A 53,416-nucleotide genomic window follows, 5' to 3' on the forward strand; every position below is an offset into this window, starting at 1 on the left:
CGTCGCCGAGGATCGCGGCGGCCAGGGCCGCGGCGAAGGCACGCGCCGGCCGCAGCCGGTCGTGGCTTCATCGCTGCGCATCATCGCCGCGCTGATCAACCCGGTGAACGGCGCAGGCGGCGTGGAGAACGAGACGGTGACGATCATCAACCGCTCCGACATATCGGCATCGCTCGACGGCTGGAAACTGGAGGACGACAACGGCCGCACCCAGCCCCTGTCGGGAACGCTTGCGGCAGGCGAACTCCGCACCATCGCGCTCGACGCCGCCGGCGGCGGCCCGCAGCTTGCCAACAAAGGCGGCGACATCATCCTGCGCAACGGCGACGGAGCGGTGGCCGACCGCGTCGGCTACGGCAAGAGCGAGACGGCGAACGAGGGCTGGACGACGATTTTTTGATTGGCGTTCCCTATCTTCCCTCACCTGTGCTCGTCACAGGAATCCAGTGCGCCCAAGTCCTTGGGCGCGAGAGACTCTTTGTAAAGGACGCGGTAGTCATTCACGGCGCGGACGCGCCGTGGCTGGATTCCTGTGAAGTGCACAGGAATGACGGATGAGAGGACGTGCCGTGTGGCCCCTCATCTGCCTGCCGGCATCTTCTCCCCGCTGGGGAGAAGGGGAATCGTGGCAACGTCTCACGTCCTAAAAACATTTGCGGTGAAAAGAGAAGCAAGCAGCTTGCTCCCCTCTTCTCCTCAGCGGGGGTCCGAAGGACGGGTCGAGACCCGCGGCTCGACCCCGGTCGGTGGCCCGAAGGGTCGGATGAGTGGGCCATACGGCACAACGGTTATCGTTGCACCCACTCCCAACACTCACCCAGCAATCTCATCCGAGATCAGCTTGCCCAGCCGGCCAATGCCGTCCTCGATCATCTGCTCATTCGCGCAGGAGAAGCTCACACGGAAGGTGTTGGCGCCGGAGCCGTCGGCGAAGAAGGCCTTGCCGGGGACGAAGGCGACCTTGGCGGTTTCGAGCGATTTTGCCAAAAGCTTGGCGCCGTCCATGCCTTCCGGCAGGCTGATCCAGATGAACATGCCGCCTTCCGGCTTCGTCCAGCTCGTGCCTTTCGGCATATATTTCTCGAGCGCCGCCAGCATGCAGTCGCGGCGATGGCTGTAGGCTGCCTTGATCTTGGCGACCTGCTTGTCGAAACCGCGCACGGCGACATCCGATATCGCTATCTGGTTGATCGTCGAGGAATGCAGGTCGGCCGCCTGCTTCATCAGCACCAGCTTGCGGATGACGGGCGCGTTGGCGACGATGAAGCCGACGCGAAGGCCGGGGGCCAGCGTCTTGGAAAAGCTGCCGCAATAGATCGTGCGCGTATTGTTGATATGGCCCTTCTCGGCGATTTCGAGCGCCAGGATCGGCGGGATGGGATCACCGTCGTAACGCAGCGACTGGTAGGCCGCATCCTCGATGACGGCGATGTCGAGCTCTTCGGCGAGTGCCAACACCTTTTTGCGGCCGGCTAGATCGACGGTTTCGCCGGTGGGATTGGAGAAGTCGGGGGAGAGATAGCCGAACTTCACTTTGCCGCCGGCAGCGGCCGCGGCAATGCGATAGGACTCCGGCGTCCGGTTGCCGCTCGGGGTCAACTGGTCGTAGGCCGGCTCATAGGCGTTGAAGGCCTGCAGCGCGCCGAGATAGGTCGGCCAGGTCACGAGCGCGGTATCATTGGGCGACAGGAAGAGCTTGCCGAGATAATCGAGCCCCTGCTGCGAGCCGGAGACGATGAAGACATTGTCGAGATCGCAGGGAATGCCGAGCGCACCCATCTGCCCGGCCAGCCATTCGCGCAACGGCTTGTAACCTTCGCTGAGCGAATATTGCAGCGCCGAATTGACCGCGGCGCCCGAGAAGATATCGGCATAGGCCTGCTGGAATTCTTCGGCCGGAAACAGCGCCGGATCAGGAATGCCGCCGGCAAAGGAAATAATGTCCGGCTGGTCGAGAAGCTTCAGGAGCTCTCGGATTTCGGATGCGCGCATGCGCGACGAGCGCGACGCAAACATGGTGTCCCAGTTCAGCATGGAGGTTTCCTCGTATTTTCTATACCGCCGACAAACCATGCGGTGGAAATTATGTCAATAATACTGACCTATTTTCCTGTCACTGAGACAAAGTTTGAAGATCCGGCATTCGAGAGCCCGGTCCAATTGGCGCATGTTGGAGGCTTCACGCAGATGGCCTGCCCGCAGCGTGAAAATTTGCCGCTTCGAGCGACTATTCCTCTGATCAAAAGCCGAAACCGGCCGATTCAGACCTTTCCAAAACCGGCCCAAGGGCAGTAGTGTGCCGCCCATTATTCAATGGACTATCAAGGTGCCAGCATGACCGCGACGTCGACCTCTCCTGAAATCACAATCGAATTCCACAAGTCTCCCGTCCCCGACGCCGATCGCATCAAGGCACTGGAAACACCCGGCTTCGGCAAGATCTTCACCGATCATATGGTGCTGGCGCGCTGGACCGCCGACAAGGGCTGGCACGATGCGAAGGTGACGCCGCGCCGCGCCCTGGAACTCGATCCGGCAAGCGCCGTGCTGCACTACGCCCAGGAAATCTTCGAAGGCATGAAGGCCTACAAGGCCGACGACGGCCGCATCCTGCTCTTCCGGCCGGAAGAAAACGCCCGGCGCTTCGCTCAGTCGGCAGCTCGCATGGCAATGCCTGAGGTACCGGAAGAACTTTTCCTGAAGTCCGTCGAAGCGCTGGTCCGAGTCGATAAGAACTGGATACCCTCGGGCGACGCCAGCCTTTACCTCCGGCCCTTCATGTTCGCCAACGAGGCGTTTCTCGGCGTTCGTCCGGCGCAGGAATATATCTTCTGCATCATCGCCTCTCCGGTCGGCGCCTACTTCAAGGGCGGAGCGAAGGCCGTCTCCCTTTGGGTCGAGACCGAATATACCCGTGCGGCCAGCGGCGGCACCGGCGCTGCAAAATGCGGCGGAAACTACGCAGCCAGCCTCGTGGCGCAAGCCGAGGCCTCGAAGAAGGGTTGCGATCAGGTCGTCTTCCTGGATGCGGCGGAGCATCGCTGGGTCGAAGAACTCGGCGGCATGAACGTCTTCTTCGTGATGAACGATGGATCGATCGTGACCCCACCGCTTGGCGGCACGATCCTACCGGGCATCACCCGGGCCTCCGTCATCGTGCTCGCTGAGGAAAAGGGCTTGCGCGTGGAGCAGCGTCCCTACTCCTTCGCGGAATGGCAGGAGGATGCCGCCAGCGGCAGGCTCGTCGAAGCCTTCGCTTGCGGCACCGCCGCGGTGCTCGCAGGCATCGGCCTGGTTCGGCATGCCGGCGGCGAGTTTCTGGTCGGAGACGGGCAGACCGGCAAGCTGACCAGCGAATTGCGCCAGCAGCTCGTCGGTCTGCAGAAGGGCGTAACCAACGATGAGCACGGCTGGACGCGCCTCATCCCCGCCTGAACTCCAGATCTTCCACGCGGACGGCGGCGGCGGCACCGATAGGGTGGGCGCCGCTCTCGGCCTCGCCCAAAGCCATCGAGCTGGTGAATACCCTGACTTGCGACGCCCGTTTCAAGGATCTCGAGCGCGTCATCGACATCGATAAAAAGACCGGCCCTGATGTGACCCAGGTGCTCGACGGCGGCGCGCAACGCTTCTATCACAGTGTGGGGAATGGTAGTTCGGCCCTTGGGATGGCCGAATACCGGCACGTGCGGGCGGTATTAAATCAATGGCGAAAATGACGATCTCGCTTCCGGATAATCTGGCAGATTACGTCGCGCGCCGCGTCGCAAGCGGCAGATACAGCAGCGCCAGCACATATCTGACGGAACTCATCGTGAAGGACCAGGACCATCGCAAGCTGGATGACGACGAAATACGTGAGATTCTGAGGCTGGCTGAGGAGAGCGGCGTCAGTGACCGGCGCATTGCCGACATCCTGTTGGAAACGAAGGCGAAACTGCGTGACATCAACCTATAGGCTGACCCGAACCGCGGACGCCGTGCTGTCGGGCATCGACGAATATGCCAGCCTGCATTTCGGCGAGGCACAGGCGGATGCCTATCTTCTCGACTGGGACAGAATTTTCGTGCTGCTTTCACGCGTACCCTCCATGGGAGACAAGTGCGACGAGCTCGGCGCCGGGCTTCGCCGCCTCCTCCACATGCGTCATGTCGCCTTCTACCGCGAAATACCGGACGGCATCCTCGTGATCGACATCATCGGTGCCGACCGGCTTTCCGACAGACACCTTCAATCCAACCGACGCTCGGCCGGCCCGCATGCCCAGTGACGGTACCTCCGCCTTTTACAAGGAAAACGCCGAGATATACGCCAATCGTGCACGCAGCCTGCCGAAGCAGCAGCTCGATGCCTTCCTCGCCGCGATCGCCCCCGGGGGCGCAATCCTTGAACTCGGCTGCGGCGGCGGGCAGGATAGTGCCTATATGCTGACACAAGGTTTCGACGTGACGCCGACGGACGGCTCCGCCGAGCTTGCAAGACAGGCGGAAGCGCTGATCGGCAGGCCGGTCGGGGTCATGCTGTTCCAACAGCTCGACGCCGACAGCGCCTTCGACGGCGTCTGGGCGCATGCGAGCCTTCTCCATGTCCCGAGGCCTGAGCTGCCTGAGGTTTTCGTCCGCATCAGGCGCGCCCTGAAAATCGGCGGCATCGTCCATGCAAGTTTCAAGGCCGGAACTGCGGAAGGCTATGACGGCCTCGGGCGTTACTACAACTATCCCTCCGCACAATGGCTGTCGGAGCTTTTGACCAAAGTCGGCTGGTGCAGCATCGCCATCGCGGAACATGGCGGCAGCGGTTATGACGGCAAGCCGACCCGCTGGCTGACCGTGAGCGCAAAACGATAATGAATACCGGCGCACGGCAAAACGCGCCGGCCTTTGCTGTTATTCGTGCACTCCAGCGCGAGAAGGCAGACGTCGCAATTCCCTGATTTCATCGAGCAGCCGATCGACAATCCAATGCCGTTGTGGCGGTATCGCATCAATCAGTCCGATGAACGCATTTTCGATGACATCGCTTTTGAGCCATTCAAGGACGAACTGACGCTTCCCAGGCGCAACATCCTGCCAAAAGCCGCTGCCCCTGTAGAGACCTTTGATGTCGACGCCGGCAAGTTGAACCAAAGCAGCCGGCGTCGGCTGCTTCAACCACAGATCAAGGCATGCCTCGAACTGAAGATCGAGCCGCACCATCGCCATGATCCAACCCCAAGCCGACACATCGAAATCGGGATCCTGCAGCCTCTTATAGGCCCAGGCTGAATAGAAAAAATTTTGCAACCGCTGTCTGTTTGGCTACCGGCCATTGCCGCCAGTCGCACAATAAAAGCTTGGAAGCGATGATCGGAGGCTCGAAGCCGTACGCGGAAGCGTTGAGGACGGCACAGTGGAGGATGCGCGGCAGGAAGTGCCTGAAATCGTCAGTCGAACCGACTGTCGTTATCGCACTTGCCGCGTAGTTACCCAACTCTGCCGCATCTAACTCCCGTAGAGGTGCCGATTTGAGTGCGGTGAGAATTTTTTCCGCGTCGCGCAATGGCGAAGCGTCCAGCGAAGATGGGAAGGGATATTCCTGGAATGCGGGATAGAGGATTGCAAGGCTATCTGCCAGGTCCCGCTTTGCCAACCGCATGATTGCTTCAAACATGTCAAACCCAATAGGAGCGTCATTTCCAACGGGCTCGGCAGTAGCAAAAAAGGCCGGAGCTTTCACTCCGGCCTTCCGCTTTATTTTATCGGAACCGCTTAGTTCACGCTCTTGTCGACCAGCTTGTTCTTGCCGATCCAGGGCATCATGCCGCGGAGCTTCGCGCCGACTTCCTCGATCTGGTGGCTGTCGTTGTTGCGGCGGATGCCCTTGAAGCGGGCAGCGCCCGAGCGGTATTCCTGCATCCACTCGGAGGTGAACTTGCCGGTCTGGATGTCCTTGAGGACGCGCTTCATTTCGGCCTTGGTTTCTTCGGTGATGATGCGCGGACCCGTGACGTATTCGCCCCACTCGGCCGTGTTGGAGATCGAGTAGTTCATGTTGGCGATACCGCCTTCATAGATCAGGTCGACGATCAGCTTCACTTCGTGCAGGCACTCGAAATAGGCCATCTCAGGCGCGTAGCCGGCTTCGGTGAGCGTTTCGAAACCGGCGCGGATGAGCTCGACGAGACCGCCGCAGAGAACGACCTGTTCGCCGAAGAGGTCGGTTTCGCACTCTTCGCGGAAGTTGGTTTCGATGATGCCCGAACGGCCGCCGCCGACGCCGCAGGCGTAGGAGAGAGCGAGTTCAAGCGCATTGCCGGAAGCGTTCTGGTGAACGGCAACGAGGCAGGGAACGCCGCCGCCTTTCTGGTATTCGCCGCGAACCGTGTGGCCCGGGCCCTTCGGCGCGATCATGACGACGTCGACCGAAGCCTTCGGCTCGATCAGGCCGAAATGGACGTTGAGGCCGTGGGCGAAGGCGATCGCAGCGCCGTCGCGGATGTTCGGAGCGATGTCGGCCTTGTAGATATCGGCCTGCAGTTCGTCCGGGGTCGCCATCATCATCAGATCGGCCCAGCCGGCGGCTTCGGCAACCGTCATGACCTTGAAGCCGTCGGCTTCGGCCTTCTTGACTGTGGGCGAACCGGCCTTCAGCGCGATGACGAGGTTCTGGGCGCCGCTGTCCTTGAGGTTCAGCGCATGGGCACGGCCCTGCGAACCGTAGCCGATGACGGCGACCTTCTTGGCCTTGATGAGGTTGAGATCGGCATCACGATCGTAATAGACGCGCATTTGAAGTTCCTTCCCTTTGCTTGTCGTGTTGACTGTTATGAAAGCGGATCAGCCGAGAACCGGCATCTCCGCCAGAACCTTGTCCGTGCCGTAGAGCCGGAGGAAGGCGGTCACCGCCCTCTCCGCCTGGCGCGCGGTATCCTTGAGGCCGGGTTCGCCGAGCAGCATGCGCACATGCAGGTCGGAAACGACAAGGCCGTAAAGCGTATGATAGGCTTCGTCCGCATCCGAAAAGCGCAGCAGCCCTGCCCTCTTTCCGGCGTCGATCAGCGCCATGGCGCGCCGGTCGATCTGGCGACGGCCGCGTTCGAGCAAGAGCTTGCCGAGCTTCGAGCCGTCGCGGTTCGCCTCCGTCTTGTTGATTTGGCCGATCGCCAGCCGGTTCAGTGCCAGCGAGACGTCGCCGGCGAGCACTTCGAGAAGGTCGCGCGCGAAGATGACGACATGGTCGTGCAGGCTCGCCGCCGTCAACCGCTCGCCGTTGCGCTCGAAGGTGCGCACCTTGCTCGCCTGATAGGCGATCATCGCCGACAGCAACCCGTCGCGGTCGCCGAACCACTTATAGAGACTTTCCTTCGAGCAGTTGGCGGCGCGCGCCACCCCCGAGGTCGTCAGCGCCTTCTCGCCGCCGTCGACGAGCAACCGCAGCGCCTGCTCCAGAACGGCGTTCTGGCGCGGCGAGAATTCGCTCGGCTCTGCGGTATCGACGGACACGGTCATGGCTCCCAGATAAGTACCGTACGGTACGGTTCGTGAGGTTTATGCGATAAACCGGTCAGGCCGTCAAGAAGGCCGCGACAGATTTTTTATACGGGAAACCTCGGTGAGACACCAGAATTGGATAGGCGCGCTCCGGACGATTGCATAATGTCACGCCACGCCATTTGCCGGGAGCCTTTCATGTCGCGCCTGCCTGCCTTTCTCCTGCTCGGAGCAACGCTCCTCGTCGCCGCCGGCGCCTTCGCGCAGTCGGAAAACGACGTCTATAACAAGATCGAGGAGCTGCATGGCGATGCCGCGGGTTTCGACCGGCCCCTGCGTCAGCTCGTGCAGGCGATGCGCGCGGGCGATGCCGAGGCCATCGCAGGGCTCGCCGACTATCCGCTGACCGTCAAGGCCAATGGCGAGACTTATGATGTGGAGAATGCCGAAGATTTCGTCGACAATTTCGACGATCTGGTGACGCCGGAGACCCGCCGCGCCGTCGGGCGTCAGCAATATGGCGATCTCTTCGTCAACAGCGACGGCGTTATGCTCGCCGGCGGCGCCGTCTGGATGGGCGCGGTCTGCGAGGACGACGCCTGCGAGACAAGCCATTGGGCGATCACCGCGATCAACAATTGATATTTACTGCTGGGGGAAACCGATGAAAGACAAGATCGCCGTAGCGGTGATGACCGCAGCCCTTGCCGCCGCGGCGAATGCGCAGGCCGCCGAGACCCGCTGCGGCTGGATCGAGAACCCGACCCCCGCCAACTGGTGGCTGGAGGATGCGGAAAACACCTGGACGATCATGACCCAGGGCGAGGATGCCGACGCGGTGGACGGCATGGAGCTCATCCCCGACATCTCCGAGCACGATTACGTCAAAACCAACGGCAATTACGGCTATGCCTGCGCCTGCATGAGTGTGGAGACGGATGGGAAGGAGCGCATCACCAAAATTCTCTCCTTCCGCCAGCTTGCGCTCGCCAAATGCCGCAATGACAAGGCGCTGAAATTTCCCGGCTGACCAGCGGATAACCGAACCGGATGGCGGCCGCCATCATATGCCCGATTCACAGGCAATCCTCCATGAAGAGCCACAATCTATGACGCCGCAGCGCAAGCGGCGGGGGGCACCAGGGGCTCTGCCGGCGTCGCCTTGTCGATCGCATAGAGCTTCGCGAAACCGGCATCCTCGACCAGCCTCAAGCCGGCCGGCATGAAGGTGCCGACGGTGCGGTCGGAGAGATCGGCATTGGCGACAAGGATGAAATCGAAACGGTTGCGCCAGTCCGACAGATAGGGCGTGAAGCCCTTGTACTCCTGCATCATTGCCGGGCATGAAAGCACGCCGATTGACAGCAGATTGCCCTCGGGAACGGCGATTTCAGACCACGGTGACAGAACCGATAGCGGCTGCTTGCCTTTTGCGGTGAAGATCGTCGGCACGAAAGCATGCGCGAAGGGCACGGCAAGCGTCGGCAGGTGCCAGAAAGTTTCCTCCTTCATGAAAAAATACCGGCTGGAGTAGGCAAAGCTGATCGTCGTCTCGGCATCGTGCTCCAGAGGCAAAACGGCGGCACCGGCCGGCACCTTTTTCAGCACAGTCTCGACAGCAGCGACGTCCTTCTGTGCCAGCCACCAGTTCCAGCCGATCCAGCCGGTACGGCCGAAGACGGCGAGATTGATGACGAGCGCAAGCAACACCGCCTGCCGGCGCGTGAGATTGGCGAAGGGACACACCATCGCCATGGCGACGAGCGCCGTCATGATCGGAAAGCGCCAACTGATCCATCCGGTGCCGAGCATGTGGCGGGGCGAAACACAGGAGAGCAGCAGCAGGCCGCAGGCGGCGACGGCAAGCCCAGCATGAATGCGGATATCACCGGCGCGTGCGGCACGCGTGCAGATGAGGATCAATGGCAGAAACAGCACGACATCCACGAGCGGGATATAGGTCACGATGGCGGAGAGCAAATTCATGACGATCAGAACGATGCCGTCGTTCCAGGCAAGGGCAAGGCCGTCACCACCGCCGCCGGGCAAAGCTGGCGTCCGCAGATAAAGTACGGCCGGCGGCAGCGCGCAGGCGCCAAGCGCTAGCGCCAACCGGCGGGCAAGCCTGAGCAGACCCGCCCTTGATCGCACTATATCGAAGCGCCAGGAAAATTCGAGGCCGCAGACAATCGCCATATAGAAGCCGAGCGAGAAGATGTGCATCACCGTCAGCAGCAGCGCGGCGGCAAGACGCCAGGCAAAGAGCAGGGCGGGATTTCGGCCTTGCAGTCGGAGGTCGACGCAGGCGAAGGCGAGCGCCATGCCAAGGCCGATCTGGAAATTGATGAAGCCGCCGATCATGGTGGCGCACCAGCCAAGCGACAGTATGGCGGTCTGCCAGTGGTGCCGGCCGCCGAAAAGCGCGCGGTGCAAGCCGACCGCGCCGAGCGGCGGCAGCACGATCGCCAGGAAAAGCAACGTCCGCGCCAACCTGTCAGGGCCGACAAGCGGCCCTAACCAAGTGCCGAGAATGTCGATCCCGACATTGGTGAAGGTGCGGCTCCAGTCGATCGCATAGATTTGCGGAAACGGCTGCTCGCCGATCCCGCCCGAAAGGAGCCAGATCCGGGCGTAGTGATTGGCGTAATCGAGAACCGGCGGAAAGGGAAACAGCATGACCAAGGCCGCGGCAAGCCCGACGAAAGCGGCGATCGCAACGGTGGAATCCTGTCTGGCGATCGTTTCCTCGGACTCGGCTGCGACCGCAGCAGGCGTGACGATATGGTCCATTACCCGATCCGGCTGCTCTTTTGCGACCGCGGCTCACCGGATGCAAAGGCCGCATTCAGCGCAGTGCGCTTGTCGCTGGCGCTCATCTCCGGAAAAACTGTCGACAACTCGGCGTGTTCTCTGCCGCGCAGGAGCGTCTCGATCATGAACATCGGCCGTTTCTTGCTCTCTTGCACGAGACGACCAAGATACTCGCCGATGATGCCGATGCAGATCAGCTGGATGGCGCTGAAGGCGCTGACCGCGGCCATGATCGACGACCAGCCGGTGACCGTTTCGCCTTCCAGCCAGCGAACGAAGGTATAGACGAGCAACGCCACCGCGACACTGGCGCTGATCATGCCAAGCCATGTTGCCATACGCAGCGGCGTCGTCGAAAAACTGGTGATCGCATCGAGCGCAAAATTGATCATCTTGCGCAGCGGGTATTTCGTCGTGCCGGCAAAACGGGCGTCACGCTCGTAGGGGAGAGCCACCTGCCTGCCGCCGATCCAGCTGACCATGCCGCGGATAAAGCGATCGCGCTCCGGCATTGCCAGCAGGATATCGACGACGCGCCGGCGCATCAGCCGGAAATCACCAGTATCGCGAGGGATGGTCACGGAGGCGAGCTTTGACAGCGTGCGATAGAAAAGCGAAGCGGAGGCGAGCTTGAACCAGGTTTCGCCCTCGCGGCGCGTGCGTTGACCGTAAACGACGTCGGCACCACGCTCGAGGATCGGCATCATCATCAAAAGCAGCTCAGGCGGATCCTGAAGATCGGCGTCGATCAGGAGCACGCGCTCGCCCCGCGACACGGAAAGACCCGCCGTCGATGCCAGCTGGTGACCGTGATTGCGTAAGAGACGAACACCGAGCACCTGCGGCACATCCGCCGCCAGATCCGAAATGATCTCCCAGGTGCGGTCGGACGAGCCGTCGTCGACGAGAATGAGTTCGAAGGCGTCGCCGGCAACACTCTGCGCGGCAGCGGCGGCCCGCCGGCAAAATTCGCGCAGGCCTTCTTCCTCGTTGTGACAAGGCGCGACGATGGAAAGTAACGGTGCTTGCGTCATGCGGACGGCGGTGCCTGCTTGATGGATGGCGCCAGCCTAGCCGGGAAACGTCAAACATCCTTTAATGGCTGCCGTCCTCAGCGCTACTCCGCCGCGATGATCTCGCGCACGCTGTCGACATCGCGGGCCGGCGACGCGCCGTAGAGACGGCTATATTCGCGGCTGAATTGCGACGGGCTCTGATAACCGACGCGGTGGCCGGCCGTACCGGCATCGAGCCGCTCGACGAGCATCAGCCGGCGCGCCTCGTGCAGGCGAAGCTGCTTCTGATACTGGACCGGCGTCATCGCCGTCACCGACTTGAAATGGTGATGGAAGGACGACACGCTCATGTTGACGCGCTCGGCAAGGTCTTCGATACGCAGCGGCCGCGCGAAATTCTCCTTCAGCCAGGCGACCGCACGGGCGATCCTGTTGCTGTGGCTGTCTGCCGTGGCGATGTTGATCAGCCGGGCGCCGTGCGGTCCGGTCAGCACCCGGTAAAGGATTTCCTGCTCGATCAGCGGCGCCATGGCGGGAATATCGCCTGGACGATCGAGCAAACGCAGCAGGCGGACGGCGGCATCCATAAGCTCGGGCGGTGCGACATTCACCACCATCCCGCGCTGCCCGTCGGTATGAGCGGCGGGGCGCGGAACGTCGATGCGGCTGAGCAACTCCAAGAGCTTCTCGGAATCGATTGCCAGCCCGAGACAGAGATGCGGAACCTCCGGGCTCGCCTCCGTGACCCGCCAGGCGACCGGCAGGTCGAGCGAGGTAAGGAGATAATCGCCAGTGCCGTAGCTGATCTGCTCCGTGCCGAGCTGCAGGCTTTTGGCTCCCTGCAGCACGAAGGCGAAACAGGGCCGGTAGCTGCTGTGCAAGGGATCACTCGGCTTGGACCGGCGGCTGACATGAAGATTGCCGATGGCAGTCGAGAACTCACCGTCGGCGGGCGCAAAGCGCATCGCGATGTCGACGATTTCCTGATAGGGGCTGAAGGGCAAGGTCATGCGGCAACTCTTTCTGTCGATTGTCCGACGCCGTCGATACCGCTCCTATCTAGAGTGCCTTAGCCGTTTCGCAAACATATAGGCGCCTCACTTTTGCAGGATCGTGCAAAAAGCTGAGAGGATCGCTCTAACCCTCTCCCGCCGTTCCGGGCAATAGTCCGCCATCCCGCTCAACCCCACTCCCAAGAACGAAAAGGAAGGTTCCCATGCCTATTGCAAGAGGCTATGCCGCCACCGACGCTTCCAAGCCGCTGACCCCTTTCACCTTCGAACGCCGCGAACCCAACGACGACGACGTCGTCATCGCGGTTCAATATTGCGGTGTCTGCCATTCCGACATTCACCAGGCCCGCAACGAATGGGGGAATTCCATATTCCCGATGGTACCGGGCCACGAGGTTGCCGGCGTCGTTTCCGCCGTCGGCTCCAAGGTCACGCAATTTAAGGTCGGTGACCGCGTCGGCGTAGGTTGCTTCGTCGATTCCTGCGTCGGCTGCGCCGCGCGTGATCTGGATTACGAACACTACCTGCCGGGCCTCGTCCCGACCTATAACGGTTACGAAGCCGATGGCACGACCCCGACCTTCGGCGGTTACTCCGACTCGATCGTCGTCAAGGAAGGCTATGTGCTGCGCTTCCCCGACAATATCCCGCTCGATGCCGGCGCCCCTCTGCTTTGCGCCGGTATCACGCTTTACTCGCCGCTCGCGCATTGGAAAGCCGGTCCAGGCAAAAAGGTCGCGATCGTTGGCATGGGCGGTCTCGGCCATATGGGCGTGAAGATCGGTGCCGCCATGGGTGCCGACATCACCGTCCTCTCCCAATCGCTGTCGAAGAAGGAAGACGGCCTCAAGCTCGGCGCCAAGGACTATTATGCCACGAGCGACGCCGAGACCTTCACCAAGCTCGCCGGCAGCTTCGACCTCATCATCAACACGGTCGGCACGGCAATCGACTGGAACGCCTATCTCAACCTGTTGAAGTCCGACGGCACAATGGTTCTGGTCGGCGTTCCCGAGCATCCGGTACCGGTCCACGCCTTCTCGGTTATCGGCGGGCGCAAGAGCCTTGCGGGCTCGATGATCGGCTCGATCAAGGAAACCCAGGAAATGCTCGACTTCTGCGGCAAGCACAACATCGTCTCGGAAATCGAGAAGATCGATATCCAGAATATCAACGAAGCCTACGAGCGCGTCGTCAGGAGCGACGTCCGCTACCGCTTCGTCATCGATATTGCCTCACTGGCGGCTTGATGAATGAGAGGCGGCTCCCTCGGGGGCCGCCTTTTTTGATAACGGCATACTCCACCGGCCCTCATGCTGAGGTGCGATCCAAAGGATCGCCTCGAAGCATCATCCGCCAACGCCGCTTCTGCCGCCACTTCAGAGCGCCCGCCCCCTGCTTCGAGGCTCCGGCCTTCGGCCTGCGCACCTCAGCATGAGGCTCTCGTGGACTGCAGCCGCAACAGATATTCCACCGGGTTGAACGGATCAGGCCCCGAACGCGAACGCCGGCGCGGTGGCCCCGATATCGGGGCATAGTGATCGAAAGCCGTTTCCATCGTCCCTGCCCCGCTCGTCAGACCGGGCAATTGCTGCTGGACGCTTCGAACCATCTGAGACGCCAGAGTGCCTTCGAGCCGCGCCACACCATCGGCGATCACGGAATCCGTCGTCGCCGCAGCGGATTTCGCCAGCAGAGTCAGCACGCTGCTCAGGCTCTCGACAGGCGCTTCCAGGTGAAAGCGGTCGAAAGGCTCGCAGACGACCGTTTGCGCGGCCGAGAGCGCCGATGCCAGCACCCAGGGGGTCAGTTGCCGGAAATCGGCGGCGGTGCTGGCCGGTGAACTATGGCGCGCCGCCGTCATCGCCACATGGCAATCGATGACCTGCCAGCCGAAGACGCCCTGCTTCAGCGTTTCGAACACGGTTTCCTCGACCGCCCGGTAGAAGGCGACCGGCATCTGGCCGACATCCACTTCGAGCGCAAAGCTGTTGCCCGTCCCGGCAGGACGCGGTTCGACCCGCAGGCCGACGGTGGCGAGAAACGGATTGGGCTCCCTGAAGAGGATCTGCAGGCCGGTTCCGGTTGCCGCCGGCCTCTCGGCCAGGATGACCGTGCTTTCCTCGAAGCTCGCATCGAGGCCGAAATCCGTCAGCAGCGTCGCTTGGATCACCTCTTTCTGCACCTCGCCATAGAGCGAGACGAAGACCTCGTCGGTCTCTTCGTTGCGGTGCAGGTTGATCAGGGGATCCTGTTCGGCCATCTGGCTCAACGCTAGCCACAGCGCCGCCTTGTCCGAAGGCCGCCGCGCGAGGACGCGGGTTTCGAGCGTCGGCGGCGCGAAGTGAGCCCTTCCCGCCGCGCCCGGATCGCCGCCCACCGCATCGCCAATCCGGACGCCGGCAAGTCCGCTGACGCGCGCGATCTGCCCGGCGCCAAAGCTCTCGGCGGCATGACTGCGCCCGCTCCCGAAGAGCTGGATTGCGGTTACTCTTTCCGGGCCTTTCGGCAGATCGAGATATTGCCGCAGCCGCACCGTGCCGGATGTCAGATACAGATAACACAGCTTCTCGCCGCCCCAGCCGCGCTCGATCTTGAAGATCTTGCCGGCGACCGGTCCGTCCGGATCGGTGTGCCGCTCGGGCAAGATCGCCGCAATGGCCGAGGCGAGCGCAGGCACGCCGGCGCCGGTCATGGCCGCGCCGGCGAAGACGGGATGCACTAGGCCGCGCGCCGCCTGATCGGCCAGAGCGCGGCTGAGCCTTTCCCGCGTCAGGCGTTCCGGGGCGAGCACATAGTCGTCGAGCAGCGCCTCGTCGTTTTCCCCGAGCGCCTCGCAGAGCGCCGAAAAAAGCGGCTCGCTCCCTGAGTCCAGCGCCTCCACCCGGGCAAGCTTGCCGCCGGCATCGATGACCGAAGACATGGCGATCGGCCGGACGGCGAGCTGCGCGGCAAGCGCCTCCATCACCTCCCCATACCGCGCGCCGAGGCGATCGACCTTGTTGACGAAGAAGACGAAGGGAACGCCGAGCCGCCGTAGCGCCCGCACCAGCACGCGCGTCTGCGCCTGCACGCCTTCGACCGCCGAGACGACGACGACCGCCGCATCCAGCAATCCCAGCACCCGCTCGACCTCAGCGATGAAATCCGGGTGGCCGGGCGTGTCGATCAGATTGACGACCCTGTCGCCGATCGCAAACGACACGACCGCGGCCCTGATCGTGATGCCGCGTTGCCGCTCGAGGTCGAGATTGTCCGTCTGCGTATTGCCGGTATCGACGCTGCCGAGCTTGTCGATGACGCCGGCGTTAAAAAGCAGTCTTTCGGTAAGGCTAGTCTTGCCTGCATCCACATGAGCGAGGATGCCCAGATTCAAAGTTCGCATGAACCACCAACTTCTCAGAAATTCGGATGTGATTTTCGTGAGAAGTGAATCGGCGCATTGGAACCTCTATCCGTTGATGCGGCTGGATGCGGTATCCCGGGTGATGGGGAGACGCGGGCGGGATGCTAAGGGCGGGTGAGGAGATGTGTCAAGGTTGATGCTATCGCATTTACGGCGCGGGCGCGCATAGCTGGATTCTTCCGCCGTGGCGCCGTGTGGCGCCCCCCTCTGCCCTGCCGGGCATCTCCCCCACAGGTGGGGAGATTGGACGGGCGCGATGGTTTCCCCAACCAACTGCCGCGTCGTTATTTCGATACGGCAGAAAGGGACCGATGATCCAACACCTTGCCGATCTCTCCCCTTGTGGGGGAGATGCCCGGCAGGGCAGAGGGGGGTCACATGGCACCCACTCTCCCGCCACCCTCCAACGTGACCCAAAGAGAGCCTACCCCTCCTCCCGCATCGTCTCCCGCTGGGTGATCAGCCGCGCGCTGTGCTGGCCGCTCAAGTAGATCCACAGCCAGCTCCAGGCGACGGAGAAGCGCGAGCGGGTACCGATCAGGAAGTAGATATGGGCAATGCCCCAGATCCACCAGGCGATCCAGCCTTTCAGCTTGATCCGGCCGAAATCGATGATCGCCGCACTCTGGCCGATCGTCGCCAAGCTCCCCTGGTGCCGGTAGCGGAAGGGAGCCGGCGCCGGTTTTCCCGAGAGTCGCGCGCGGATGACCTTGGCAACGTAGCCGCCCTGCTGCTTGGCGGCGGGCGCGATGCCCGGCACCGGCTTGCCGTCCTCGCGCAGGACCGAGGCGGTATCGCCGATGACGAAAACATCAGGCAGATCAGGCGCTCTCAGATCCTTTTCGACGACGACGCGCCCTGCCCGGTCGGCCGGCACGCCGAGCCAGCGAGCTGCCGGCGAAGCTGTGACGCCGGCCGCCCAGACGATGGTGCGGCTCGGGATGAAGCTCTCGCCGATCCGCACGCCGTCGGCGCCGCACTCCGTTACCGGCTTGCCGAGAAGCACCTCGACGCCGAGCTTCTCCAGCGCCTTCTGCGCATAGGCCGAGAGCTCCTCGGCGAAGGTCGGCAGCACGCGCGGGCCGGCCTCGGCCAGCACGACGCGGGTCTTGCGTGTGTCGATGTTACGGAATTCCTTGGGCAGGGTGAAATGCGCGAGCTCGGCGATGATGCCGGCAAGCTCGACGCCGGTTGGCCCGGCGCCGACGATGGTGAAGGTGAGCAGCGCGTCGCGCACGGCGGGATCGCTCTCCAGCTCCGCCTTCTCGAAGGCGAGCAGTACGCGCCGGCGGATCGTCGTCGCGTCCTCCAGCGTCTTCAGGCCCGGCGCCACCGGCTCCCATTCGTCATGGCCGAAATAGGCATGCGTCGCCCCGGTCGCCAGCACCAGCGTGTCGTAACTGAGAGTCATGCCGCTGCGTAACGAAACCGTCTTCGCGCCACTGTCGACATCGGTGACTTCGCCGAGCAGCACCGTCACGTCGGGCCGATCGGCATAGAGGCGGCGGATTGGCCAGGCAATTTCCGAGGTGGAGAGAATGGTCGTCGCCACCTGATAGAGCAGCGGCTGGAAGAGATGATGGTTGCGCCGGTCGACGAGCGTGATCCTCGCCCCTGCGCCCTTCAACCCGTTGACGAGCTGAAGCCCGCCGAAACCGCCGCCGACAACGACGACATGATGATCGCTCATGACCTGCCTCTTCTGCGCCATTTTGCTGAGAGCCAATGTGGCCTTCGCCGCGAAGGTTGCAACCGCCGTTTTGGCATGTCTCCCCTGCGCCGATCGCAGCCGAAAAAGGCCGTCCAACGGCTTGCAAGACGTTGGACGGCCTTAGGACCAGTTCATAACGCAGATGCGTCAGCGCAAATCAATAGGGGCCAACGCACTGACGACGGGGCCCATGATAGGGCTGGAAGCTATTGTCGAACGCCCTGTACGAACGATAACGGGCATAGCACCAGCTCTCGTGGCTGCCGCCTCCTCCATAATAGGCGGACGACGCATACGCCCGATAGGGCCTCCCATAGTAGCCGCCGTAATAACCGTAAGGCCTGCGGTAGTAGCCGTAGGGCGAGCCATAATAGCCGTAAGGCGACCCGTAATACGAACCGTAATAGGGCTGCGCCAGTGCGCCACCGATGATGGTGCCGACGGCTAGACCGCCCAGGGCCCAGCCCCAGCCTGATCCATTGTGATGATGGCCGTAATACCCGCCTCCGTGATAACCGCCACCCCAATGACCGCCATGGCCACGCCATTGCACTTGCTCTATCTGCTGCTGTGCTTCGAACCTGGGTGGGTTGATAGCCGGAAACGCCTGAGCCGGCGTGACACCGGGGGCACCCATGATCAAGCCTAACGTGACGATTGCCAGCTTTCTCATGATTGTTCTCCTCTTCCTCCAAGAGGAGGAATATCCTCCCTTCCTCCTGAACCAAAGGTGAACATAATATATCGAAAAACGTTCCGTATCGAGACAAATTAATTGTTATCGATGGCGCTGAGGATTATAGGCTCCGGCATTCCGATCTTGCTTTTTCCAGGAGGCTGTAAACCTGTCGCGCATTGTCAATCCCCAGAAGCTGGGGTTCGTTGGCGAGACCGGGTGTCCAGCCGCTCATCCTTCTGTTGGATGGCACGCCGAACTTGATCGTGCCCCTGCCTCGGCTGCCTTCTTCAAGACTGATCGACGGTAGGAGTTCGAGCTGATTGGTGGACAAATGTCGAAAGAGCCCGCTTCTCCGAATGATCACCCGTCTGTCGGTCAACACATATTCCGTTCGAGCCCGCACCGCCGCATCGACGAAAAAGCGTCCTGCCGTTATGTAGAGGCCCATAAGCACGAATGGAATACCCCATAATTTTGTGAAAACGGGCGCTTCCGTGCTGATGGCAGTGATTTCCCAGAAGATCGCAAAGCCGCCCCAGAGAAGCGAAAACGGAACAAGGAGGAAATCCCGCGATATCAAAAGAAAACCTTGGGCAGGACGCCCTGACCAAAGAAGCTTTTCCCCTGGCAGAAAAAAGCTCCGAATATCGCTATCGCTCATACTACCACGCCCCTTCAAATGACTTTTACCGGGCATAACCCACGGGTATCGCCATTCCATGTTTCAACTCTTCCATCGAGATCGACGCCGAGACGTCGAAGAGCTCGAGTTTGCGCACGATCTGCTTGTAGATCACGTCGTAATGCTCGACGCGCGGCAGGACGATCTTCAGGATGTAATCGTGATTGCCGGTCAACCGGTGCGCCTCGACGATCTCGGGAATGTCGCTGATGATCCTGCGGAAGCTTTCCGTCCATTCGTCGGAGTGGTGCGCCGTCTTCACCAGTGCGAAGACCGTCGTCGGCACACCCATTTTCTCCCGATCGAGCACCACGATCCGCCGGGCGATATGGCCGCCTTCCTCCAGCCGCTGGATGCGCCGTGAGCAGGCCGACACCGAAAGCGCCACGCGCTCGGCAAGGTCGGTCACGGAGATGCCCGCATCCTTTTGCAGCATATCGAGAATGCGTCTGTCGCGATCATCCAGCATGTGTGAGAAATAAACCTTCCGCCCCAGTTTTGCGCAATTACTCCAAATCGCGCAAAATAATAGCACATATTGGACGCGCAGGACAAACAACGCAAACACCTCGCGCCGGCATTGCAGCATCATTCTCGAAACTCGAAGCATGGGAGCATGAAGAGATGGAAACGATCGGCCTGATCGGCGGCATGAGTTTCGAAAGTTCGGCGGTCTATTATCGCCTCGTCAACGAGATGGTGCGCGCCCGCAAGGGTGGCCTCGCCTCGGCCGAACTCATTCTGCATTCGGTCAATTTCGAGGAGATCGTCGCCCTTCAAAAGGCCGGCAACTGGGATGGCGCCGCCCGCCGCCTCGCCGATGTTGCCGAACGCCTTCAGGCTGCCGGCGCCGGCTGCGTCCTCATCTGCACCAACACCATGCACCTGATCGCCGATGAGGTCGCAGCCCGGATCTCAGTGCCGCTGATCCACATTATCGACGAGACGGCGAAATCGCTGCGTGCCACCGGCCGTAAGCGCCCGCTGCTGCTTGCCACCCGCTACACGATGGAGCACGGCTTCTACGCCGAGCGCATGAAGGGCCACGGCATCGACATCATGGTGCCCGACGCCGCCGACCGCACCACCGTGCACGACATCATCTTCAATGAACTCTGCGCCGGCAGGGTGCACGACAGCTCGCGCGAAAAGCTGATCGATATCATCGACCGCGCTGTCGACAACGGCGCCGACAGCATCATCCTCGGCTGCACCGAGATCTGCCTGATCCTCGACCCCGCCCGCCTGCCGCTGCCGGGCTTCGACACCACCGCGATCCATGCCCGGGCAGCGGTCGAATTCGCCCTTGGCGAGGAGGACGTGGAGGCAGAAGAGGCCGCTTGATGGCACCCACAATTTAGTTGACTAAGTCAACTAAATGCATGACAAATGTCTTCATGCGGAGATCTTTTGTCAGTTTGTTGGCACGTCGGCCACCCCTCCTTCCGTCATGCTCGGGCTCGTCCCGAGCATCTGCCTCCGTTCGATAGGGCAGCAGATCCTCGGCACAAGGCCGAGGATGACGGCGAGTGAGGAGCGAGCCGTGTCAGCAGTGGCGAGATCTCCATCTGGAGATCACCATGTCCGGTACCGCCCTCATCGAAACCGCCCGCGATTTCAACCGCTTCTATACGAATTTCCTCGGCCTCCTGAACAAGGCCTATCTCGACTCGCCCTATACGCTGACGGATGCCCGCATCCTCTTCGAGATCGGCTCGCACGAGGGCATCAGCGCCACCGCACTTGTCCGCGACCTGCATCTCGACGCCGCCTATCTCAGCCGCATCCTCAAGCGTTTCCGCGCTGAGGGGCTGATCGAAACCAGTCCCGATCCGGCCGATCTGCGCAGTCAAATCATCAAGATCACCGACCGGGGACACGAGGAATTCGAGGAACTCGGCCGGCGCGCCAATGCTCAGATCGCCGCCCGGTTCGACACGCTGGCGAGCGGCGAACCGGAGGCGGCGGTGCGTGCCATGGGCACGATCCGTGCCCTGCTCGACCCCACCACAAAACCGGCGCCTGCCATCATCCGCGCCCACCGCGCCGGCGATATCGGCTGGATCGTCCAGAGCCAGAGCCGCTTCTATACCGAAGAATATGGCTGGGATCTGCGCTTCGAGGCACTGGTCGCCGAGGTCGCCGGAAAATTCCTGGCCAACTTCGATCCGGCGCTCGAATATTGCTGGATCGCCGAACGCGGCGGTATCAATGTCGGCTCCGTCCTCGTCACAAATGGCGGCGACGGCGTCGCCAAGCTGCGGCTGCTTTATGTCGATAAATCAGCCCGCGGCCTCGGGCTCGGCAAGCTGCTGGTCGACGAATGCATCCGCTTTTGCAGGCAAAAGGACTACAGCGAGCTCCATCTCTGGACCAACGACATGCTGGAAACCGCCCGCGCCATCTACGTCAAAACAGGCTTTCGCCTTGTCTCCGAGGAGAGACATCGGATGTTCGGTCCGGAGGCCAACGGCCAAAACTGGGTTCTTGCCTTATGACCCCACCGCCGGCTTGCTGCGCCGCAAAATTTCACTTGATTTGGAAATGATCATTTCCTAATTAGGCAGGCATGACAGCAACGACCCTCGACCATCAAGACAAGTCCCGGGGCCGCGGTCGTCCGCGGGAGTTCGACGCGGAGGCCGCCCTCGACGCGGCCCTCCGCGTCTTTTCCGAGCGCGGCTACAACGCCGCCTCGATCAGCGAACTCACCGAGGCCATGGGGCTTGCATCAGGCAGCGTCTACAAGGCCTTCGGGGACAAGCGCGGTATCTTCCTGGCCGCCTTCGATCGCTACCGCGCCGTACGCCGCGGCCTGCTCGACGCGAAACTTGCCGGCGTCGAGACCGGCCGCGACAAGCTCCATGCGTTGATCACCTTCTTTGCCTCCTCCTCGCACGGGCAGATCGGCAGGCAGGGCTGCCTCGTCGTCGGCAGCGTCGGCGATCTCGCGCTCTTCGACGAAGAGGCGGCCGAGCGGGTCGCCACCGCCTTTGCGACCGACGAGACGCTTCTCGCCGACTTCATCCGCCTCGGCCAGTCCGACGGCTCGATTTCGGCGGATCTCGATGTCTCGGGAGTGGCACTGGCCCTGCTCTGCCTCACAAAGGGCATGCGCGTCATCGGCAAGACGGGACGCAGCGGTGAACAAATGGCGGCGGCGGCCGAAGCCGCGATGAAGCTGGTGACTTGATGTTCCCGCGGAAAATACCCGGCACTTCCCCCGGCGGAAAACGGGTAGCGGCAGGACGATTTGCCACTAAATTTTTCGATCATACCGGAGTTTCTGATGAGCGTTTCAGCCACCACACCGGATAAGGCCATTCCACGGGCGCTATCTCCCTGGCTCACCTTCCTTTTCGCCTCCGCCTGCGGGCTGGTGGCCGCCAATCTCTATTACGGCCAGCCGCTTGCCGGCCCGATCAGCGCCGAACTCGGCTTCACGCCGGCCGCCACCGGCCTGATCGTCACGCTGACGCAGATCGGCTACGGCCTCGGCCTGCTTCTGATCGTGCCGCTCGGCGACCTTACGGAGAACCGCCGCCTGGTGCTGCTGCTGATCGCCGTCTCTGCCGTTGCATTGATCGGCGCAGCATTCTCTTCCACACCCACGGCCTTCCTCGTCGCCTCGCTCTGCATCGGCCTGTCATCGGTCGCGGTTCAGGTTCTGGTTCCCTTTGCCGCAAGCATGGCGCCGGATGCAACGCGCGGCCAGGTCGTCGGCAATGTCATGAGCGGCCTGCTCTGCGGCATCATGCTGGCGCGGCCCTTCGCAAGCTTCGTCGCCGAGGCGTCCTCCTGGCACATGGTCTATTACGTCACCGCGGTGCTGATGCTCGTGCTTGCCATCATCCTGCGCGCCAACCTGCCCGTCCGGCGGCCGAAGACGAAACTGCGCTACGGCGAGCTGCTCGCCTCCATGGCCCATCTGGCGCTGACCTCGCGCGTGTTGCAGCGCCGTGCGCTTTATCAGGCCGGCATGTTCGGCGCCTTCAGCCTCTTCTGGACGACGACGCCGCTGCTGCTCGCAAGCCCGGCCTTCGACCTGACGCAGAACGGCATCGCCCTCTTTGCGCTCGCCGGTGCTGCCGGCGCCATCGCCTCACCGATCGCCGGCCGGCTTGCCGACCGCGGCATGACGAAGATCGCCTCGACCATCGCCATGCTGCTCGGCATGGCGTCCTTCCTGATCAGCCATTTCGCAAGCGACGGCTCGCTCACCGCCCTGATCCTGCTGACAGTGGCCGCGATCACGCTCGATTTCGGCGTCACGACCAATCTCGTCTGCGGCCAACGCGCCATTTATGGCTTGAACCCGGAACACCGCAGCCGGCTGAACGGTCTCTTCATGGCCACCTTCTTCGCCGGCGGTGCGCTCGGCTCGGCGCTCGGCGGCTGGGCCTATGCAACCGGCGGCTGGACGATGACGGCCTGGATCGGCTTCTGCTTCCCGGCGCTCGCCTTCCTGCTATTCCTGACGGAAAGCCGCGGTAAGCAGGAAAGCAAAATCTGAACTGATGTGTGAAACCTTGACAATGCCCGCTTATAAATGCGGACATTCGGGCAGCGGCTTCCACATCCACCGCTGCAGAATCCTCGGTTTTTATGGGGTATTTCCAGCATGGACATAGACAAAGACAAGATCGACGACGCTGTTCTGGCCTTGCTATGGCTGACGCTGCATGACGGGGACCGGGCCTGGAAAGGTTTCGACTGGGACACGATGGACCGTTTGTACAAGAAAGGTCTGATCGCAAATCCCGCCGGCAAGGCCAAATCGGTCGTTCTGAGCGACGAAGGCTTGCAGCGAGCGGAGGAATTGTTCCGAGCCCTGTTTACGCGAACGAAGGAATGATGGCTAAGCGTTGTCGGAATCGAAGCGCAAGCGGGCGGCGCGAACCGCTTCATGGTTCATCTCCGCCCAGTTCAGAAGCTGCGACAGCGGCTGATAGAGCGAACGGCCGAGATCGGTCATCGAATATTCGACGCTTGGCGGCTTGGTTGGGAAAACTTCGCGATTGACATAACCGTCCCTCTGCAGGTCGCGCAGCGTCTGGGTCAGCATGCGCTGCGAAATATCGGGCAGCATGCGCCTGAGTTCGCCGAAGCGGCGGGGCTCAGCCGCCAGCACTTCCAGCAGCAGCGTCGACCATTTGCCGCCGATATGCTGCATCATGTCCCTGACCGGGCAATTGGAAAAATCGAGACCGGCGAGATCGATCTCGCGCCGCATCCCCGGCATCCTGTTCTTGAGGCTGAGGACCTCGCCGCTCATCTGGTGGTTCCCTTTTGGTAACTTGCAGCCGAAAAACTGCCTCCTTTACACCGCGAAGTCAATTCCTATTCTAGTGTTAGTCTCTTTTTGAGACCACAATCAAACGCAGAAGGAAATGACGTATGAGCGAAACCATCCTGGTAACCGGCGCTGCCGGACAGCTCGGCCAGCGTGTCATCCATTACCTCATCGAAACCTATAAGGTCGCCCCGGGCAGTATCGTCGCGGCAACGCGCAGCCCCGAAAAGCTCGCCGAGCTTGCAAACAAGGGCGTCGTCACCCGCAAGGCCGATTTCGACGATGCGGCCGGCCTGGAGAAGGCTTTCGCCGGCGTCGACCGGCTGCTGATCATCAGCACCGACGCGCTTGATACCCCCGGCAAGCGCCTCACCCAGCACAAGGCGGCCGTCGCCGCTGCCGCCAAGGCCGGCGTCAAGCACATCGCCTATACCTCGATGCCGGCGCCGGATGATTCGCTTGTCATCTTCGCGCCGGATCATCTCGGCAGCGAAAACGCCATCAAGGCAAGCGGCGTCGCCTATACGATTTTCCGCAACGCCTGGTATCACGACAATTACCTGCACGGCATGCCGCACAATTTGCAGGGTGGCAAATGGTACAGCGCCACGGGTGATGGCAAGGTCTCGACCATCGCGCGTGACGACTGCGCCCTGGCGATCGCCGCAGCCCTTGCCTCCGGCGCTTCCGAGAGCGCCACCTACACGCTGACCGGCGCTTCGCTGCTAACCAACAGGCAGATCGCCGCCATCGTCTCCGAAGCTGCCGGCAAGCCGCTCGACGTGGTCGATGTCAGTGACGAACAGCTCGGCCAGGGCATCCGCGGCGCCGGCCTCCCCGGCTTCATCGCCGACATGCTGGTCTCCGCCGACGCCAACATCCGCGCCGGCAAATTCGCGATCGTGACCGAGGATTTCACCAATCTGACCGGCAAACAGCCGCAGCCGCTGAAGGATTTCTTCGTGGCGCACAAGGCTGCGTTGACAGCTTCAGGCAATGCCGGAGGCCATTGAGCTTTCCGCTCAGATTTCGGACGCTGAAAATCGCATCACGTGAGGTGAGTCATTCACGGCGCGGACGCGCTGTGGCCGGATTCCTGTGACGAGCACAGGAATCCAGCGCGCCCAAGTCCTTGGGCGCAAAAGACTTCTTCACCACTCATCAAGTTACGCATCGCAAACGTGATGAGGGTCTCAAAGGAACCAACCTTCCTCAAACTTTCTGCCCGCAAGCCCGGCAGAACCGGCGCACCGTCTCGGCCATGCCATATTCAAGCGCATCGGCAGTCAGCCCGTGGCCGATCGAGACTTCAGCAAGCGCTGGAATGCGCTTTACCAATGCCGGCAGGTTGGCAACGGTCAGATCATGCCCGGCATTCACGGCAAGGCCGATCGCCAAGGCCGCATCCGCCGTCTTCCCGAGTGCTTCGAGGATCGGGGCGGCCCGTTCCGGCGCGTCGTAGCAGCCGCCATAGGGGCCGGTGTAAAGCTCGATCCGGTCGGCGCCGACCGCCTTGGCGATCTCGACCGCTTCCACATCGCCGTCGCCATCGGCAAAGAGCGAGACCCGGCATCCCATCTTCTTCAGCCGCGCGACGACATCGGTGAGGAACGCCTGGTGCTTGCGGAAATCCCAGCCGTGATCGGAAGTCGCCTGAGAAGGGTCATCCGGCACCAGCGTCACCTGCTCGGGCGCTGCACCCGCGCAGAGATCGAGGAATTCCTCCGTAGGATACCCCTCGATGTTGAATTCGGCTTTCGGGAATTCGTCGTCGATCAGGTTGCGGATAACGGGCAGGTCGGAAAATCTGATATGCCGCTGGTCGGGGCGCGGATGCACAGTCAGGCCGCTGGCGCCTGCAGCAAGGGCGATGCGTCCGAGCGCTTCGACGCTCGGCCAGGGCAGGTCTCGCCGGTTGCGCAGCATGGCGATAGCATTGAGGTTTACGGAAAGCTTGGCGGGCATGGCTGGCATCCATCGGTCACGGAAATAACAGGCCTGCTTTTAAGCCAAGTGCCGTGCGATGGCCAACGAGATTCGCAGATGGATGCGATGCAGATCGCTGATGGGCGCACCCCGCGCGCACCGCAAATAGTAACTCCCATCGCCTTTGAAGACGACCGGCAGATACCGCAGCGCAGCAGATGTTTTGCTGCAGCACACCCGGCAACCGGCGTAACATATGCCGTCACGTTGCTATCCCATTTAAAAGAGATTATTTTTAGCACTTATAAAAAAGATCGTTCACGCATAACGTGGACATTGTATCGCGTAAACGTAGGCCGCGTACTGCTTCTTTCCCACGATAAGAATGCCCAGAGGAAAACCCCACTCGCCGCGCCCGGGAAGCAACTGGCAAACCGCATGAGGTGCAACACGATGCCCTAGGAGGGTTCATGCCAGACGGTTCCAAACGCCTGTTTGCTACCGCCGGTATTGCGTCGGAGGCCCGATCGAAATACCGGTTTCTGCCTTCGGCCGCGCTGCCGCCGGATCTGCCAGACGGTCCCGTGCCGATTGCCGATATGGCTAACGCATTCGGCGTTACGCACAGGACACTGCATTTTTACGAAGAAAAAGGGTTGATTTCGGCCAATCGGATCGGCCTGATGCGGGTCTACGGACAAGACGATGTGATGCGTATGGCGGTCATTACCGTCTGTCGCGAGACGGGCATGCCGATTGCCGTCATCCAGGAACTGATGGACGAGTTGCGCGGCGCCGATTCGCAGGAATCGGCCGAAGCGATGTTCCGCGAGGCCCTGCAGGCGCGCAAGCGCGAACTGACGGCCGAGATGTCGACGCTGCACCGCCAGCTCCAGCAGGTCGGCGATCTCCTCGATTTCGACGACGGCATCGAGACGCAGCCGCTCAACGACAATCAGGACAGTTCCAGCCTCACCCCGCGGGAACTTCGCTGTCTGGAACTGATGGCCGAAGGCTATTCCACCCAGCGCATCGCCCGGGCGCTCGATCTGAAGCATGACGAGACCAGAGATCTCGAAGCCGGAATTATCCTGAAATTCCGCGCCAACAACCGCTTCCAAGCGATCGCCAAGGCCGTTCTGCTCGGCATCGTGCAAGCCTGAAACACGAACCACGCCCCGACGGCCGCCACCGTCGCTTCCCCGCCAATCCGCTCAGCGAACGATCGTCAGCGTCTCCGCCGCGCGCGTGATCGCGGTATAAAGCCAGCGTTCCCGCGTATCGCGAAAGGCCCAGCTCTCGTCGAACAGCACGACGTCGTCCCACTGCGAACCCTGCGCCTTGTGAACGGTGAGCGCATAGCCGTAGTCGAATTCGTCGTAGCGTTTGCGGGTATTCCACGGGATCTCACCTTCGACATCCTCGAAGGCCTGCTTCAACAGCTTGATCTTCGCCGCCCCGCGATCCATGTCGTCGTCCTCGGGACGGACCAGCAGATTGATGCCGGGCTTCGTCGTTTCCTTGGACGAGGTCATCACCTGCCAGAGCGAGCCGTTAAGCAAGCCCTTGGCCGGATCGTTGCGGAGGCAGACGAGCTTGTCGCCGGTCTGCGGATAATCGGCATTGAACCCTTTCAACTCGCGCAGGCGCTGATTGTAGCGGCGCCGCGTCCGGTTGGTGCCGACGAGCACCTGGTCGGCTTTCATCACGAGGTCCTGCGTCACCTCGTTCTTCGAGATCACCTTGGCCGTGCCGTAATCGCCGTACATGATCTCATTGCCTTCGCGCACCTGCATGGCAAGCTTGATGATCGGATTGTCGCGCGCCTGGCGGTGGATATCGGTCAGCAGATAGTCCGGATCCTGGTTGGTGAAGTAGCCGCCGCCGCTGACCGGCGGCAGCTGGCCGGGATCGCCAAGCACCAGGATCGGCGTGCCGAAACTCATCAGGTCCTTGCCGAGCGCCTCGTCCACCATCGAGCATTCGTCGACGATGATCAGCGCGGCTTTGGCGACCGGGCTCTGCCGGTTGATCGCAAACATCGGCGCGATCGAGGTCTTGCCGGTTTCCTCGTCCTCCACCGCCTCCTCGCCGCGCGGGCGGTAGATCAGCGAATGGATGGTCTTGGCGTTGGAGGCGCCGCGTGAGCGCAGCACCTGCGCCGCCTTGCCGGTGAAGGCGGCAAACAGCACGTCGCCGTCGACATTCTCGGCGAAATGCCGAGCAAGCGTCGTCTTGCCGGTTCCGGCATAGCCGAACAAGCGAAAAAGCGGCGAGCGCCCTTCGTTCAGCCATTTCGAAACAGCCTTGAGGGCTTCGTCTTGTTGCGGCGCAAATTGCATGATTGCATGACTTGGCAGGATTCGCCTGATTTAGGCAAGGCGGAAACTGATGCGCCAGGGCCGTGGCGGCCGATCCCTGCTCTCATCCGCTCCAGCCCCGGTCCGCGCCGCTTGCGCACATGGACGGGTCCTGCGCAATCGCATCCATCAGAAAATCCAGAACTGTCTTGACGCGCAGCGGCATGTTGCGTCGCGAGGGATAAACGACGGTGATCGGCAGCCGGCTCGGCTGGAAATCCTTCATCACCGGGATCAGCCGGCCGGCCGCGATGTCGGGCATGGCGATGATGTGGGAGAGCACCGCGAGGCCCGCGCCGGCAAGGGCCGCCCTGTGAATGGCGACGGCGTTGCAGGCCGTCAGCCGCGGCGAGATCCGGACGGTCATGTCTTCCGAACCGTTCGAGAAGGACCATATATTGGCCTCGCCGGCCCTGCTGTAGCACAGGCATGCATGGTCCTTGATGTCTTTCGGGGCGCGCGGCGCCGCCCTGCCTGCGAGATAGCCCGGAGAGGCGACGAGGAAGGCCGTCGTCCAGCCGATCCGCCGGCAGACGAGGCTGCTGTCGGCGACCGGCCCAAGGCGCACTTCGAGATCGAGGCGCTCCTCGATCATATCCGAGCTCTGCTCCCTGAAAAGCAGCTCGACCGAGAGCTTCGGATGGGCGGCGAGAAGATCGCCCAGCCGCCCGCTGAGATAGAGGCCGAGTGGTGCCGGAACGCTGAGTCTGACCTTGCCCGAAGCGATCACTCCATCCGATCCGGCGGCATCGCCGAGTTCCTCCACCGCTTCGAGAATCCGCAGTGCCATCGGCAGCATCCGTTCCCCCTCCGCCGTCAGCGACAGGCCGCTCGTCGTGCGATGCAGGAGGCGGGTGTTGAAATGGCCTTCGAGGGCGGCAACCTGCCGCGAGACCGCTGGCTGAGTCACGTCGAGATCATGCGCGGCGGATGAAAACGAGCCCGTCTCCACGACGCGCTGGAAGGTTCGCAATGCCGAAACGATATCCATGACAGCCCCCTCATACTTTTGCGCATAGGCTTTATGCAGCCAGACTAGGCTGGAATGGCTTTACAGTCCAGCAATTAAGGATATCTTTTATCCATAAGGATACAGAATATCCTTAATTAAAGGAGAGACGACATGACCCAGCGATTGAACTACGCCCAGCAGTCCCCCGAGCTTTTCAAGAAGTTCATGGAATTCAGCATGGCATTGCGCAGCAGCGTGATAGACGAGAGGCTTCAGGCCCTGATCGAGATCCGCGCTTCGCAGATGAACGGATGCGGCTTTTGCCTCGACATGCATGTGAAGCAGGCAAAGATCCATGGCGAGACGGAACTGCGGCTCCATCACATCGCCATCTGGCGGGAATCGAACCTCTTCGTCCCCCGCGAGCGTGCAGCCCTTGCCTGGACCGAAGCGCTGACGAAACTTCCAGACGGCGGCATTCCCGACGAGATTTACGAACGGGTTCGCGGCCAGCTTTCCGAAAAGGAAATCTCCGACCTGACGTTCGTCGTCATGGCCATCAATGCCTGGAACCGCGTCAATGTCGGCTTCAAGACCATTCCCGGTTCCGCCGACAAGGCCTACGGCCTCGACAAGGCTGGCCTGAACTAACCCTCGCAATTCATTGAGAAGATTCAGCTTTGACGCTGCCGCACCCCGGCAGCGAAGGGAGATCCGTTATGAAAATCGTCGTTATCGGCGGAACCGGCCTCATCGGTTCGAAGACTGTCGAACGCCTGCGCAAACGCGGCCATGAAGTGATTGCCGCCTCGCCGAACTCCGGCGTCAACACGATCACCGGAGAAGGGCTGGCGGAGGCGCTTGCCGGCGCAGAGGTCGTGCTCGACCTTGCCAATTCGCCCTCCTTCGAGGACAAGGCCGTGCTCGAATTCTTCGAGACCTCGGGACGCAATCTTCTCGCCGCCGAGAAGGCCGCAGGCGTCAAGCACCATATCGCCCTTTCGGTCGTCGGCACCGAGCGCCTGCAGGAAAGCGGCTATTTCCGCGGCAAGCTTGCCCAGGAAAAGCTGATCGAAGCCTCAGGCATTCCCTATACCATCGTGCATTCGACGCAGTTCATGGAATTCCTGAACGGCATCGCCCAGTCCGGCACGGTCGGCCAGACGGTCCGCCTGTCACCAGCCTACGTGCAGCCGATCGCTTCCGACGACGTGGCCGACGCCATGGCCGATGTGGCGCTTTCCGCCCCCGCCAACACCACGGTCGAGATAGCGGGTCCGGAACGGGCTCCCCTCAGCGAACTCGTCGCCCGCTACCTGAAGGCGATGAAAGACCCGAGGACCGTCGAGGCCGATGCCGAGGCGCGATATTTCGGCGCAAGGCTGAACGATCAGTCGCTCGTCTCAGACGACAATCCGCGGCTCGGTACGATCACCTTCGAAGAGTGGTTCGCCAAATCAGCCCAGTCGAAGTGATTGGCTTGCTTCAGGACGCGGCCGCTCGGGCGCGTCGTCTCCACCCAGCAACAAAGGAGATTCCCATGATCAGGACATCAATCCTCGCCGCCGCCCTCGCCTTTCTCACAGCCACCGGTGCCGCCGCCCACGACAGCAGCAAATCCGCGAAGGTGACGCTCGTCTATGAGCACGAACTGCCGAACGCACCGGGCAAGAGCATCAAGGGCGTGCTGGTCGAATACGGCCCGGGCGGCTTCTCCGAAGGCCATACCCACCCGGACTCGGCCTTCATCTACGCCACCGTGCTCGAAGGATCGATCCGCAGCCAGGTCAATGACGGACCGGTCAAGATCTATCAGGCCGGAGAGAGTTTCTCGGAAATGCCGGGCGACCGCCACGGCGTCAGCGCCAACGGCAGCGAGACCAAGCCCGCCCGCCTGCTCGCCGTCTTCGTGGTCGACACCAACCAGAAAGAGCTGACCTTCCCACTGAAGAAGTGAAGGTTAGCCGACAGCCGCCCGCGCAAAACCCGCCGCTTGCGCGGGTGGCCGACATGCTGACATCATGGGCCACCCGCCCCTTCCGGAGACAAAGAGAGATGATCTACGACGCGCTCTTCGGTACGCCGCTGATTTCCCTCATCGTGGTCGGCTTTGCCGGCATCCTCGTCTGGTACTTCCTCTCCAGCCAGCGGCCGACGACGCGGCTGGTGGTGCAGATCCTCTTCTTTGCCATGATGACGCTGATCCTCGTCGGCAGCGGCATGGAACCCCACCGCTTCCAAGGCTATCAGTCCGAAGACCCGCAGGCCCTGCTCGTCGTTCTCGCCAAATCGCTCTGGTGGGTTCACCTGGCATGGGCCGTCATCGGTTTCATCAGGCTGTATCTGGTGCTGGAGGGCAGCCCCCGGGAGGCCCGCCTGCTCCAGGATCTCGTCATCGCCGTCGTCTATATCGGCATGGCGCTCTCGATCCTCGCCTTCGTTTTCGGCGTGCCGATCGGAACCCTCGTCGCGACATCGGGCGTGGTCGCGATCATTCTGGGTCTGGCGCTCCAGAACACGCTCGCCGACGTCTTTTCCGGTATCGCACTGACGCTCGGCCGGCCCTATGTCATCGGTGACTGGATCCTGTTGAGCGACGGGACGGAAGGGCGCGTCGTCGAAAGCAACTGGCGTGCGACGCACATCCTGACCAGCGCAAACAACGTCGTCGTACTGCCGAACAGTTTTCTGGCGAAACTCGGCCTGACCAATGTCAGCCGGCCGGACGAGACGCATCTGCTGGTCCTTACCATACGGATTGCCCCGACGCGGATGCCGGCATCGATCCGCCAGATCATGCTCTCTGCTCTCACGAGCTGCAATTCGATCGTGCACGAACCGCCACCGGTCGTGGCGCTGAAGGGGCTCGATGCCACCGCGCTCGAAGTCGAGCTGCAGTTCCGGGTGACGAGCCCCAGCCAGCGTGTGCCGGCGCGAAACGAGGTGCTCGATCTCGTCTATCGCCATTGCAAATCCGCCGGCCTGCTTCTGGCCGTTCCACCCGCAGCCAATGTCCTGACCACCGATCTGCCGACGGAAGAAAACGCCAAGCCGCCGAGCGTGACGCCGCTTGCGCTGATCGAAGCCATTCCGGTGTTTGCGACACTGAAGGCGGATGAGAAGCAGAAGCTCGCCGAGACCACCACGGTCCGGCAATTCCGCAAGGGCGATGTGATCGTGCGGGAGGGCGAGATGCTGCCCTCGCTGATGATGGTGCGCGCCGGTATCATCGTGGCACAGCGCGAAGGCGAAGAGCGCGGGCGGTTTGCGCCAGGCGATTTTTTCGGAGAGACCGGCCTGCTCGCCGGCATGCAGGAGCTCTGCGCCCTGGAGGCCCTGACCCCGGTGACGGTCTATGAAATCGACCAGGAGGCCTTCGCGCCGCTGCTCACCGAACGTCCCGCTTTGGCCGAAGAGATCGCCGGAGCCCTCGCCGGCCGCGCCGAACGCTTCCGCGACGGCGCAGCCCGCCCCCCGGAACAGGTCCACAACGCCCACGCCATCCTCAAGACCATCAGGACCATCTTCAGAGCGTAGAAATCCGCATCCCCCTCAGCCGGCGCGCTTCAGCACCCATTCGAAGGTGCTCTGCCAGAGGTCGGGCCGCACCTCCTCGGATAGAATGCCGACGAGATCGGAGAGCCGGACGCGCCTCAGCGTATCGCGCCAGGCCTCGTCGGCCTCCCACATGATGCGCGCGACGGCGCAAGGCTTGCTGTCGCAATAGCCGGCCGGCCGGCACGGATTGTTCTCCCGGATGTTCGTGCAGGTGAAGCTGCGCGCCTTTCCCTCGACCGCCTCGACAATGTCGAGGAAATTGATCTCGGAGGAGGATCTCGCAAGCCTGTAGCCGCCGCTAGGGCCGAGCGTGGTATCGACGAGGGAGGCTTGCGAGAGGCTTTGCAGCGCCTTGGAGAGATATTCCTTCGGCAGACCATGAAGCTCGGCGAGCGCCTTGGTGGAGAGATACCTGCCCTCGGGCAGGCCCGCGAGAATGGCGCAACAGTGGAGCGCCCACTCGACCTGGCTTTTCAGGATCATTCAGCAACTCGCATAATGACTGGATCTGGGAATTAAGGATATATTTTATCCGCAAAGCAGCATGATGTAAATGACCGGCGGCGACAGCGAAGGACGGGGCTGGCCACCGGCGCTGACCCCAGCAACATCTGTATCCGGCATGTACTCGAGCCAGCCACCCGCCCTCGTGGTTCGAGACGGCCGTCAGGCCTCCTCACCATCAGGGCTGATCGGTGTGCCTCGCCGCAACCCGCCATTTTCCGCGAAAACCTTTCGCTCAGCCGGGAATAAAATCGCCTCGTCCCGTGTCTCATCTCCGGTATCGCAGTATTGCGTGCCCAACCCAAGGAGAGACATCATGACATCCGTGAAATTCCTGTCCGTCGTGGCCGCCGCAGCCCTCGCAGCGACCGCGGCTCTCGCAGCCGCTCCCGTCAAGGAAGTCGAATCCGCCAAGGGCAAGGTGCTGGCCGGCGAAAACGGCATGACCCTCTACACCTTCAAGAAGGACGCCAAGGGCGTTTCCAACTGCAACGACGACTGCGCCAAGAACTGGCCGCCGCTGATGGCCGCTTCCGGCGCCAAGGCCGATGGTGCATATTCGATCATCGACCGCAAGGATGGCAAGAAGCAATGGGCCAAGGACGGCATGCCGCTGTATTACTGGGTCAAGGACAAGAAGGCGGGCGACATCACCGGCGACGGCGTCGGCGGCAACTGGGAGCTTGCCAAGCCTTGATCATCGGAAAGCCGCTGGCGTGAAAACACCCGCACCGGAAAGTTTCGAGGGCCAGGTCCTGGCCCTCCTCCCCTCGCTCAGGCGCTATTCGCGCAGCCTGACGCGCTCGGATGCCGATGGCGAGGATCTGCTGCAAGACTGTGTCGAGAAGGTGCTGGCGCGCCGTGGCCAATGGCGCGGCCTCAACCTGCGCGGCTGGGTCCTGACCATTATGACAAATCTCTACCGCAACGGCCGGCGCGGCAAGGCACGCGACAGCCTGGTGGAACTTGACGCCGCCGGGGACATGGCCACTCCCGAACCGCCGACCGATCCGCTGGAGCGCGCCCGGCTCGATAACGCACTGAACAGCCTTTCGGAGGAGCACCGCGCCGTGCTGATGCTCGTGGTCATCGAAGGATACACCTACAGCGAGGTCGCCGCCTCCCTCGACATTCCCATCGGCACCGTCATGTCCCGGCTGTCGCGTGCCCGCCAGCGCGTCACCGAGCGGCTGAAGGCCGATAACGTCATTACGCTTCGGAGACCGAAATGAACGAAACCAACCCGATCGTCACCGAAGCCGATCTCCACGCCTATGCCGACGGCCAAATGCCGGAAACCGCCCGCGCGCGCATCGAAGCCTACCTCGCCGACAATCCCGACGAGGCGACGATGGTCGCCGAATGGCAGGCGCAGAACACGGGCATCCGGTCGCTGTTTTCAGGTTATGAAAAGGCAAAAGACACCGATCCCTTGCTCGTCATTCCCCCGCTCAGCGTGTCGTCAAAGCGCAAAGGCTGGGCGATCGCCGCCTCGGCCCTTGTCGTCTTCGCGCTCGGCGCCGTCAGCGGCCATTATGGCCCCTCCCTTCTGGAAAAGCCGGAACTGCAGCTTGCCAGCTCCGAAACCTTCCCGAAACAGGCTGAGACGGCGTTTGCCGTCTATGCCACCGAGGTCCGCCATCCCGTCGAGGTCTTCGCCGATGAGGAGGCCCATCTCGCCACCTGGCTCGGCAAGCGCCTGGCGATCGAAAACCTCAAGATACCGAACCTGCTGCCGCTCGGCTTCAAGCTGGTCGGCGGCCGCCTGCTGCCGGTCGACGGCAAGCCGGGTGCGATGTTCATGTACGAGAACCAGACCGGCGAACGCCTGACCGTCCTGGTCGGCCGCAACACCGAAAACCGCACGACCAGCTTCCGCTTCGCCTCGTCAGGCAATGTCGAGACCTTCTACTGGATCGACGGCGCACTCGGTTACGCCGTCACCGGCGAAATCTCCCGCGAGACGCTGCGCGCAGTGGCCGAGGAATGCTACCGGCAGTTCCCGTCATGATTTCCGCAGCGGATCGTTGCCGAGCTCGATCGGCTTGCCATGCGGCGTGGCTTCGGCGGCCCGCTGCCAGCTTTCCTGCGTCTCGAGGATCGCGTCGATATCGACAATGTTGTTGTCGACGATGATGTCGGATAGCGCGCCAACCCAGCAGGTGAAATAATCGCTGCCGTCCTCCGCCCGGCCAGCCCTATGCAGTTCCCTTGAGAGCGCCCACGTCCATTCGTCCCAGGTGAAGGCTCCCTTTTCGTACAGTTGCACGGTCATGGCGAAGGCATCGGCGGCCCAGGGCTCGGGAAAAACCGGGGCGCCCTCCGGCGACTTCGGCAGGCCGGGCGATTGCGTCAACGGCGGTGTTTCAGGCTCGTTCAAGATAGCTCTCCCAAGCATCGATCGAGACGGTCAGCGACGGGTCCGCGCCCTCGCCCCAGACCTCCGTGCCGTCGAAGACGACGGTATAAAGCCATTGCGGGTTCTCGCCCTTGCCATGCGCATTATCGTCAGGAAAGACGAAGGAACCCTGCACCGCTTCGACGATACCGGTCTTGGCCCTGGCATAACGCGGCAGGCGTGTATGGGTGGCCGGATTGAAATTCTTCGTCCGCACCGCCTCGCCGGCCGCAAAGAGCGGCGCGGCCTCGACAGGACGATCGCATGGCCCGCCTTTCGCAAGAACCGCCGGCACCATCTCGGCCTTCAGCACCCGCTTGGGCGCGGTCCCATCCTGCAGCCTATGCCCGGACAGCAATTCCTCGCGCGTCGCAAAATTATGCCGTTCGAGCAGTGTCTCGACGCCGCGGATCCAGATCTCGTAATAGCTCGCCGCGAGATAATCGGCCGGCGGAATGTTTTCGCGCGCATGCCGGCTTTCATCGATGTTCCAGGCCCCGAAAGCGCCGCAGGAAAGCGTGATGCCGAGCGCCCGCTTTTCCCATTCGGCATGGAAATAGGGCTCATCCTTCTCAGGCGCGACCGGCCCGAAGCCCATCTGCCCGCCGAGATCGTGCGGTCCGTTCATGCCAGAGCCTCCGGGCTGCCTGCAACAGCCGTCCCGATCATCGCGTCGCGGCTGACGAGATCGGCCAATGCAGCCTCGTCCATGCCTTCCGTACCCTTAGGCCGCTCGGGGATGACGAGATAACGCAGCTCTGCGGTCGAATCCCAGACGCGGATCTTCTTCTCCTCGGGCAGCGTCAGCCCGAACTCGGCCAGCACGCCGCGCGGATCGATGACGGCGCGCGAGCGGTAGGCCGGCGCCTTGTACCAGACCGGCGGCAGGCCGAGCACCGACCAGGGATAACAGGAGCAGAGCGTGCAGACGATGAGGTTATGGGTGTCGGGCGTGTTGAAGACGGCGCGCATATGCTCGCCCTGCCGGCCGGTAAACCCAAGGCTCGCAATCGCCGCCGTCGCATCACGCTTCAGCCGGTCGGCGAATTCCGGATCGCTCCAGGCCTTGGCGACGACACGCGCGCCATTTCGCGGCCCCACCTTCGTCTCATAAGTCTCGACGATCGCATCGATCGCCGCCGGATCGATGAGACCCTTCTCCGTCAGCAGAGTTTCCAGCGCTTTGACGCGAGCCTGCATGTCGGAGTAGTGGTTATCGTGGTGATGGTCGTCGTGGTCATGACCTGCATGATCGTCGCTGTGCCGCATAACGCTCTCCTGAATAGGCGGCTGGATCTTAGGCGCTGGTCGGATGGCCGCCAAGTGCGTTTCTCGTAAAGATGCCGCCAGGCGAATAGGGATTGGTTAAGCAAACCATCCTTCGCCCCGCCGATATAACCAAACGTTAATGGCTTCATCTTCAGATTGCACCGCATGAAAACTCCGACATTCGGCCGAAGAACCAATCCGCCCGCCTCTTCCTCCTCCCCTCAGGCAGAGGCAATGAAGATCCGTGCGCAAAGCTCTGTGCAGGACGGTCCGCGCCGGAACGAGGCCGGCAATCCTTTGCAAGGCCCGAGGCTGGTGGCCGGCGCCCTCCTCGACCGGATCCGTCAAGAAATCGCCGAAGATGACCGTTTTCGGATGATCGATCTTTTGGCGGCGCTCGGATCAGTCGGCGGATTCTCCTGTATCCTTGCCGCCCTCAATGTGGCTGAAGCAGGACAATGCCGCGACGGCGCCGATCTAGTCATCGTGGAAACAAGGGATGGATCTCGCTACTACGCCGGCAATCTGGCGAATGCTTTCCTGCTGGAAAGCCATGATTCCCTGCTGGCGCTGACCTATGGCGCCGCCGGAAACCAGGGCGCGGTTCTGTCGCAAGAGACGGTCCTCGATACGTTTCGCCATGTCGCGGCCACCATCGGCGATCCGCAGTTCGGCAGGCCACGGCTGGCGGATGATGATCAGCCCAGCGCCCTGCCCATCAGCTATGTCAGGCGCCTCTGGCCGATCGCCCAGCAGATTCTGGATGCGAACCATGTCCCGGTCCGGCGGCGGCCGCTGGCAATCGGCATGGCAATCGAGCTTGCTTTCGCGATCGATCAGCAAACGATAGACCCGCTACTGGCAGCGCAGATCGTGACCGAATGCGCCGTTCCCATGGCAAAAATCGATCCGCGTAAAATTGCTTGAGGCATCGGCAATCTCCTCCCTATGAATATTCTCATTCTCGGTGCTACAGGCTTTATCGGTTCGGCGGTCGCGGCGAGATTGCTAGAGGATGGCCATGTCATCACCGGACTTGGCCGCAATTCCGGCCGGGCGCGCCTCCGCGAGCCCAGCATCCTCTGGATCAGCGCAAATCTGGCTGAGATGACCGACGCGGCCGACTGGGCGTCGGTGCTTGATGGCCAACAGATTGTCGTCAACAGCGCTGGCGCCTTGCAGGACGGCCTGTCTGATGACCTTGCTGCCACGCAGGAACGGGCGATGATCGCGCTGCAAGGAGCAGCGCGCATGGCCGGCGTGAAGCTAATCGTTCAGATATCGGCGCGCACTGACGGCGCCGGTCGTGACCGGCCGTTTCTAGCGACCAAGCGCGCCGCCGACCTCGCGCTTGCGGCAAGCGGCATTCCCTACGTGATCCTGCGCCCAGCGCTGGTGCTCGGCCGAAACGCCCACGGCGGCACGGCGCTGCTGCGTTCCCTCGCTACCTTCCCCCTCGTCCTGCCGCTCATCCACGCCGACAGCCCGGTCGAAACCGTCGCCGTCGAAGATGTCGCCGCCGCAGTCTCAGCCGCAATCTCCGGCACGCTCCCCTCCGGCAGCGATATAGAACTGGCAGCCGAAGAACGGCAAACGCTCGCAAGCCTCGTCAAACTCCACCGCGCCTGGCTCGGCCTGCCGGATGCACCAGTCATTTCCATTCCGCCCATTCTTGCAAGGCCGGTCACATGGCTTGCGGATATGGCCGGTCATCTCGGCTGGCGCTCGCCGCTACGCTCCACGGCCATGACCATTATGTCCGAAGGTATCAGCATGGATCGCGCGCCACCATCAGGCCTGACGACTCTCTCGGCAGCGGCAACACTCTCGGCCAATCCCTCCGGCGTGCAGGATCTCTGGTTTGCCCGCCTCTATCTCCTGAAGCCGCTCGTCATAACAGGCCTCTCCGCCTTCTGGCTGCTCTCCGGCCTGATCCCGCTGCTGGCGCTGGAGAAGACATCGGCTCACTTCCTGCCATTCATGCCTGAGGCGGCGGCAACGACGTTGACGCTTGCGACCTGCCTGATCGACGCGGCACTCGGCGCCGCCGTGCTCGTCCGTCCGCTCGCCAAACGCGCCCTCCTCAGCATGCTGACCGTCTCTGTCGCCTATCTCACCGGCGCCAGTCTGCTCGAACCGGCGCTTTGGCTCGATCCGCTCGGCGTCCTCGTCAAGGTGCTGCCGTCGATCCTGTTGACGCTGACGGCCCTTGCCACCCTGGACGAACGTTGATGCTTGAGGAATTGCTGCTGCTTGCCCATGTCGTCGGTGCGACCGTGCTCTTCGGCACCGGCGCCGGCATCGCCTTCTTCATGGTGATGGCGCACCGGACGCGCAATCCCGTCCTGATCGCTCATGTCGCCGCAACCGTCGTCGTCGCCGACACCGTCTTTACCGCTACCGCTGCCATTCTCCAGCCTGTAACCGGTTATCTTCTCGCCCGCATCATCGGCTGGGAGCTGTCGGAAGGCTGGATCGCCTTGTCGCTGCTGCTTTATGTTGTGACCGGCCTGTTCTGGCTGCCGGTCGTCTGGATCCAGATCCGGCTGCGCGATCTCGCCCGCGCCGCTGTGGCCTCGGGAAGCCGGTTGCCGCGGGCCTATTTCAGCCTCTACCGCATCTGGTTCGCCTGCGGCTTCCCGGCCTTTTCGGCCGTCGTCGGCATTCTCTGGCTGATGCTGACGAAACCGTCGATCACCCTATTTTAGCATCGGCCAGAGGCTCGCCACCAGCAGCACCGCCATGCTGATGTTGAACCATTTCAGCCGTACCGGATCGGACAGCCATTCCCTGAGCGCCGAGCCGAAACCTGCCCAGGTCGAAACACTGGGAACATTGACCGCCGCAAAAGCCAGACCGACGATCAGCACGCTGACGAGATAAAGCTGCGGACTGGTATAGGTCGCCATCGCCGTAACCGCCATCACCCAGGCTTTCGGATTGACCCACTGGAAGGCGGCAGCCGAGACAAAGGACATCGGCTCTGTGCCGCTCCTGCCTTCGCTGAGCGACCGCGAAGAGGCAATCTTCCAGGCAATCCAGACGAGATAGGCGCCGCCGGCAAATTTCAGCGCCGTATAGACCGCCGGCATCGTATGCAGCAGCGCGCCAAGCCCGAGGCCGACCCCGAGGAGCAACGAGAAGAAACCGATACCGATGCCGAACATATGCGGGATCGTCCTGCGGAAACCGAAATTCACGCCCGAGGCGAAGAGCATCATATTGTTCGGCCCCGGCGTGATCGACGTCGTGAAGGCGAAGAGAACGAGGGCGAGAAACGTATCCAGCGGCATGCGACCTCCCGAAGCCGGCTTTTCCAGAAGCCCGCTTTATTTAGGTCAGCATAATTGTCCTAAATCGCCGATGCCATTGCATCATTGTCATGGTGACAGGATTACTTGAAAGTTAGCGGCGCAGCCCAATCTCTTGCCGAGAACAGGATGATTTTAGGCCCGTTGGCCTAGAATCTGAATCCTGTTCTCAATTAAAGAGTTAGAGCATGATGTCGCCCGAAAACCGCGCACACTTTTCGGCATCATGCTCTAGGATCAACACCATGCAGGACGACCCTATCCCATCGATCACATTCCCGAACGGCGCGGAAGTGCCGGCGCTCGGCCAGGGAAGCTGGGCCATGGGCGAGGATGCCGGCCATGCGAGCGCCGAAATCGAGAGCCTCAGAGCCGGCATCGATCTCGGCATGACGCTGATCGACACCGCCGAAATGTATGGCGACGGCGGCGCCGAGGAGATCGTCGGCCAGGCGATCAAGGGACGGCGCGATGAGATTTTCATCGTCAGCAAGGTCTATCCGTGGAATGCCAGCCTGAAAGGCACGGTCGAGGCCTGCGAGCGCAGCCTCGAACGGCTCCGCACCGACCGCATCGATCTCTATCTCCTGCACTGGCGCGGCAACTATCCGCTCGCCGAGACCGTCGCCGCCTTCGAAAGGCTGAAAGCATCCGGCAAGATCGGCGCCTGGGGAGTCTCCAACTTCGACACCGACGACATGGAGGAACTGCTCGGCGTGCCCGACGGCGCCAATGTCGCCGCCAACCAGGTGCTCTACAATCTCTCCCGCCGCGGGATTGAATTCGATCTCTTGCCCTGGTGCCAGAGCCGCGGCATTCCCGTCATGGCCTATTCCCCGATCGAGCAGGGACATATCCTCCACAATGCGGAACTGATCCGCATCGCCAAGGCCTATCAGGCAACACCGGCGCAACTGGCTCTGGCCTTCCTGCTCGAACGCGACGGCGTCATCGTCATCCCGAAGACCTCCAACGCTGAACGGGTCCGCGAAAACCGCGACTGCGTCTCGCTTGATATCACCGATGAGGACTGGGAGGCGCTGGACGTTGCCTTCCCGCCGCCGGCAGCGAAAAGGCCGCTGGAGATGCTTTGATCGCCGGCGGCGCAAGGCAACAGGCTCGCCACGCCGGGGAAAGCCTGATATTTTGCAGATAGCGAGCGAGGCAATTCCATGCCAGGCGGTCCGACGCGCAATGATCTAGCGGCTATGCAAGGGGGCGGCTTCTACAACAGGCATTCCGCCATGCAGGCCACCGGTATTGCCGCTCTGCTTTCCCAATGGGAAGCGGCGTGCCGGACGGTGGACATCAGCGACAGCCCAGTGACCATCGTCGACTACGGCTGCTCACAAGGCCGAAATTCGATGATCCCGATGCGGAAGGCCATCGACGTCGTACGTTCCAGAGCGGGCGCAACCGTGCCCATCGAGGTCGTTCATACCGACCTTCCATCCAACGACTTCTCGTCCCTGTTCGAAGCGCTGATTTCAGATCCGAACAGCTACATGACAGAAACCTCCGATGTTTTTCCTCTGGCTATCGGCAAATCATATTTCGCGCCGTTACTCCCGCCTGGACGCGTGCACCTTGGTTGGTCGACCTGGGCGCTGCAATGGATGAGCACCAACGCCATCGATGCGCCAGATCATATTCTCGCAGGCATGAGCAGGTCACCGGTCGTTGCCGCTGCGGTCGCGGCGCAGCAAGCCAGCGATTGGGAATGTTTTCTGACGCAACGGTCCCGGGAGATGCGGCCGGGCGCGAAATTCGTGGCCGGCTTCACGGCCCGCGCAGACGCTGAGACCGGCTGGGAGTGGCTGCTTGGCGAGCTATGGTCGGCGCTTGCAGACATGAGAAGAGATGGCCTGCTCGCAGAACAGGAACAGGAGCAGATGACCATACCGATCGGCCTTCGGTCCCTGGAGGATATCAAAGCTCCTTTCAGGCAATCCGGTTTTTTCGCCGAACTGAGGCTGGAACATCTCGATCTGGTGAAAGTGAGCGATGCGTTCTGGCCAGAATTCGAGGGCAACGGCGACAAGCTGGCATTCGCCAGGCAGCATGCGAACGTAACGCGCGCATGGAGCGGCCCGCTGCTCGCCGGCGTGGCTCCACGTTCATGCGAACAGACCGCGTTTGTCAATGAACTGTTCAGCCGTTTCGAGCGTCGCCTCTCGGAAGACCCCAGACCCCATGAACCTTACATGGCGGCCGTGGTACTATCGAAGGATGGCCGGTAAATTATGCCGAGCCAACGATCCGCATCTGTCGGAAATTCCGCGATCTGGGAAAGTGGCCCGGCACCGTTTCCGCTTGGCGGATTCCGTTATGCCGCATCCGGCATAACGGAATCCAATTCTTACATCCCCTGCGCGCCGCGGTTCATCGCGGCAATACCGGTGCGGCAGACCTCGATCAGGCCGAGCGGTTTCATGATCGCCACGAACTGATCGATCTTCGACGACTTTCCGGTGATTTCAAGAATGAAATGACCGACCGTCGCATCCACCACCTTGGCATGGAAGGCGTCGGCAAGGCGCAGCGTCTCGGCACGCATCTCGCCCTCCCCGACCACCTTCACCAGCGCCACCTCGCGCTCGATCGGCCGGTCCTGGCCGAGTTCGCGGGCGCGCACCGTCAGGTCGACGACGCGATGCACCGGCACGATGCGTTCGAGCTGCGCCTTGATCTGCTCCAGCACCTGTGGCGTGCCGCGCGTGACGACGGTGATGCGCGACAGATGCGCCTGGTGCTCGGTCTCGGAGACGGTGAGGCTCTCGATATTATAGCCGCGGCCGGAGAACAGCCCGATGACACGGGCAAGCACGCCGGGCTCGTTGTCGACGAGAACCGAGAGCGTATGGTTCTCGACCGCCGTCGTTTCCGGAGAGATGAAATAGGCAGAGCCCGTGGGCTGAAGGTGTGCGTTCATATTCCTGGGTTTCCTCTGACTTTTTCTTAGACGAGCTGACGGCCCTTGGCGTCGATCGCGTTGGCGACCGCTTCGTCGGTGGCTTCGTCGGGCAGCAGCATTTCGTTATGCGCCTTGCCCGAGGGAATCATCGGGAAGCAGTTGGCGAGATTGGCAACGCGGCAATCGAAAATGACCGGCTTCTTGACCTCGATCATCTCGACAATGGCATCGTCGAGTTCGTCCGGCTTGTCGCAGCGCAGGCCAACCGCGCCATAGGCTTCCGCCAGCTTGACGAAATCGGGCATCGCCTCCGTATAGGAGTGCGACAGGCGGTTGCCGTGCAGGAGCTGCTGCCACTGGCGCACCATGCCCATGTACTGGTTGTTCATGATGAAGATCTTGATCGGCGCATCGTACTGGATCGCCGTCGACATTTCCTGGATGCACATCTGGATCGAGGCGTCGCCGGCAATGTCGATGACCAGGCTTTCGGGATGGGCGATCTGCACGCCAAGCGCCGCCGGCAGGCCGTAGCCCATCGTGCCGAGGCCGCCCGAGGTCATCCAGCGGTTCGGCTGTTCGAAGCCGAAGAACTGTGCTGCCCACATCTGATGCTGGCCGACTTCGGTCGTGATGTAGGTGTCGCGGTCCTTGCTATGCGCAAACAGCCGCTCCAGCGCATATTGCGGCATGATGACGTCGTTGTTTTTCGTATAGGCGAAGGAATTGCGCGCCCGCCAGCGGGCAATATCGCTCCACCAGCCCTCGAGGCGGTTTTTCTCCGGCTTCTTCGGCAGCGCCCGCCAAAGGCGGACCATGTCTTCGAGGACATGGCCGACATCGCCGCGGATGCCGATATCGACGCGGACGTTCTTGTTGATCGACGAGGGGTCGATATCGATATGGATCTTCTTCGAGTTCGGCGAAAAGGCGTTGAGGCGGCCGGTGATGCGGTCGTCGAAGCGGGCGCCGATGCAGACCATGACGTCGCAGTCGTGCATCGCCATGTTGGCCTCGTAGGAGCCGTGCATGCCGAGCATCTTCAGCCAGTTCTTGCCTGAAGCCGGATAGGCTCCGAGGCCCATCAGCGTCGAGGTGATCGGGAAATCGGTGAGATCGACCAGCTCGCGCAGCAGCTTGGAGGCTTCAGGACCGGAATTGACGACGCCGCCGCCGGAATAGATGATCGGACGGCGCGCATTCGCCATCATCTCGATTGCCGCGTGGATCTGGTTGAGGTCGCCCTGGATCTTCGGCTGGTAGCTCTTCTGGATCGCGTAATCGGCGGGCGGCGTGTAGGTGCCGGTCGCAAACTGCACGTCTTTCGGAATATCGACGACGACAGGGCCCGGACGGCCGGACTGGGCGATGCGGAAGGCCTCGTGAATGATGGCGGCGAGTTGGTTGACATCCTTGACCAGCCAGTTGTGCTTGGTGCAGGGCCGGGTGATGCCGACCGTATCGCATTCCTGGAAGGCGTCGGAGCCGATCAGCGGGGTCGGAACCTGACCGGTCAGGCAGACGAGCGGGATCGAATCCATCAGCGCATCCTGCAGCGGCGTGACCGCATTGGTGGCGCCCGGACCCGAGGTGACCAGCATGACGCCGACCTTGCCGGTGGAGCGGGCATAACCTTCGGCCGCATGGCCTGCCCCCTGCTCATGGCGGACGAGGATGTGCTTGATCTCGTCTTGCTGGAAGATCTCGTCATAGATCGGCAGGACCGCGCCGCCGGGATAGCCGAAGATATGTTCGACGCCATTGTCCTTCAGCGCCTTGAGAACGATCTCCGCTCCCGTCATCCGATTGCCTGCCGCCTGATTGTCCGTGGTCATCTGTCTGTTCCGTTTGATGCTGGGATTGCGTTTGTGGCCGGAAGCCCGAATTTCGGGCATAAAAAAAGGCCCCGGAGGAGCCTGTCATCTAGCGCATGGGTGGCTACCGCCGGATGGTTACACCATCCTGCCCATGCGCTTTCCCACCACGATAAGAGCCGTTGCGATTTTCATGGTCGGAAGTGATAGACAGAAAATTTCGCAGCGTCAACGCATGCCGCAATAAAAAACTGCCTGCGCGCCCGAGCCTCCCGAAATCTCCCAAGCCCCGAAAATCCATAGGCTGAAGGATTTGTTAAAGGATGGACTTTATCCTTGTTCCCTATTGCAGGGAGTAGCCCGTTGCTCAACAACGACTTGCGCGTGTCTGGCAAGGCAGGCGAGCACGATAGACGCGATGGCCATGCGCCAGGAAATCGCTTTCTCGGCCGCGTGGTCGCATGCAGCGGATCGCGGGCGACGATCGCTGCCGTCGCCGAACAGGGCGGCACCGATCTCACCGAACTTTGGTCCGTCGGCCGACTGATTTCGATCAGCGTCGGCCGCAACCGCGTCGTCGCCCTCGTCTACTCGATGAATACCGGCAGCCATGCCTGGGGCGAAGGCGAGGACAATTATTTCAAGATCGAGACCGAGCTTCTCGGCGAAGTCCGCGTCGACGAGGACGGGCGCGAGGAATTCTCGACCGGCATCTCGCGTTATCCCTATCTCGGCGCCATCGCCCACCGCATCCGCTCCGCCGACCTGATGCGCATCTACGATGCCGGAGAGGGCACCACCGCCGTCATCGGCAAGCTGACGCAGGACGAAAGCATCGACGCGGCGATCCACATCCCCTCGATGCTCTCCAAGCACTTCGCCGTCGTCGGCTCCACCGGCGTCGGCAAGTCGACGGCCGTGTCGCTGCTCCTGCACAAGGCGATCACGGCAGATCCGAAACTGCGGGTGCTGATCCTCGATCCGCACAACGAATTCGCCGCCGCCTTTCCCAACCACGCCGTCACCATCGACACCGATACGCTCGACCTGCCCTTCTGGCTGATGCGGCTGGAAGAATTTGCCGAGGTCGTCTTTCGCGGCCGCCCGCCGGTGCCGGACGAACTCGACATGCTGCGCGACATCATGCCGGAGGCCAAACGCGCCTTCCGCGGCAGCGACAATTCGCTGGTGCGCCGCACGACGGAAAAGAGCTCGATCACCGCCGATACGCCGGTTCCCTACCGCATGGCCGATCTGCTGGCGCTGATCGACGAACGCATCGGCCGCCTGGAAGGCCGCGCGGAAAAGCCTTTCCTGCGCTCGCTGAAGATGCGCCTCATCGCCGCGATCAACGATCCGCGCTATCACTTCATGTTCTCCAACAACACGATCAGCGACACGATCACCGAAACCATCGCGCAGATCTTCCGGGTCCCCGGCGAGAACCGGCCGATCTGCACCTTCCAGCTGGCCGGCATTCCCTCCGAGGTCGTCAATTCGGTCGCCTCGGTGCTCTGCCGCATGGCCTTCGAAGTGGCGCTCTGGAGCGAGGGCGCCATCCACATGCTGGTCGTTTGCGAAGAGGCCCACCGCTACATCCCCTCCGACCCCAGCCTCGGCTTCGTGCCGACGCGCCAGGCGATCGCCCGCATCGCCAAGGAGGGCCGCAAATATGGCGTTTCGCTCGGCATCATCACCCAGCGGCCGGGCGAACTCGACCAGACGATCCTCTCGCAGTGCTCGACGCTCTTTGCCATGCGCCTTGCCAACGACCGCGACCAGGAAATCATCCGCTCGGCCATCCCGAACTCGTCGATCTCGACGACGAGTTTCATCTCCTCGATCGGCAACGGCGAGGCGATCGCCTTCGGCGAGGCGATCAGCGTGCCGATGCGCATGCGCTTTTCCCGCGTCGACGAGACCCTCCTGCCGAAGGCGAGCAACGCCAACAACAAGCACAGCGAGGAAGATCCGGATAGCGTCGATCTGCGCAAGATCGTCACCCGCATGCGGGCGGTAACCGTCGGACCCGACATTTCGAATTTCCAGCAGAGCCTGGCCGCATCCGTGGCAGGCTTCGACGGGGCTGATGATGCCGAAGAAGATCTCGGCGACAAACCCTATGCCCCGCCTGCGCCATCTGCTGCGCCGCTCGAATCCTACCGGCGCGAACTGCTGCCGCAGGCGCCGCGCCTCGACCCGGCCGCGCCGCCCGCCGTCGATCCCCGGCTGGATGCGCTGCGCCGTGAGATGCGCCGCGAGGAGCCGGTCTTTCCACGGCCGGCCCCGCCGACGGACCAGCCCGCAATCTCCCGCCGGGAGCCCGGCACGTCGCTGCGCGAAAGTATATTGAGAAAGCCGCTGAGCAGCCTCTACAACAAGGATTGAGCCTTCAGTTCGTTTTCCAGCGCGATCAGAGGCTCGACGGCGTCGAGCACGCGCCTCCGGTCCGTCGGCCCTGGCGGCAACAGCGGTCGTGGGAGTTCTGCCTCGATCGGCAGAAGACGATTGACCACCGCATAGACCACGCGAAGACTTCCGAACTCCTTGAACGATTTCCAGAGCGGCTGGAGAGCACCATCGAGACGCCGCGTCTCGCCGCCGTCACCAGCAATCGCCGCCTTCGTCAGGGCAAGGGCAATGTGCGGCAGCAAGCCGCCGACGACGCTGTACCACGCGTCGGCGCCGGAAAGCAGCGCTTCGGCCGCGCCCCAGTCGCCGCTATAGCCGATCGCGAGGTTGGCCTTCTCACGCAACGCCACCAGTTCCCCGCGCAAATCGCCATCGACAGGCAGCGGCATCTTCACCGCCCTGATCGTCTCGATATCGGAGAGGCGGTGCAGAAGCTCCCGGCTGAAAGTGAAATGCGTCGTGCCGGGATTATTGTAGATGCAAAGCGGCAGCGCCGCCGCTTTCGTGACCGCAAGGAAATGCTGGTAGGCTTCTTCCTGGGTCAACGGCGTATAGGACACCGGCGCAAGCAGAAGCGCGTCCGCACCAGCGGCCTCGGCATCCCTGGCCAGATCGACGGCATGATCCGTCCTGAGAGCCCCGACGCCGACGACAATGCGAACACGGCCTTCAACGCATTCGACCGCAGCTTGAACGGCGCGCCGTCGCTCCGCGCGTGTCAGAAAGGCGTAGATCCCGGTGCTGCCGAGAAGGCCGATGGAAGCGACGCCGGCATCGCACAGCGGTTCCAGCAGACGGCAGAGAGATTCGGTGTCCACCCGGCCATTCACATCGGCCGGCGTTGGCGGAAAGGCCGAAAGACCATGAAAGGGAGAAACTGAAGACATGACGCGATCCTGAAAAGCGGTCAATGTGAAAACAGCAGGCGCGATCCGGCGCCGGCGAAGAAGACGGCGAGACCTCCCTCGATCCATCGCCGCGCATGCGCATAGCCGCGCACCATCGGCGACGTCGAGAACAGCACGGCATAACCGGCGAAGATCGAAATCCCCAGCAACACGCAGCCGCCGAACGCCGTGAGCGCCATCTCGGGGGAAGCGCCGGGCTTAAGGCCAAGCGACATGATCGCGACCCAGGCCAGAACCGCTTTCGGATTGCCGAGATGCATCAGAACGCCGCGGCGATAGAGCGTGCCGAATTGCGCTGCCGGCCTGGCGAACTCGCCTGCAGGCCGATCAGGGGCCGCCGCCGAGCGGGCCGCCCTCCAGGCGAGCCAGAGGAGGTAGACCCCACCTGCGATCTTGAGGATCACCAGAGCATGGGCATAACGCACAAGCAGTGTCGAGATGCCGGTGACCGCAATCAGCCCCCAGCATGAGGACATGGTGATCACTCCGGCAGCAAGCATAAGCGCCGGTCGGCGCCCTTGGCTCATTGCGACATTCATGATGGCCATGTTGCTTGGCCCGGGACTGCCTGCCGCGATTGCATAGGCGATGTAGACGACGAGAAGATCCTGCATTTGCGGTTTCCGGGAACAATCAATTCGCTTCCTTCTCTTCGAAAATTGGTCCATCGTGCAGCTCCATTTTGAAGAATTATTGTGGACCATTTGCCTTGTCCAAGCGGCGCAGCACCATCGAAATCCCCTCGCTCAATGCGATCGATCGAACGGCCAACGTCGGCCGCCAGCTTGCCCAGTCCCTGCGCAACGCCATCGCCTGCGGGGAACTGAGGCCAGGCGAACGCCTTCCTTCGACACGCACCCTTGCGGCTTCGTTGAAAGTCGCCCGCGGGACTGTCGTCGAGGTCTTCGATCAGTTGACTGCCGAAGGTTATCTCGAAGCGCGGGTCGGAGCTGGAACCCGTGTTGCCGCTCACCTCTTGGATGCAATACCGGCCGTCCCCCCCGCCCCGGCGGTGCCGCCGGTCGCGGATGCCGTCGACCTGCCTTCCCCGGCAGCCCGGTTGATCGCAATCGCCCGTGCGCTCACGCCGCACCCACCCGTCCCCTTCGCTATCGCCGTCCCGGCTTCCGGTATTGCACCCGACGACAACTGGCGCCGCCTCGGCAATCGTGTGCGCGCGTCGAGACAGGCCGCACCCTCCGGTTACCACGACCCTATGGGTGTGCTCGAACTCAGGCTTGCCATTGCCGACCACGTCCGCCGCGCGCGGGCCGTTCACTGCGAGCCGGAACAGGTCATTGTCACGTCAGGCACGCAGCAAGGCCTCTATATGGCGGGCCGGGTCCTTCTGTCCCGTGACGATCAGGTATGGGCCGAAGACCCGGCCTATCCCGGTCTCACGGCGGTGCTCGACGATCTCGGCGTAGAGACGCACCGTCTGCCGGTCGATGCGCAGGGAATGAACGTGGAACACGGCCTCGAGCTCTACCCGCAGGCGCGCGCGGCATTCGTCACCCCTTCGCATCAATATCCGATCGGCATGCCGCTCAGCATGGCCCGGCGCAATGCCCTGATCGCCTGGGCCGGTCAAAACCGCGCCTGGATCGTCGAGGACGATTACGACAGCGAACTGCGTTATGCCGGGCACCCGTTTCCTTCGATGCAGGGGTTGTGTCCGTCACGTGTCATCTATCTCGGCACGTTCAGCAAGGTGCTTTTTCCCGCGCTGCGCCTCGGCTATGTCATCGCCCCTTCCCCGCTCACAGAAGCCTTCGCCGGCGCCCGCGCCATTCTCGACCGGCATTCACCGACATCGGAACAGCATGTTCTGGCGGCCTACATGAGGGAGGGTTACTTCGAAGCGCATATCCGGCGCATCCGCGGGCTCTATGCCGAACGGCGTGCCGTCCTGCTGGCAACGCTCGAGCAGGCCTTGCCCGAGGGATGCCGCGTTCAGCCGAGCGACCAGGGCATGCACATTCTCCTATGGCTGCCGGACGGGGCCGACGATGTCAAAATCGCAGGCGGCGCCCTGTCGGCCGGCCTCGCGGTGCGCGCGATCTCTCCGATGTATGCCGCCCAGCCGGCGCGCGCCGGCCTGATGCTCGGGTTCGGCGGATTTCCGCCGGAGCAGTTGCAGGCGGCAGTCGGCGAACTCGTCAAACTGCTGAGCGGAAGCCTGCCGCATCGAAATGTTGAAAATCGTAACCGATCGGCAATGACAATGTCGGAGACTGCATTTCTCCAGGGAAAGCGGCCATGAGACCCATCTTGAACTTCATCGTCGGCTTCGGTGCCGGCGTCCTTGTTGCGACAGCGGCAGAGGCTGCCGGCTTCGACTGCTCCAGGGCAAGCAGCGCCGACGAAAAGATCGTCTGCGGCGATAACAGGCTTTCTCGCTTCGATGAGCTTTTCAACGAACGTTATGCCGCAACGAAAAAGGCATCGCCCGATGAGGACATCGTCCATACGGCCCGCAATTTCCTGGCTGATCGGAGCGATTGCGGCGACAATAAATCCTGCATTCTGAGCGCCTATCTCGCCGTCCTCTGGGAAATCTCGCCCGATAAAAGCGATTTCATGGGAGGGATTTCGGCCCGATCCCTGACAGGCAGCCGATTGCCCGAGACCTCTACGATTCCTGAAAGAGTCGGGCAATGCGCGGCCACGACGGTCCTCGAGGTTCATCCCCGTGTCGACAATGGCGGTGCGCCGGCTACGAACGCGGACTTCGATAGCGGCACGGGTATCGACTATGCCAATGATGGCTACCAGGTCTCTTATAACAGAGAAGAAGCGCTGATCAGCTCAAAGCCCGGCGATCCCGTCACCATGTGCCTGGTCGAGATCGATCGGGATTGCAGCCCCGATGAGAGCGGGCGACTGTTCCTCGTCACCAACGATCGCACGCGCGAAAGCTGGATCCTGCCCGACGCACAGCACAAGTGCGGCGGCTGACGAATTACGGCCGGCTAAACGGCCAGCCGCTCCCAGCTCTCGTCCATCTGATTGCGGAACCAGGTCATTTGCCGCTTGGCATATTGCCGCGTCGCCGCAGCTCCCTTTTCGATCACCTCGTCGCGGGTCATCTCGCCCTTCAGCATCGCCGCGATCTGCCAAACGCCGATCGCCTTCATGACAGGCGCCTCAGTGGGCAGGTTAAGCGCCTGCAACGCCCTCACCTCGGCTTCCGCCCCCTCACGCAGCATCTTTTCGAAACGGCCGTTGATGCGGACATGCAGCACGGCCCGCTCCGGCAGCACGACGATCTTGCGGGCCTCGGCGACATCGATCACGACAGGTCCCGACCGGCCCTGGAAAGCGGCGATCGACCGCCCGGTCGCTTTCATCACCTCCAGCGCCCGGACGATGCGCTGCCCGTCCTGGCGGTTGAGGCTTGCCGCCATGGCGGGATCGGCCTCGGCGAGTTCCGCGTGAAGCCCGTCCGGCCCCTCCTCCACGAGCCGCCTTCGCAGCTCCTCCCGCAGCGCCTCGGGAATCTCGGGCATGTCGGAGAGACCGCCGGTCAACGCCTTGAAATAAAGCCCGGTGCCGCCAACGAAGACCGGCAGCTGTCTGGCAGCCCTGAGCACCGGCAAGAGCGCCGAGACATCGCGTAGCCAGGCACCGGTCGAATAGGCGGCATCCGCCGGCACATGTCCGTAGAGATGATGCGGCACGCCCTGCATCTCCTCCTCCGACGGGCGCGCGGTCAGCACCCGCAGCGTGTCGTAAACCTGCATGCTGTCGGCATTGACGACCGCGCCTCCGTGACGCCTGGCCAATTCGACGGCGAGCGCGGACTTGCCGCTGGCGGTCGGCCCGGTTATCAGGATCGCGTTCACTGTGCTCAGAAGGTTTTCCATCATGGCCCTCGTTGCCACGCTTGTTGCCAATCCGTCAAATCCCATGCTGACAGCCAAGATCGCCGAACAGGCTGCCGAGGCGGTCAATGCTTCCGGCCTCTACTGGCTGGCCGACGGCATCGCCTGCGATATCGCCCTGCGTGACGGCACCGATGTGCAAGCAGCCGAGGCCAATATTCTTGCCGTCATAGCAAGCGCGCCGATCGACCTCGTCATCCAGGAGCAGGAGACCCGCCGCAAGAAGCTGCTGATCGCCGACATGGATTCGACCATGATCGGCCAGGAATGCATCGACGAATTGGCCGCCGAAGTCGGCCTGAAGGAGAAGGTTGCGACCATTACGGCCCGCGCCATGAACGGCGAGATCGCCTTCGAACCTGCCCTGCGGGAGCGCGTCGCCCTGCTGAAGGGTCTGCCGATATCCGTCGTCGATGAAGTGATCGCCAAGCGCATCACGCTGACATCAGGCGGCCCGGAACTGATCGCCACGATGAAGTCGAAAGGTCACTACACCGCGCTGGTCTCCGGCGGCTTCACCGTCTTCACCAGCCGCATTGCCGCTACTCTCGGCTTTGACGAGAACCGCGCCAACACGCTGCTCGAAGACGGCGGCATCCTCTCCGGCTTCGTCGCCGAGCCGATCCTCGGCAAGCAGGCGAAGGTCGATGCGCTGAACGAAATTTCGGCGCGCCTCGGCATTTCGCCGAACGACGCGATCGCTGTCGGCGACGGCGCCAACGATCTCGGCATGCTGCACCTCGCCGGCTCAGGCGTCGCTCTCCACGCCAAGCCGGCAGTCGCTGCCGAAGCGCAGATGCGCATCAACCACGGTGACCTGACCGCGCTGCTCTATATCCAGGGATACCGGAAGACGGATTTCGTCACGGGTTGAATGTTTCAGCTCGCCGTCTCTGGACAGTGACTAAACCAATCCCAGTCGCTATCCGACGCGTCGGCATAAAATTTGGCGCGAACGCTTACCCCAATCTCCTCATCCCTGTGCTCGTCACAGGGATCCAGCGCGCCCAAGTCCTTGGGCGCGGGAGACCCCCTTACCTTCATGAGACTCATTCACCGCGCAGACGCGCGGTGGCTGGATTCCTGTGACAAGCACAGGAATGACGGACGAGAGGTTGGGCGAGA

60 protein-coding genes (1 of these 60 only partly in view) are annotated in these 53,416 nt (G+C 62.2%); 33 read left to right on the top strand and 27 right to left on the bottom strand.

All coding sequences use genetic code 11. The features are described 5' to 3' along the window. Positions 1-400 carry the end of a DUF2278 family protein gene (locus RHEC894_RS13975; protein ID WP_085737705.1) on the top strand. Its footprint begins 644 nt before the window's first position, so only the last 400 of its 1,044 coding nucleotides appear in the window; the start codon falls outside the window, past its left edge; its stop codon occupies positions 398-400. A gap of 413 nt (positions 401-813) precedes the next feature. Here the strand turns inward: RHEC894_RS13975 and RHEC894_RS13980 are convergent, their stop codons facing one another. Beyond that, the gene (locus RHEC894_RS13980; RefSeq protein WP_085737706.1) at positions 814-2,034 is read right to left on the bottom strand and encodes a PLP-dependent aminotransferase family protein; all 1,221 of its coding nucleotides are present in this window, start codon (positions 2,032-2,034) and stop codon (positions 814-816) included. Positions 2,035-2,334: 300 nt separating this feature from the next. On the opposite strand from RHEC894_RS13980, the gene RHEC894_RS13985 reads away from it, so the two are divergent. The 5 genes from RHEC894_RS13985 (at position 2,335) to RHEC894_RS14000 (ending at position 4,848) form a co-directional block, all read left to right on the top strand. Beyond that, positions 2,335-3,435, top strand: coding sequence for a branched-chain amino acid aminotransferase (locus RHEC894_RS13985; protein ID WP_085738983.1), 1,101 nt, complete (start codon positions 2,335-2,337; stop codon positions 3,433-3,435). Between the two features lie 83 nt (positions 3,436-3,518). Then, a complete protein-coding gene (locus RHEC894_RS32440; protein WP_125460964.1) occupies positions 3,519-3,719 on the top strand; it encodes a hypothetical protein in 201 nt (66 codons plus the stop codon). After that, on the top strand, positions 3,707-3,958 hold the full coding sequence (locus RHEC894_RS13990; protein ID WP_085737707.1) for a transcriptional regulator: 252 nt from the start codon (positions 3,707-3,709) through the stop codon (positions 3,956-3,958). The genes RHEC894_RS32440 and RHEC894_RS13990 overlap by 13 nt, the downstream gene beginning before the upstream one ends. Then, complete coding sequence (locus RHEC894_RS13995; RefSeq protein WP_085737708.1) at positions 3,942-4,271, top strand: type II toxin-antitoxin system RelE/ParE family toxin; 330 nt, start codon at positions 3,942-3,944, stop codon at positions 4,269-4,271. The genes RHEC894_RS13990 and RHEC894_RS13995 overlap by 17 nt, the downstream gene beginning before the upstream one ends. Next, complete coding sequence (locus RHEC894_RS14000) at positions 4,261-4,848, top strand: class I SAM-dependent methyltransferase (RefSeq protein WP_085737709.1); 588 nt, start codon at positions 4,261-4,263, stop codon at positions 4,846-4,848. Before RHEC894_RS13995 ends, RHEC894_RS14000 begins: the two co-directional genes overlap by 11 nt. A gap of 39 nt (positions 4,849-4,887) precedes the next feature. Here RHEC894_RS14000 and RHEC894_RS14005 read toward each other — a convergent pair whose 3' ends face one another. The 4 genes from RHEC894_RS14005 to RHEC894_RS14020 are packed head-to-tail and all read right to left on the bottom strand — an operon-like array spanning position 4,888 to position 7,488. Next, positions 4,888-5,202: a hypothetical protein gene (locus RHEC894_RS14005; RefSeq protein ID WP_125460965.1), complete on the bottom strand. Its 315-nt coding sequence runs from the start codon at positions 5,200-5,202 to the stop codon at positions 4,888-4,890. Positions 5,203-5,248: 46 nt separating this feature from the next. Then, positions 5,249-5,716, bottom strand: coding sequence for a hypothetical protein (locus tag RHEC894_RS14010; RefSeq protein WP_125460966.1), 468 nt, complete (start codon positions 5,714-5,716; stop codon positions 5,249-5,251). Between the two features lie 32 nt (positions 5,717-5,748). Then, positions 5,749-6,768 carry a ketol-acid reductoisomerase gene (ilvC, locus tag RHEC894_RS14015; RefSeq protein WP_004668557.1) on the bottom strand — a complete coding sequence of 340 codons (1,020 nt, stop codon included), beginning with the start codon at positions 6,766-6,768 and terminating at the stop codon, positions 5,749-5,751. Between the two features lie 48 nt (positions 6,769-6,816). Continuing rightward, positions 6,817-7,488 (bottom strand): TetR/AcrR family transcriptional regulator, encoded by a 672-nt coding sequence (locus RHEC894_RS14020; RefSeq protein WP_010066207.1) that lies wholly within the window; start codon positions 7,486-7,488, stop codon positions 6,817-6,819. 180 nt (positions 7,489-7,668) lie between these two features. On the opposite strand from RHEC894_RS14020, the gene RHEC894_RS14025 reads away from it, so the two are divergent. Both RHEC894_RS14025 and RHEC894_RS14030 read left to right on the top strand, forming a co-directional pair. Then, the gene (locus RHEC894_RS14025; RefSeq protein WP_085737712.1) at positions 7,669-8,112 is read left to right on the top strand and encodes a hypothetical protein; all 444 of its coding nucleotides are present in this window, start codon (positions 7,669-7,671) and stop codon (positions 8,110-8,112) included. Between the two features lie 22 nt (positions 8,113-8,134). Beyond that, positions 8,135-8,500, top strand: a complete 366-nt coding sequence (locus tag RHEC894_RS14030) for a DUF4087 domain-containing protein (protein WP_010065112.1) — start codon at positions 8,135-8,137, stop codon at positions 8,498-8,500. Positions 8,501-8,577: 77 nt separating this feature from the next. Here the strand turns inward: RHEC894_RS14030 and RHEC894_RS14035 are convergent, their stop codons facing one another. From RHEC894_RS14035 to RHEC894_RS14045, 3 genes are all read right to left on the bottom strand, one after another. Further along, on the bottom strand, positions 8,578-10,260 hold the full coding sequence (locus RHEC894_RS14035) for a hypothetical protein (protein WP_085737713.1): 1,683 nt from the start codon (positions 10,258-10,260) through the stop codon (positions 8,578-8,580). Further along, positions 10,260-11,315, bottom strand: a complete 1,056-nt coding sequence (locus tag RHEC894_RS14040; RefSeq protein ID WP_085737714.1) for a glycosyltransferase family 2 protein — start codon at positions 11,313-11,315, stop codon at positions 10,260-10,262. The genes RHEC894_RS14035 and RHEC894_RS14040 overlap by 1 nt, the downstream gene beginning before the upstream one ends. An 83-nt stretch (positions 11,316-11,398) precedes the next feature. Continuing rightward, on the bottom strand, positions 11,399-12,307 hold the full coding sequence (locus RHEC894_RS14045) for an AraC family transcriptional regulator (RefSeq protein WP_085737715.1): 909 nt from the start codon (positions 12,305-12,307) through the stop codon (positions 11,399-11,401). Between the two features lie 206 nt (positions 12,308-12,513). Between RHEC894_RS14045 and RHEC894_RS14050 the strand changes: the two genes are divergently transcribed. Continuing rightward, the gene (locus tag RHEC894_RS14050; RefSeq protein ID WP_085737716.1) at positions 12,514-13,560 is read left to right on the top strand and encodes an NAD(P)-dependent alcohol dehydrogenase; all 1,047 of its coding nucleotides are present in this window, start codon (positions 12,514-12,516) and stop codon (positions 13,558-13,560) included. Positions 13,561-13,739: 179 nt separating this feature from the next. On the opposite strand, the gene RHEC894_RS14055 is transcribed toward RHEC894_RS14050, so the two are convergent. The 5 genes from RHEC894_RS14055 to RHEC894_RS14075 form a co-directional block, all read right to left on the bottom strand. Next, on the bottom strand, positions 13,740-15,695 hold the full coding sequence (locus tag RHEC894_RS14055; protein WP_085737717.1) for a TetM/TetW/TetO/TetS family tetracycline resistance ribosomal protection protein: 1,956 nt from the start codon (positions 15,693-15,695) through the stop codon (positions 13,740-13,742). A gap of 445 nt (positions 15,696-16,140) precedes the next feature. After that, the gene (locus RHEC894_RS14060) at positions 16,141-17,406 is read right to left on the bottom strand and encodes an NAD(P)/FAD-dependent oxidoreductase (protein ID WP_085738985.1); all 1,266 of its coding nucleotides are present in this window, start codon (positions 17,404-17,406) and stop codon (positions 16,141-16,143) included. A gap of 178 nt (positions 17,407-17,584) precedes the next feature. Further along, positions 17,585-18,100 carry a BA14K family protein gene (locus tag RHEC894_RS14065; protein WP_085737718.1) on the bottom strand — a complete coding sequence of 172 codons (516 nt, stop codon included), beginning with the start codon at positions 18,098-18,100 and terminating at the stop codon, positions 17,585-17,587. Between the two features lie 124 nt (positions 18,101-18,224). After that, entirely contained in the window at positions 18,225-18,767 is a 543-nt protein-coding gene (locus RHEC894_RS14070) for a PH domain-containing protein (protein ID WP_085738986.1), read from the bottom strand. A 25-nt stretch (positions 18,768-18,792) separates the two neighbouring features. Then, a complete protein-coding gene (locus RHEC894_RS14075; protein ID WP_010067339.1) occupies positions 18,793-19,257 on the bottom strand; it encodes an Lrp/AsnC family transcriptional regulator in 465 nt (154 codons plus the stop codon). 155 nt (positions 19,258-19,412) lie between these two features. Between RHEC894_RS14075 and RHEC894_RS14080 the strand changes: the two genes are divergently transcribed. The 5 genes from RHEC894_RS14080 (at position 19,413) to RHEC894_RS14100 (ending at position 23,643) form a co-directional block, all read left to right on the top strand. Then, a complete protein-coding gene (locus RHEC894_RS14080) occupies positions 19,413-20,132 on the top strand; it encodes an aspartate/glutamate racemase family protein (protein ID WP_085737719.1) in 720 nt (239 codons plus the stop codon). Between the two features lie 236 nt (positions 20,133-20,368). Further along, positions 20,369-21,286 (top strand): bifunctional helix-turn-helix transcriptional regulator/GNAT family N-acetyltransferase, encoded by a 918-nt coding sequence (locus RHEC894_RS14085; protein WP_010068385.1) that lies wholly within the window; start codon positions 20,369-20,371, stop codon positions 21,284-21,286. 71 nt (positions 21,287-21,357) lie between these two features. Next, the gene (locus tag RHEC894_RS14090; protein ID WP_085737720.1) at positions 21,358-21,981 is read left to right on the top strand and encodes a TetR/AcrR family transcriptional regulator; all 624 of its coding nucleotides are present in this window, start codon (positions 21,358-21,360) and stop codon (positions 21,979-21,981) included. A 96-nt stretch (positions 21,982-22,077) separates the two neighbouring features. Then, positions 22,078-23,301, top strand: coding sequence for an MFS transporter (locus RHEC894_RS14095; protein ID WP_085737721.1), 1,224 nt, complete (start codon positions 22,078-22,080; stop codon positions 23,299-23,301). 108 nt (positions 23,302-23,409) lie between these two features. Further along, on the top strand, positions 23,410-23,643 hold the full coding sequence (locus RHEC894_RS14100; protein WP_010068241.1) for a DUF6429 family protein: 234 nt from the start codon (positions 23,410-23,412) through the stop codon (positions 23,641-23,643). Positions 23,644-23,646: 3 nt separating this feature from the next. Here RHEC894_RS14100 and RHEC894_RS14105 read toward each other — a convergent pair whose 3' ends face one another. Then, positions 23,647-24,063 carry a helix-turn-helix domain-containing protein gene (locus RHEC894_RS14105; RefSeq protein WP_085737722.1) on the bottom strand — a complete coding sequence of 139 codons (417 nt, stop codon included), beginning with the start codon at positions 24,061-24,063 and terminating at the stop codon, positions 23,647-23,649. 122 nt (positions 24,064-24,185) lie between these two features. Here RHEC894_RS14105 and RHEC894_RS14110 point away from each other — a divergent pair, with 122 nt between their 5' ends. Beyond that, positions 24,186-25,094 (top strand): SDR family oxidoreductase, encoded by a 909-nt coding sequence (locus tag RHEC894_RS14110; protein ID WP_085737723.1) that lies wholly within the window; start codon positions 24,186-24,188, stop codon positions 25,092-25,094. Between the two features lie 199 nt (positions 25,095-25,293). On the opposite strand, the gene RHEC894_RS14115 is transcribed toward RHEC894_RS14110, so the two are convergent. Then, positions 25,294-26,046 carry a pyridoxine 5'-phosphate synthase gene (locus RHEC894_RS14115; protein WP_010069526.1) on the bottom strand — a complete coding sequence of 251 codons (753 nt, stop codon included), beginning with the start codon at positions 26,044-26,046 and terminating at the stop codon, positions 25,294-25,296. A gap of 78 nt (positions 26,047-26,124) precedes the next feature. Between RHEC894_RS14115 and RHEC894_RS32450 the strand changes: the two genes are divergently transcribed. Then, entirely contained in the window at positions 26,125-26,469 is a 345-nt protein-coding gene (locus tag RHEC894_RS32450; RefSeq protein WP_125460967.1) for a hypothetical protein, read from the top strand. An 8-nt stretch (positions 26,470-26,477) separates the two neighbouring features. After that, a complete protein-coding gene (locus tag RHEC894_RS14120; protein WP_010069525.1) occupies positions 26,478-27,170 on the top strand; it encodes a MerR family transcriptional regulator in 693 nt (230 codons plus the stop codon). 51 nt (positions 27,171-27,221) lie between these two features. Here RHEC894_RS14120 and RHEC894_RS14125 read toward each other — a convergent pair whose 3' ends face one another. Together RHEC894_RS14125 and RHEC894_RS14130 are read right to left on the bottom strand one after the other, a co-directional pair. Further along, a complete protein-coding gene (locus RHEC894_RS14125; protein WP_010069524.1) occupies positions 27,222-28,349 on the bottom strand; it encodes an ATP-dependent RecD-like DNA helicase in 1,128 nt (375 codons plus the stop codon). An 82-nt stretch (positions 28,350-28,431) separates the two neighbouring features. Continuing rightward, on the bottom strand, positions 28,432-29,358 hold the full coding sequence (locus tag RHEC894_RS14130; RefSeq protein ID WP_085737724.1) for a LysR family transcriptional regulator: 927 nt from the start codon (positions 29,356-29,358) through the stop codon (positions 28,432-28,434). Between the two features lie 132 nt (positions 29,359-29,490). On the opposite strand from RHEC894_RS14130, the gene RHEC894_RS14135 reads away from it, so the two are divergent. The 4 genes from RHEC894_RS14135 to RHEC894_RS14150 all read left to right on the top strand — a co-directional run bounded on the left by RHEC894_RS14135 (position 29,491) and on the right by RHEC894_RS14150 (position 32,856). Further along, positions 29,491-29,970 carry a carboxymuconolactone decarboxylase family protein gene (locus RHEC894_RS14135; RefSeq protein WP_085737725.1) on the top strand — a complete coding sequence of 160 codons (480 nt, stop codon included), beginning with the start codon at positions 29,491-29,493 and terminating at the stop codon, positions 29,968-29,970. Positions 29,971-30,038: 68 nt separating this feature from the next. Further along, the gene (locus tag RHEC894_RS14140) at positions 30,039-30,794 is read left to right on the top strand and encodes an SDR family oxidoreductase (RefSeq protein ID WP_085737726.1); all 756 of its coding nucleotides are present in this window, start codon (positions 30,039-30,041) and stop codon (positions 30,792-30,794) included. Positions 30,795-30,859: 65 nt separating this feature from the next. Continuing rightward, a complete protein-coding gene (locus RHEC894_RS14145; protein ID WP_085737727.1) occupies positions 30,860-31,276 on the top strand; it encodes a cupin domain-containing protein in 417 nt (138 codons plus the stop codon). A 98-nt stretch (positions 31,277-31,374) separates the two neighbouring features. Then, positions 31,375-32,856 (top strand): cyclic nucleotide-binding domain-containing protein, encoded by a 1,482-nt coding sequence (locus RHEC894_RS14150; protein ID WP_085737728.1) that lies wholly within the window; start codon positions 31,375-31,377, stop codon positions 32,854-32,856. 15 nt (positions 32,857-32,871) lie between these two features. Here RHEC894_RS14150 and RHEC894_RS14155 read toward each other — a convergent pair whose 3' ends face one another. Further along, positions 32,872-33,360 carry an Rrf2 family transcriptional regulator gene (locus tag RHEC894_RS14155; RefSeq protein WP_085737729.1) on the bottom strand — a complete coding sequence of 163 codons (489 nt, stop codon included), beginning with the start codon at positions 33,358-33,360 and terminating at the stop codon, positions 32,872-32,874. A 337-nt stretch (positions 33,361-33,697) separates the two neighbouring features. On the opposite strand from RHEC894_RS14155, the gene RHEC894_RS14160 reads away from it, so the two are divergent. From RHEC894_RS14160 to RHEC894_RS14170, 3 genes are read left to right on the top strand one after another with little or no spacing between them, the layout of a single operon-like run. Further along, positions 33,698-34,078 carry a hypothetical protein gene (locus RHEC894_RS14160; protein WP_085737730.1) on the top strand — a complete coding sequence of 127 codons (381 nt, stop codon included), beginning with the start codon at positions 33,698-33,700 and terminating at the stop codon, positions 34,076-34,078. A gap of 19 nt (positions 34,079-34,097) precedes the next feature. Then, on the top strand, positions 34,098-34,613 hold the full coding sequence (locus RHEC894_RS14165; protein ID WP_085737731.1) for an RNA polymerase sigma factor: 516 nt from the start codon (positions 34,098-34,100) through the stop codon (positions 34,611-34,613). Further along, on the top strand, positions 34,610-35,392 hold the full coding sequence (locus RHEC894_RS14170) for an anti-sigma factor (protein WP_085737732.1): 783 nt from the start codon (positions 34,610-34,612) through the stop codon (positions 35,390-35,392). Before RHEC894_RS14165 ends, RHEC894_RS14170 begins: the two co-directional genes overlap by 4 nt. Here RHEC894_RS14170 and RHEC894_RS14175 read toward each other — a convergent pair. The 3 genes from RHEC894_RS14175 to nthA are packed head-to-tail and all read right to left on the bottom strand — an operon-like array spanning position 35,387 to position 37,048. Then, positions 35,387-35,761 carry a nitrile hydratase accessory protein gene (locus RHEC894_RS14175; RefSeq protein ID WP_206427864.1) on the bottom strand — a complete coding sequence of 125 codons (375 nt, stop codon included), beginning with the start codon at positions 35,759-35,761 and terminating at the stop codon, positions 35,387-35,389. The two genes, RHEC894_RS14170 and RHEC894_RS14175, sit on opposite strands and share 6 nt — an antisense overlap. Beyond that, positions 35,748-36,407, bottom strand: a complete 660-nt coding sequence (gene nthB, locus RHEC894_RS14180) for a nitrile hydratase subunit beta (RefSeq protein ID WP_085737734.1) — start codon at positions 36,405-36,407, stop codon at positions 35,748-35,750. The genes RHEC894_RS14175 and nthB overlap by 14 nt, the downstream gene beginning before the upstream one ends. Then, positions 36,404-37,048 carry a nitrile hydratase subunit alpha gene (nthA, locus tag RHEC894_RS14185; RefSeq protein ID WP_085737735.1) on the bottom strand — a complete coding sequence of 215 codons (645 nt, stop codon included), beginning with the start codon at positions 37,046-37,048 and terminating at the stop codon, positions 36,404-36,406. The genes nthB and nthA overlap by 4 nt, the downstream gene beginning before the upstream one ends. Before the next feature lie 234 nt (positions 37,049-37,282). Between nthA and RHEC894_RS14190 the strand changes: the two genes are divergently transcribed. The 3 genes from RHEC894_RS14190 to RHEC894_RS14200 are packed head-to-tail and all read left to right on the top strand — an operon-like array spanning position 37,283 to position 39,756. Further along, on the top strand, positions 37,283-37,975 hold the full coding sequence (locus RHEC894_RS14190) for a hypothetical protein (RefSeq protein WP_085737736.1): 693 nt from the start codon (positions 37,283-37,285) through the stop codon (positions 37,973-37,975). 21 nt (positions 37,976-37,996) lie between these two features. Further along, on the top strand, positions 37,997-39,280 hold the full coding sequence (locus RHEC894_RS14195; protein WP_085737737.1) for an SDR family oxidoreductase: 1,284 nt from the start codon (positions 37,997-37,999) through the stop codon (positions 39,278-39,280). Further along, positions 39,280-39,756 carry a DUF2269 domain-containing protein gene (locus tag RHEC894_RS14200; RefSeq protein WP_085737738.1) on the top strand — a complete coding sequence of 159 codons (477 nt, stop codon included), beginning with the start codon at positions 39,280-39,282 and terminating at the stop codon, positions 39,754-39,756. The genes RHEC894_RS14195 and RHEC894_RS14200 overlap by 1 nt, the downstream gene beginning before the upstream one ends. Here RHEC894_RS14200 and RHEC894_RS14205 read toward each other — a convergent pair. Continuing rightward, on the bottom strand, positions 39,748-40,341 hold the full coding sequence (locus RHEC894_RS14205) for a LysE family translocator (protein ID WP_085737739.1): 594 nt from the start codon (positions 40,339-40,341) through the stop codon (positions 39,748-39,750). The genes RHEC894_RS14200 and RHEC894_RS14205 overlap by 9 nt on opposite strands. Before the next feature lie 263 nt (positions 40,342-40,604). Between RHEC894_RS14205 and RHEC894_RS14210 the strand changes: the two genes are divergently transcribed. Continuing rightward, positions 40,605-41,453 (top strand): aldo/keto reductase, encoded by an 849-nt coding sequence (locus tag RHEC894_RS14210; RefSeq protein WP_085737740.1) that lies wholly within the window; start codon positions 40,605-40,607, stop codon positions 41,451-41,453. 150 nt (positions 41,454-41,603) lie between these two features. Next, positions 41,604-42,599 carry an SAM-dependent methyltransferase gene (locus tag RHEC894_RS14215; RefSeq protein WP_085738987.1) on the top strand — a complete coding sequence of 332 codons (996 nt, stop codon included), beginning with the start codon at positions 41,604-41,606 and terminating at the stop codon, positions 42,597-42,599. Positions 42,600-42,718: 119 nt separating this feature from the next. Here the strand turns inward: RHEC894_RS14215 and ilvN are convergent, their stop codons facing one another. Both ilvN and RHEC894_RS14225 read right to left on the bottom strand, forming a co-directional pair. Next, a complete protein-coding gene (gene ilvN / locus RHEC894_RS14220; RefSeq protein ID WP_085737741.1) occupies positions 42,719-43,291 on the bottom strand; it encodes an acetolactate synthase small subunit in 573 nt (190 codons plus the stop codon). 26 nt (positions 43,292-43,317) lie between these two features. Next, on the bottom strand, positions 43,318-45,108 hold the full coding sequence (locus tag RHEC894_RS14225) for an acetolactate synthase 3 large subunit (protein ID WP_085737742.1): 1,791 nt from the start codon (positions 45,106-45,108) through the stop codon (positions 43,318-43,320). Positions 45,109-45,450: 342 nt separating this feature from the next. Here RHEC894_RS14225 and RHEC894_RS14230 point away from each other — a divergent pair, with 342 nt between their 5' ends. Next, positions 45,451-47,475 carry an ATP-binding protein gene (locus RHEC894_RS14230; protein WP_085737743.1) on the top strand — a complete coding sequence of 675 codons (2,025 nt, stop codon included), beginning with the start codon at positions 45,451-45,453 and terminating at the stop codon, positions 47,473-47,475. Here the strand turns inward: RHEC894_RS14230 and RHEC894_RS14235 are convergent. Then, complete coding sequence (locus RHEC894_RS14235; RefSeq protein ID WP_085737744.1) at positions 47,460-48,386, bottom strand: dihydrodipicolinate synthase family protein; 927 nt, start codon at positions 48,384-48,386, stop codon at positions 47,460-47,462. The two genes, RHEC894_RS14230 and RHEC894_RS14235, sit on opposite strands and share 16 nt — an antisense overlap. Positions 48,387-48,406: 20 nt before the next feature. Beyond that, positions 48,407-49,021, bottom strand: coding sequence for a LysE family translocator (locus RHEC894_RS14240; protein ID WP_010068023.1), 615 nt, complete (start codon positions 49,019-49,021; stop codon positions 48,407-48,409). A 95-nt stretch (positions 49,022-49,116) separates the two neighbouring features. Here RHEC894_RS14240 and RHEC894_RS14245 point away from each other — a divergent pair, with 95 nt between their 5' ends. Both RHEC894_RS14245 and RHEC894_RS14250 read left to right on the top strand, forming a co-directional pair. Then, positions 49,117-50,670 carry a PLP-dependent aminotransferase family protein gene (locus RHEC894_RS14245; protein ID WP_085737745.1) on the top strand — a complete coding sequence of 518 codons (1,554 nt, stop codon included), beginning with the start codon at positions 49,117-49,119 and terminating at the stop codon, positions 50,668-50,670. Then, complete coding sequence (locus tag RHEC894_RS14250) at positions 50,667-51,365, top strand: hypothetical protein (protein WP_085737746.1); 699 nt, start codon at positions 50,667-50,669, stop codon at positions 51,363-51,365. Before RHEC894_RS14245 ends, RHEC894_RS14250 begins: the two co-directional genes overlap by 4 nt. Positions 51,366-51,379: 14 nt before the next feature. Here the strand turns inward: RHEC894_RS14250 and miaA are convergent, their stop codons facing one another. After that, positions 51,380-52,276, bottom strand: coding sequence for a tRNA (adenosine(37)-N6)-dimethylallyltransferase MiaA (gene miaA, locus RHEC894_RS14255; protein ID WP_164517691.1), 897 nt, complete (start codon positions 52,274-52,276; stop codon positions 51,380-51,382). Here miaA and serB point away from each other — a divergent pair. Then, positions 52,275-53,165: a phosphoserine phosphatase SerB gene (gene serB, locus RHEC894_RS14260; RefSeq protein ID WP_085737747.1), complete on the top strand. Its 891-nt coding sequence runs from the start codon at positions 52,275-52,277 to the stop codon at positions 53,163-53,165. The two genes, miaA and serB, sit on opposite strands and share 2 nt — an antisense overlap. The last annotated feature ends 251 nt before the right edge of the window (positions 53,166-53,416 follow it).

Origin of the sequence: Rhizobium sp. CIAT894, assembly GCF_000172795.2 — a bacterium.
Taxonomy (GTDB): domain Bacteria; phylum Pseudomonadota; class Alphaproteobacteria; order Rhizobiales; family Rhizobiaceae; genus Rhizobium.

What these genes read in the sequence shown, in the direction of transcription:
- RHEC894_RS14110 (WP_085737723.1), top strand. Translation starts at nt 24,186, where the DNA reads ATGAGCGAAACCATCCTGGTAACCGGCGCTGCCGGACAGCTCGGCCAG.
- RHEC894_RS14130 (WP_085737724.1), bottom strand. Translation starts at nt 29,358, where the DNA reads ATGGATATCGTTTCGGCATTGCGAACCTTCCAGCGCGTCGTGGAGACG.
- RHEC894_RS14170 (WP_085737732.1), top strand. Translation starts at nt 34,610, where the DNA reads ATGAACGAAACCAACCCGATCGTCACCGAAGCCGATCTCCACGCCTAT.
- RHEC894_RS14195 (WP_085737737.1), top strand. Translation starts at nt 37,997, where the DNA reads ATGAATATTCTCATTCTCGGTGCTACAGGCTTTATCGGTTCGGCGGTC.
- RHEC894_RS14190 (WP_085737736.1), top strand. Translation starts at nt 37,283, where the DNA reads ATGAAGATCCGTGCGCAAAGCTCTGTGCAGGACGGTCCGCGCCGGAAC.
- RHEC894_RS14145 (WP_085737727.1), top strand. Translation starts at nt 30,860, where the DNA reads ATGATCAGGACATCAATCCTCGCCGCCGCCCTCGCCTTTCTCACAGCC.
- RHEC894_RS14060 (WP_085738985.1), bottom strand. Translation starts at nt 17,406, where the DNA reads ATGAGCGATCATCATGTCGTCGTTGTCGGCGGCGGTTTCGGCGGGCTT.
- RHEC894_RS14090 (WP_085737720.1), top strand. Translation starts at nt 21,358, where the DNA reads ATGACAGCAACGACCCTCGACCATCAAGACAAGTCCCGGGGCCGCGGT.
- RHEC894_RS14135 (WP_085737725.1), top strand. Translation starts at nt 29,491, where the DNA reads ATGACCCAGCGATTGAACTACGCCCAGCAGTCCCCCGAGCTTTTCAAG.
- RHEC894_RS14150 (WP_085737728.1), top strand. Translation starts at nt 31,375, where the DNA reads ATGATCTACGACGCGCTCTTCGGTACGCCGCTGATTTCCCTCATCGTG.
- ilvC (WP_004668557.1), bottom strand. Translation starts at nt 6,768, where the DNA reads ATGCGCGTCTATTACGATCGTGATGCCGATCTCAACCTCATCAAGGCC.
- RHEC894_RS14045 (WP_085737715.1), bottom strand. Translation starts at nt 12,307, where the DNA reads ATGACCTTGCCCTTCAGCCCCTATCAGGAAATCGTCGACATCGCGATG.
- RHEC894_RS14025 (WP_085737712.1), top strand. Translation starts at nt 7,669, where the DNA reads ATGTCGCGCCTGCCTGCCTTTCTCCTGCTCGGAGCAACGCTCCTCGTC.
- RHEC894_RS14030 (WP_010065112.1), top strand. Translation starts at nt 8,135, where the DNA reads ATGAAAGACAAGATCGCCGTAGCGGTGATGACCGCAGCCCTTGCCGCC.
- RHEC894_RS14200 (WP_085737738.1), top strand. Translation starts at nt 39,280, where the DNA reads ATGCTTGAGGAATTGCTGCTGCTTGCCCATGTCGTCGGTGCGACCGTG.
- nthB (WP_085737734.1), bottom strand. Translation starts at nt 36,407, where the DNA reads ATGAACGGACCGCACGATCTCGGCGGGCAGATGGGCTTCGGGCCGGTC.
- RHEC894_RS14160 (WP_085737730.1), top strand. Translation starts at nt 33,698, where the DNA reads ATGACATCCGTGAAATTCCTGTCCGTCGTGGCCGCCGCAGCCCTCGCA.
- RHEC894_RS14120 (WP_010069525.1), top strand. Translation starts at nt 26,478, where the DNA reads ATGCCAGACGGTTCCAAACGCCTGTTTGCTACCGCCGGTATTGCGTCG.
- RHEC894_RS14215 (WP_085738987.1), top strand. Translation starts at nt 41,604, where the DNA reads ATGCAGGCCACCGGTATTGCCGCTCTGCTTTCCCAATGGGAAGCGGCG.
- RHEC894_RS14140 (WP_085737726.1), top strand. Translation starts at nt 30,039, where the DNA reads ATGAAAATCGTCGTTATCGGCGGAACCGGCCTCATCGGTTCGAAGACT.
- RHEC894_RS14080 (WP_085737719.1), top strand. Translation starts at nt 19,413, where the DNA reads ATGGAAACGATCGGCCTGATCGGCGGCATGAGTTTCGAAAGTTCGGCG.
- RHEC894_RS14040 (WP_085737714.1), bottom strand. Translation starts at nt 11,315, where the DNA reads ATGACGCAAGCACCGTTACTTTCCATCGTCGCGCCTTGTCACAACGAG.
- RHEC894_RS14210 (WP_085737740.1), top strand. Translation starts at nt 40,605, where the DNA reads ATGCAGGACGACCCTATCCCATCGATCACATTCCCGAACGGCGCGGAA.
- RHEC894_RS14225 (WP_085737742.1), bottom strand. Translation starts at nt 45,108, where the DNA reads ATGACCACGGACAATCAGGCGGCAGGCAATCGGATGACGGGAGCGGAG.
- RHEC894_RS14105 (WP_085737722.1), bottom strand. Translation starts at nt 24,063, where the DNA reads ATGAGCGGCGAGGTCCTCAGCCTCAAGAACAGGATGCCGGGGATGCGG.
- RHEC894_RS14055 (WP_085737717.1), bottom strand. Translation starts at nt 15,695, where the DNA reads ATGCGAACTTTGAATCTGGGCATCCTCGCTCATGTGGATGCAGGCAAG.
- RHEC894_RS14125 (WP_010069524.1), bottom strand. Translation starts at nt 28,349, where the DNA reads ATGCAATTTGCGCCGCAACAAGACGAAGCCCTCAAGGCTGTTTCGAAA.
- miaA (WP_164517691.1), bottom strand. Translation starts at nt 52,276, where the DNA reads ATGATGGAAAACCTTCTGAGCACAGTGAACGCGATCCTGATAACCGGG.
- ilvN (WP_085737741.1), bottom strand. Translation starts at nt 43,291, where the DNA reads ATGAACGCACACCTTCAGCCCACGGGCTCTGCCTATTTCATCTCTCCG.
- RHEC894_RS14205 (WP_085737739.1), bottom strand. Translation starts at nt 40,341, where the DNA reads ATGCCGCTGGATACGTTTCTCGCCCTCGTTCTCTTCGCCTTCACGACG.
- RHEC894_RS14070 (WP_085738986.1), bottom strand. Translation starts at nt 18,767, where the DNA reads ATGAGCGATAGCGATATTCGGAGCTTTTTTCTGCCAGGGGAAAAGCTT.
- RHEC894_RS14235 (WP_085737744.1), bottom strand. Translation starts at nt 48,386, where the DNA reads ATGTCTTCAGTTTCTCCCTTTCATGGTCTTTCGGCCTTTCCGCCAACG.
- RHEC894_RS14250 (WP_085737746.1), top strand. Translation starts at nt 50,667, where the DNA reads ATGAGACCCATCTTGAACTTCATCGTCGGCTTCGGTGCCGGCGTCCTT.
- RHEC894_RS14035 (WP_085737713.1), bottom strand. Translation starts at nt 10,260, where the DNA reads ATGGACCATATCGTCACGCCTGCTGCGGTCGCAGCCGAGTCCGAGGAA.
- RHEC894_RS14000 (WP_085737709.1), top strand. Translation starts at nt 4,261, where the DNA reads ATGCCCAGTGACGGTACCTCCGCCTTTTACAAGGAAAACGCCGAGATA.
- RHEC894_RS14240 (WP_010068023.1), bottom strand. Translation starts at nt 49,021, where the DNA reads ATGCAGGATCTTCTCGTCGTCTACATCGCCTATGCAATCGCGGCAGGC.
- RHEC894_RS14075 (WP_010067339.1), bottom strand. Translation starts at nt 19,257, where the DNA reads ATGCTGGATGATCGCGACAGACGCATTCTCGATATGCTGCAAAAGGAT.
- serB (WP_085737747.1), top strand. Translation starts at nt 52,275, where the DNA reads ATGGCCCTCGTTGCCACGCTTGTTGCCAATCCGTCAAATCCCATGCTG.
- RHEC894_RS14085 (WP_010068385.1), top strand. Translation starts at nt 20,369, where the DNA reads ATGTCCGGTACCGCCCTCATCGAAACCGCCCGCGATTTCAACCGCTTC.
- RHEC894_RS14005 (WP_125460965.1), bottom strand. Translation starts at nt 5,202, where the DNA reads ATGGCGATGGTGCGGCTCGATCTTCAGTTCGAGGCATGCCTTGATCTG.
- RHEC894_RS14155 (WP_085737729.1), bottom strand. Translation starts at nt 33,360, where the DNA reads ATGATCCTGAAAAGCCAGGTCGAGTGGGCGCTCCACTGTTGCGCCATT.
- nthA (WP_085737735.1), bottom strand. Translation starts at nt 37,048, where the DNA reads ATGCGGCACAGCGACGATCATGCAGGTCATGACCACGACGACCATCAC.
- RHEC894_RS13990 (WP_085737707.1), top strand. Translation starts at nt 3,707, where the DNA reads ATGGCGAAAATGACGATCTCGCTTCCGGATAATCTGGCAGATTACGTC.
- RHEC894_RS14065 (WP_085737718.1), bottom strand. Translation starts at nt 18,100, where the DNA reads ATGAGAAAGCTGGCAATCGTCACGTTAGGCTTGATCATGGGTGCCCCC.
- RHEC894_RS32450 (WP_125460967.1), top strand. Translation starts at nt 26,125, where the DNA reads ATGGATGCGATGCAGATCGCTGATGGGCGCACCCCGCGCGCACCGCAA.
- RHEC894_RS14100 (WP_010068241.1), top strand. Translation starts at nt 23,410, where the DNA reads ATGGACATAGACAAAGACAAGATCGACGACGCTGTTCTGGCCTTGCTA.
- RHEC894_RS14095 (WP_085737721.1), top strand. Translation starts at nt 22,078, where the DNA reads ATGAGCGTTTCAGCCACCACACCGGATAAGGCCATTCCACGGGCGCTA.
- RHEC894_RS14115 (WP_010069526.1), bottom strand. Translation starts at nt 26,046, where the DNA reads ATGCCCGCCAAGCTTTCCGTAAACCTCAATGCTATCGCCATGCTGCGC.
- RHEC894_RS13985 (WP_085738983.1), top strand. Translation starts at nt 2,335, where the DNA reads ATGACCGCGACGTCGACCTCTCCTGAAATCACAATCGAATTCCACAAG.
- RHEC894_RS13980 (WP_085737706.1), bottom strand. Translation starts at nt 2,034, where the DNA reads ATGCTGAACTGGGACACCATGTTTGCGTCGCGCTCGTCGCGCATGCGC.
- RHEC894_RS14020 (WP_010066207.1), bottom strand. Translation starts at nt 7,488, where the DNA reads ATGACCGTGTCCGTCGATACCGCAGAGCCGAGCGAATTCTCGCCGCGC.
- RHEC894_RS14050 (WP_085737716.1), top strand. Translation starts at nt 12,514, where the DNA reads ATGCCTATTGCAAGAGGCTATGCCGCCACCGACGCTTCCAAGCCGCTG.